We start from the raw sequence: 56,972 nt of genomic DNA, 5'->3' as shown, positions 1-56,972 counted from the left end.
TGGCAATCAGCCAGGACAGGTGTTTTTGCGGGTCGCAAAAGCCCATGCCGATCAACCCGAGGATCACCAGCGTCTGGGCCAGCACCAGCCAGGAACGACGACGTCCGAGTTTACCGAGCAGCGGCAAGCGCCATTGGTCGAGCAATGGCGACCAGACCCATTTGAAGGCGTAGGCCAAACCGATCAGGCTCGCATAACCGATGGTCTCGCGGGCCACACCGGCCTCGCGCAACCACACTGAAAGCGTCGAGAACACCAACATGTAAGGCAAGCCGGCGGCGAAACCGAGCAACAACAACACTAACGTCGAGGGGCTGGCATAGGCGGCGAGCGCGGCGCGCCAGGTTTTACGGGGCATGGGCTGGAGTCTGCCTCAGATTTGCGGAAACAAAGCGCGCACTCTAACCGCTGTGCTCTACCGGGCGCCAGCCATGACGCTGAATATCAACGCGATTGTTCAGGATACTGACACCTTCACTGCGTAAACGCGCACGTTGTTCGTCGCCTGAGGCACTGCCCACCGGCAGACTTATCCGACCACCGGCACCCAGCACCCGGTGCCAAGGCAACCGAGTGCCCTCTGGCAGCTGGCTGAGCGTGCGCCCGACCCAGCGTGCCGCGCGGCCCAGCCCTGCCAGGTGGGCCAATTCGCCGTAGCTCACCACGCAGCCCTCGGGCACTTGCGCCAATGTCAGGTACAGCGCCGTGCGGCGCATGTCGGCCGGGCTTTGAGGGGGTTCGGCAGGTGGATTTACTGTGGGCATCGTCGGTGTCTTTGTAAGAAACGTCTGTAATCATGGTGTTGAGAATTGAACTCAACATAAATCCTTGAGTCAGTCCTAGCCATCTAACACGATAACGTCCCTTTTTCGCCAACTCCGAGCTCCGAATCCGCTTATGTTGTCCAGAACCCTGCTGTGCCTTGCTGTTTTCAGCGCTTCCACGCCCTTGCTCGCCGACACCGTCTGGTTGAAAAACGGTGACCGCCTGACCGGCAAGATCAAAGTCTTCGACGGTGGCAAGTTGCTGATTCAGACCAGTTACGCAGGGGCGATCCCGGTGGACTGGAAACAGGTGAAAACCCTGGAAAGTGACCAGGAGTTGCTGGTCAAACAGGACGCCTACACCGGCGAAAAAGCCAAATCCCTCAAAGCGGCAGATGATGGCAAGGTGGTGCTGGCCAATGGCGAAGCGCCGAAGACGGTTGAGTTGGCAAGCATCCAGCAAATCATCAAACCCAAGCCTGTGATCGAAGACCTGGTGTGGAAGGGCAACGTTGACCTGGCGCTGGACTACAAGCGTGCCGACAAAGACACCAACGACTACGACATCGACTTCAAGACCACCGCCCGCCACGGCCAGTGGCGTCATACCGGCAAAGGCGAATACAACCGCGAGTTCCAGGACGACGTCACCACCACCGACAACTGGGCGTTGGAATATGACTTGGACCGCTTCATCACCGAGCATTGGTATTGGCAGGGCCGCCTGACCTACAAGCGTGACAAGGTTGAAGACTTGTCCCGCCAACGCACCGTCGGTACCGGTCCGGGCTACCAGTTCTGGGACGATGAGCTGGGTGCGTTCTCCCTCGGCTCCTTGGTAAACCGCACCGACTATGAATATGAAAACGGCCGCAAGACCGACTTCTATTCCCTGGCCATGAAGTGGAACTACAACCGCTACCTCGTAGGCAAGACCGTGGAGTTTTTCACCAACGGCGAGGTGGGCAAGCCGCTCTCCGGGCCGTCCGAATACTCCTTGGATGCGGAGATGGGCCTGCGTTACAAAGTCACCGAATGGGCTTCGCTTAATCTTAAGGCCGAGCGCGACATCATCAGTGGCGAGTCGGAAGGTAGCTTGAGCAAGACCCGTTACACCGCAGGGTTTGGCGTGGCCTGGTAAGAGCACTCTGGCAACCTGCGCGGATATTGATTACCTTGTATTGAGATCCATTCCCATAGCCCCCATAGGCTGTGGGTGGCGGAATACCCGAGGAGTCATACGTTGAGCGCGCACGTTGCCAAGAACGCCCGAGAGCTGTTGCTCAAGGAATACCGTGGGGCTCTCTCCACATTGTCCAAAGCCATGCCCGGGTTTCCCTTCGGCTCCGTCGTGCCGTATTGCCTCGACGAGCAGGGCCGCCCGCTGATCCTGATCAGCCGCATTGCCCAGCACACCCATAACCTGCAAAAAGACCCCAAGTGCTCGCTGCTGGTGGGTGAGCGCGAGGCCGATGATGTGCAGGCGGTGGGGCGCCTGACCTACTTGGCCGAAGCCGAGAAGCTTGAAGACGCCGCTGCCATTGAAGCGGCCGCCGAGCGTTATTACCGCTACTTCCCCGATTCGGCCAACTACCACAAAGCCCACGATTTTGACTTCTGGGTGCTCAAGCCCGTGCGTCACCGTTATATAGGCGGGTTTGGTGCGATCCACTGGGTCGACCAACTGACCTTGGCCAACCCGTTCGCGGGCAAGGCTGAGCGCAGCATGATCGAGCACATGAACAGCGATCACACCAAGGCCATCGCGCATTACGTCGAACTGGCCGGTTTGCCGACCACCGAGCCTGCGCAATTGGCCGGCGTCGACAGTGAAGGCATGCACCTGCGCATTGGCCAATCCCTGCATTGGTTGCCTTTTGCGGAGCCTTGCAATAATCCGACACAAGTACGCGAAGCCCTGGTTTTATTGGCCCACGCCGAGGTCTGGCCGAAAAAAGAGCGCGCCAACGCTTGAATTCACGAAACGGCGACGTCATCTAGGGTGGACTGGCAAGGCATTCTTGCGTTGAGGAACCATTTGATGCGCCCTTTTTTATTGCTCTTTCTGCTGTTCCCGGTGTTGGAGCTGTTCGTATTCGTTCAAGTCAGCGGTGCGATCGGGTTTTTCCCGGCACTGTTACTGATCATTCTCGGCTCGATGCTCGGCGTGCTGGTGCTGCGCGTCGCCGGCCTGGCCACGGCGTTGCGTGCTCGTGAAAGCTTGAACCGCGGCGAACTGCCAGCCCAGACCATGCTTGAAGGCCTGATGATGGCCTTGGCCGGTGGCCTGTTGATCCTGCCGGGTTTCATCAGCGACGTGGTCGGCTTGGTCATGCTGCTGCCGTTTACCCGCAAGCTGCTGGCCGGCAAGATGCGCCAGCGTGCCGAAGAGGCGGCGATTCGCCAACGTGCGTTCGCCGACGACCTGCAACCCCGTGGTGGCCCGGCTCCACGCCAGCCGTTGGGGCGTGAAGGTGATGTGATCGAAGGTGAGTTCGAACACCGCGACAGCAAATAACCGCTTTATGGGCACGGCACCTATGGGTGTCGTGTTGCTTTTGGTCGTCAGCAGACACAAAAAATTTCCGCTACGGCCCCTTGTAATAAGCTTATGCGCCCTTATGTAACGGTCACCGCAAGGTTTCTGGTGGCGACACCAGACAGACTTCCGCGTCTTGCTTGGCGAGGCGCGACCGGCACCGCCGGAATACAACCCGCCGGTACCGATACCGGCCGATGAAAAACACAATTAGGAGAGATCGACAATGAGCAAGCTTCGTCCTCTGCACGACCGCGTCGTAATCCGTCGCAGCGAAGAAGAAAAGAAAACCGCTGGCGGTATCGTTCTGCCAGGTTCGGCTGCTGAAAAAGCCAACCACGGTGTGATCATCGCTGCTGGCCCAGGCAAGGCTCTGGAAAACGGTGAAGTACGTGCGCTGGCTGTGAAAGTGGGTGACAAGGTTGTTTTCGGCCCTTACTCCGGCAGCAACACTGTGAAAGTCGACGGCGAAGACCTGCTGGTAATGAGCGAGAACGAAATTCTCGCCGTTCTGGAAGACTGATTCCCCGCTCACTTTCCCGTTACTACAAAGTATTTAAGGAATATCGATCATGGCTGCTAAAGAAGTTAAATTCGGCGATTCCGCCCGCAAAAAAATGCTCGCCGGTGTCAACGTCCTGGCTGACGCAGTAAAAGCGACCCTGGGCCCTAAAGGCCGTAACGTGATCATCGAGAAAAGCTTCGGCGCTCCGACCATCACCAAAGATGGCGTTTCCGTAGCCAAAGAAATCGAGCTGAAATGTCGCTTCGAGAACATGGGCGCGCAGCTGGTCAAAGACGTTGCCTCCCGTGCCAACGATGACGCAGGCGACGGCACCACCACCGCTACCGTTCTGGCTCAGGCAATCGTCAACGAAGGCTACAAAGCCGTCGCTGCCGGCATGAACCCGATGGACCTCAAGCGCGGCATCGACAAGGCGACCATCGCCGTTGTGGCTGAGCTGAAAAACCTGTCCAAGCCATGCGCTGACACCAAGGCTATCGCTCAGGTAGGCACCATCTCTGCCAACTCCGACAGCTCCATCGGCGACATCATTGCCGAAGCCATGGAAAAAGTCGGTAAAGAAGGCGTGATCACCGTTGAAGAAGGCACTGGCCTGGAAAACGAACTGTCGGTTGTAGAAGGCATGCAGTTCGACCGTGGCTACCTGTCCCCGTACTTCGTCAACAAGCCAGAAACCATGGTTGCCGAGCTGGACAGCCCGCTGATCCTGCTGGTCGACAAAAAAATCTCCAACATCCGCGAAATGCTGCCAGTACTGGAAGCCGTTGCCAAAGCCGGCCGCCCACTGCTGATCGTTTCCGAAGACGTTGAAGGCGAAGCCCTGGCGACGCTGGTTGTGAACAACATGCGTGGCATCGTTAAAGTTGCAGCCGTCAAGGCTCCAGGCTTCGGCGACCGTCGCAAGGCCATGCTGCAGGACATCGCTGTTCTGACCGGCGGTACCGTTATCTCCGAAGAGATCGGCCTGAGCCTGGAAAGCGCCACCCTGGAAAACCTGGGTAGCGCCAAGCGCGTGACCATCTCCAAAGAAAACACCATCATCGTTGACGGTGCTGGCGTAGAGCAGGACATCCAGGCGCGCATCACTCAGATCCGTGCCCAGGTTGCTGAAACTTCGTCCGACTACGACCGTGAAAAACTGCAAGAGCGTCTGGCCAAGCTGTCCGGCGGCGTTGCAGTGATCAAGGTTGGCGCCGGTTCCGAAGTTGAAATGAAAGAGAAGAAAGCCCGCGTTGAAGACGCCCTGCACGCAACCCGTGCAGCCGTTGAAGAAGGCGTGGTACCTGGCGGTGGCGTTGCCCTGATCCGTGCCCTGGAAGCCCTGACTAATCTGACTGGCGACAACGCTGATCAGAACGTCGGTATCGCTGTGCTGCGTCGTGCTGTTGAAGCGCCACTGCGCCAGATCGCTGCCAACTCCGGCGACGAGCCAAGCGTTGTGGTCAACGAAGTCAAGAACGGCAAAGGTAACTACGGTTACAACGCCGCAACTGGCGTCTACGGCGACATGATCGAAATGGGCATCCTGGACCCTACCAAGGTGACTCGTTCCGCATTGCAAGCAGCGGCCTCCATCGGCAGTCTGATCCTGACCACCGAAGCGGCGATTGCTGATGCACCGGCTGAAGGCGGCTCGGCTGGCGGCGGTATGCCAGACATGGGTGGCATGGGTGGCATGGGCGGCATGATGTAAGCCAGCCTTACCCGGCACCTGAAAAACCCCGCCTGCAGTGATGCAGGCGGGGTTTTTTTATGCGCCGCTGATGGCTCTGAACGTCGGCGTAACAGCCTCTTGAAGGTCATGCCGCGGGCCAGGGTCAATTGGGCATTCGACACCAGTGCCAGGGGTTGCGATGCAGCAGCTTCGTAGAATGGGTGAGGGCCAGGCAGGTGCGCGAGTTTTTCAGCGGCAGTGGCTCTGGGCCTCCTCCTGCGCTCGGCTGTCACGCCCGAGCCCTGCGTGCTTGGGGTCCAGGTATTGGCACTTGGGGTTTTGTCTTGCGCCTGTTGTGATGGTTTCGCCTGTTGTGATGGCTGGTTCGTGATCGCCTTACCGGGTGCGAGTGAGCCGGTAATGATGCACAACGACAGCATCAGTGTGAACACATGCTTTTTGGGGGGACGCATGAACGGGCTCTCCAACCTGGGATTCAGGCGGCAGAGAGTACGGGCAATGGCGGCGCCTCGCTGTCACAGGCTGTAACACGCTTTCTACCGCGGGCGCAGTGGCAACAGCAGTGTCAGGCGTGCACCGCCCAACGGGCTACGGGCCGCCGACAATTCGCCGCAGTGCCACTGGGTGGCACGTTTGGCCAGCGCCAGGCCGAGGCCGAAGCCCCCGGGCGCATCGCCGCCCATGGCTAGGCGCACAAAGGGCTCGAAGATCTTTTCGCGGTTTTCCGCGAGGATGCCGGGCCCGTCGTCGTCCACATGCAACACCAGGTGATGTTGGCCATGGTAGGTGGCACTCACGCACACCTGATCGCGGGCGTAGGTGATGGCGTTGCTCAATAGGTTGCGTACGATCAGGTGCAGCAGGGCACGGTCGCCGATCAGTTCAAGGTGTGCAGGCTCGGTTTCCAGGCTCAGCCGGCGATGGTGCCCGTCGAGCAGGGCAAACTCTTGATGCAGCCAGTCACGCAGGTTGATCGGTTCATGCTGCAGGTCGGTGGGCGCGCCGGCCAGTCGCGCAAAGGCCAGGCTGGCGCGAACCAAGGCTTCGAGCTCTTCGACATCGGTAAGCAAGCGTTCCTGAAGGCGGGTGCGGGTGAGCGGGTCTTCGCTTTTGCTCAGCAGCGACAAGGCGAAGCGCATGCGCGCCAGGGGTGTGCGCAGTTCATGGGAAACCGCCTGGGAGACTTCGCGATGGCGTTCACTCATGGCGCTGATGTCCCGCGCATGTTGTTGCAACGTCAGCAGCAGCGGCGTCCATTCCTTGCTCATGGCGGGCAGCATCACGTTCGGGCTGCGCGCAAGGGTGCCCAGGCAGGTATTGAGCGTGTTCAGCTCGGCGTTGCGCCGCCGGTGTAGACGTAAACCAATCCCGAGCAGTAGCAGGACCGGCAAGCCCGCGACGCAGGCGGTAATCCAGAAAACCGGAAATTTCAGCAGGTCCTTGATCTCGGCGCTCCCCCACATGGGGCCGAATCGGATCACGGTATCGTCGTCAAGCGGGAAGTAGCTGATGTCTTCGTCGCTGTTTAGCGCCGGTTGCTGATGTTCCAACATGACCATGGCTTCCGGCGGCAGCTCGACATCGTCCAGCGTGATCAGATTCACCGGGTACTGAAAGTGCGCACGCAGGATGTCCATCCGTGCTTCCCGCTGGTCGACGGGCACGCCTTTGAGCTGTTCAGCCACCAGATAACCCGGCCCGGCCATCAGGCGCAAAAAGCTGTCTTCACCAACAAATACTGAGGCATTGGTGCACAGCCATAGCAGATACAGGGTCAAGGCCGCCCAGCCCGTGCCCACTACGGCCACCATCCACGGCCGCACCTTAGCCAGCATGCTCAGCTTCCTGCGGGATTTCGACGAACAGATAACCTTGGGCCGTGATGGTCTGGATGGTCACCGGGCATTCCAGGCTCATCAGCTTTTTGCGCAAGCGCGATACGCGCATATCGATGGAGCGGTTGAGCCCGTCGTATTCCAGGCCGCGCAGGCTTTGCAGGAGTTTTTCCCGCGTCAGCAATACGCCGCAATGGCGGGCAAAAATCGCCAGCAATTCGAACTCGGCGACCGAGAACTGCAAGGGCGTGTCATTAAGCCAAGCGAAATGGCTGTTCAGGTCCAAGCGAAACGCGCCCCACTGGTAATACGCGCGAGGGGCTTGCGGGTGGCGGCGCAGTAACGAGCGGACCCTGGCCAGCAACAGCAGCGGGTCGACAGGTTTGACCACGTAGTCGTCGGCGCCGACGTTGAAACCGGTCAATTGCTCGGCGTTTTCATCCAAGGCCGTCATCATCAGGATCAGCCCGGGGTACTGGTCGCGGATCTGCCGGCACAGGGTGAAGCCGTCGATACCCGGCAACATCACATCCAGGATCAACAGCGCCGGCTGCTCGTCGCGAATGCGCTGGGCGGCACGGTCGCCGCGGTGCTCAATGGCGACGGTAAAACCTTCGGCGCGCAGAAACTCGGCAGTCAGCGCGGCCAGTGGGCGGTCATCTTCTATCAGCAGCAGGGTGTCGGACATGAAAGGGCGTCGTCGCCGGAGAATGGGCGCAAGTGTTACGCCCTTGCCCTATGGCAGGCAAGGGTTCAAGTGGGCTGTCAGCGGACGCTGAAGGCGGGAGCCTCATCTTTGGGCGCTTTCCAGCTCAGCAATTGCTGTTTGAAATCATAGCTGGCGGCCTGGTAGTAGGTGATTGCGCGCTGGATCAGCGGGTCATCACTGCCCACGCGCAACTCCTGGCTCTCAGCCAGGGCTTGATCGTGGCGGCGCAAGCCCAGGCGTGGGCTTAGGATCGCCAGGTCCTTGCCGTCAAACAAGCCCAGGTGTTGGTAGTTACCGACCACCACACGCGGTGGCAGCGGGTTGTCTTGCAACAGGTTGCGGCCAAAGAAGGTCGATTCGTAGCTCAGGTTGATCAGGCCCAGCAAAGTGGGCGCAAGGTCGATCTGGCTGGCCAGTTGCGCGGTTTCCCGGGCGTCGATCAGCTTGGGTGCATAGATGAACAGTGGGATCTGGTAGTTGGTGATGGGCAGGTCCTCTTTGCCTGCACTGCCGGCGGTGTGGTCGGCGACGAACACGAAGATCGTGTTATCGAACCAAGGCTTCTGGCGTGCCGCCTCAAGGAACTCACCGATAGCGTGGTCGGTGTATTTCACCGCGCCGTCACGGCCGTTGCCGGATTTGATATCGATACGCCCGTCCGGGTAGGTGTAGGGGCGATGGTTGGAGGTGGTCATCAGTTGCAGCAAGAAGGGCTGCTGCTTGGCGTAATCGGCGTCGGCCAGTTTCAGGGTCTGCCGGTAGAGGTCTTCATCGGCCATGCCCCAGGCGTTTTTGAACGAGATTTCGGTTTCCGGCACGCTGCTCTGGTCTACAACCCGATAGCCGTTGCCGCTGAAAAACGCGTTCATATTGTCGAAGTAGCCGCGCCCGCCGTAGACAAACACGCTGTCGTAACCGACGGCACTGAGTTGTTGGCCAAGGCTGGCAAAGCCGCTTTCACGGCCGATGCGCTTGACGATCGAACGCCCGGGCGTGGGTGGAATCGCCAGGGTGATGGCTTCCAGGCCACGGTCGGTGCGGGTGCCGGTGGCATAGAAGTTATTGAAGTACAGGCTTTGTTTGCGCAGGGCATCGAGGTTGGGCGTGAGGTTGCGCCCATCGCCATTGCTGCCCATGTATTTGGCGCTGAAGCTCTCGATGGTCACCAGCACAATGTTGGGTTTGCGCAAGGTGCCTGGGTTGGTGATTGCACGGCGAATGTCCAGCGGGTCGCTGCCGATAAAGCGCGCGTTGGGCTCGCTGAGTTCGGCGCGCAACTGCTTGGCGACCACCTCGGTGGGCAGGCTTTGGTAGAACTGTGGGTAGTCCAGTTCGTTGTTACGGAACGCGGCGAAAAACTGGTACGGGCCATTGCTCGCCAGCTCGTTCTTGTAGGCGTTACCGCCTTGGGCGCGCGGGCTGTCCTGGCTGATCAGTTGCAGGCTGAGGCCAGCGACCACCAACAGGCCCAAGGCATTCAGCAGGCGGCCACGCAGCGGCGGCAGCGGCGCGTTCATCGCGGCATTGAACGGCTTGCGCAGGACCACGCTTAACACGATCGCCAGCATCGCCAACAGGCTGAGCAGCTTGCCGATCGGGTAAGACTCCAGCAGGTTGTTCAACACTTCGTCGGAGTACACCAGGTAATCGACGGCGATAAAGTTGAAGCGCACGCCGAACTCATCCCAGAACAGCCATTCGGCCACCGAGGTGAACAGCATGGCGAACAGGCTGACGGTCAGCACCGCCTGCAGGAACCAGCGGTGGCCACGGCGGCGCCACAACGCGGGCGGGCACAGCAGCACATACAACCCCAGCGGCAAGGCGGCATAGGCCAAGAAACCCAGGTCATACAGCAAGCCCACGCCAAACACCGGCAGCAGGTTGACACCGACTTCATCCAGGTGGGTGAGGAGCAGCACGCTGCGGGTCAGCAGGAAAACAACCAGCCAGGCGCCGGTTACGAGCAGCAAAAAGCGCATAGGCGCCGTTTTGAGAAACCCCATGTCTATGTTCCTTATATCAATGGCGGTGATCTTCGGCCTGACGCTGTAGTCAGTTTGTGAAGCTATAGTGAAAAACTTGTTGGCTTGTGTAATTGGTTGAAAACCTTTATCGACAGGCCTTTGAGGTCTATCCCTGAGCCACCGTTGGCCTTAAGCTGCGCGAGCCAACACGGCTGGCACGAAAGAACGGAGACACTGCCCATGCGAATTCTATTGGTTGAAGACAACCGCGATATTCTGGCCAACCTGGCCGATTACCTGGGGCTGAAGGGCTACACCGTGGACTGTGCGCAGGACGGGTTATCGGGCCTGCACCTGGCCGCCACTGAGCATTACGACTTGATCGTGCTCGACATCATGCTGCCCGGCATCGATGGCTACACCTTGTGCAAACGCCTGCGTGAAGACGCCCGTCGCGATACGCCGGTGATCATGCTCACCGCCCGCGACCAATTGGATGACCGGCTGCAGGGCTTCAAGTCCGGCGCCGATGATTACCTGCTCAAACCCTTTGCCTTGTCGGAATTGGCCGCCCGCATCGAAGCCGTGCTGCGCCGTGCCCAAGGAGGTGGACGCCGTGCCCTGCAGGTGGCTGACCTGCATTACGACCTCGATACCCTGGAAGTCACTCGCGAAGGGCGGCTGCTGAAACTCAACCCTGTTGGCTTGAAGTTGCTCGCGGTGTTGATGCAGAAGAGCCCCCACGTGCTGCGCCGGGAAATTCTCGAAGAAGCCTTGTGGGGCGACGACTGCCCAGACAGCGACAGCCTGCGCAGCCACGTCCACCAATTGCGCCAAGTGATCGATAAACCCTTCGCCAAGCCGCTGCTGCAAACGGTGCACGGTGTGGGTTATCGCCTGGCCGAGGGTCGTGATGGAGTTTAAGCAAAGCCTTGCCCAGCGGATCATCATCGCCTTCGCCTTGATGAGCGCGTTGGTGGCGGGGGCGTTCGCCATGGGCATCGTTGCAACGGTACACCTGGTGGAAGAAAAGCTGATCTCGGCAGGCTTGGGTGGCGACTTGCAACGCCTGCTGCTGATGGACAGCGTTGAGGACTGGAGCCACCGCCCGGAGCCCGACCAGCTGTTTTATTTCAGCGGTGGGCGTGGGGATTTCGAGCTGCCCAAGGATTTGCGCCACCTGGAGCCGGGTTTTCATGAGGTGTTCCGCGAGTCGCTGTCGTACCACGCTATGGTCGAAGTGGTGGATGGTCGACGCTATGTCCTGCTGCAAGACCAAAGCGATTTTGAAGAGCGCGAGCGCGTGCTGTTTGCCGTGGTGCTGGTGGGCTTTGTGCTCAGCCTGGCGCTGGCGGTGTTCCTCGGTTGGGTGCTGGCGCGCAAAGTAATGGCGCCGGTGGTGCGGCTGGCCCGCCAAGTGCGTCATCGCGACCAGTTGCTGGGTTTGGCGCCGCCGTTGGCGCCGGATTATGCGGCCGATGAAGTCGGCGAGCTGGCCGTGGCTTTCGACGCCACCCTGGGCCGCTTGCGTCAGGCGTTGTCCCGCGAGCAGCTGTTTACCAGTGATGTAAGCCATGAATTGCGCACGCCGTTAATGGTACTGGCCAGCTCCTGCGAACTGCTGCTGGAGAACCCGGCGATTGATCAGCGCGGTCGCAACCAAGTGCTGCGAATCGCCCGTGCCTGTGAAGAGATGCGCGAGCTGGTGCAAACCTTCCTGATGCTGGCCCGTGCCAAGCATGATGATGCGGCCATGTCGCCGCAGGTCAACTTGACCCAGGTGGCCGAAGACTTGCTCGGGATCTGGCGGGAGCCTATCGAGCAAAAAGGTCTGGAATTGGTCTACCTGCCGGGTAATCCGCTGGATACTCGCTACAACACCACGTTCCTGCACGCGGTGATGGGCAACCTGTTGCGCAATGCCCTGCATTACACCGAACAGGGCTTTATCCGCCTGACTCTCGAGCCCAGCGGGTTTGTCGTGGAGGACTCCGGCGTCGGTATTCCCGAAGACAAACGTGAGGCGATGTTCGAGCCGTTCGTGCGCGGCAGCGAAAAGCGCGGTGAAGGCCTGGGCTTGGGCTTGTCGTTGGTGCAACGCATCTGCGAGAGCCAAGGCTGGAGCGTCAGCCTGAGCACGATGGAACCTCACGGATGCCGCTTTCATGTCGAGTTGAGCCAGGCTAAACCCTGACTTCCCACCCTGCCGCTGTCCTGCGGCAGATACCGTGCTTTTCGGCGAAGATGGCCCCATGCCACTGATTGTGTCTGTAAAGTCTTGAAATGTATGAGGCTGGACAGGACAAGTTTTTCACAACGGGTTGACCTGTTGATCACAGTTAGCTGCTTAAGGTTGTAGGCAACAGCTACTGGAGATCCGTTGATGTCTACCCCTATCAAGCTCGATTTTTCTGAAAAGTACGACGATCAGCACGCGAAGAATTATTTGCTCAAGCATCAGGACAATCTGGCTCGCCGGTTGTCCCACAAACGAGACGAGCAATTGGCGCGCGGCGCACTGGCTATGGCCGGCGAGCCAGGCCTGGTGTTGGACTTGCCTTGCGGGGCCGGGCGTTTCTGGCCGCTGCTGGCTGAAAAACCCAACCGTGTGATTATCGGGGCTGACAATTCCGAGTCGATGTTGAAGGTCGCGACCGCCGCTCAGCCGGCGGACGTGGTGAAACGGGTACGCCCCTTGCAGACATCTGCTTTTGATATCGATTTGCCGGATAACTCGGTCGACAGCATCTTCTGCATGCGCTTGATGCACCACATTGGTGAACCGGAGCACCGGCTGGCGATACTGCGGGAATTTCAGCGGGTTACCCGTGACAGCGTGATTATTTCGCTGTGGGTGGACGGCAATTTCAAGGCCTGGAAACGCAAGCGTGCCGAAGTGAAACGTCGCAGTAAAGGTGAGCAGGGAGGTTACCAAAACCGGTTCGTGTTACCGGCTGCTACTGTTGAGGCAGAGTTCGAGCAGGCCGGTTTCCGTGTTCAGGAATCCCTGGACTTCATACCGCTGTACGCCATGTGGCGAGTGTATGTATTGCGTAAGAGGTAACAGGATGGCAGTTGAGTGCATAGCAGGCAGTCATGTAGCTCCCGAAGAACGCTTTGATTATTTTTGGCGCCAACAGGGCGAGTGGGTTGAAGAACCCAACCGCCGACGCGGTGGTGAAAGCGGTGTGCAACGTGTGATGAGCCCTAATGGCCGCTTGCTCTACAGCAAACGCCAGACGGGCCACATCTACCGCAGTGTGCTGCACCCGTTCGGGCGCCCGACCGTGTTGCGCGAACGCGATGCCCTCAAGGGCTTGCGTGCATTGGATGTGCGGGTGCCGGAACTGGTGTTCTGCGAGGCGCGTCGCGATCCGCAACATCAATGGAAAGCGCTGTTGGTGACGGCGTCTCTCGATGGTTTTGACGAGATCGAAAATTGGTACGCCGCCGGTGGCCGTGAGCAGTATGGCGAGTGCGTCCACGAGCGTGTGCTCAAGGAAGTGGCGGGCACCCTGGCACGTATGCACAAGGGCCGCTGGCAGCACGGTTGCCTGTATATCAAGCACATCTTCTTACGGGTGACGGGCGAGGGCGACTCGGCCAATGTGGAAGTGGCGTTGCTGGATTTTGAGAAATGCCGTCAGCGTTTGACCGCTTATCGGGCGGCGTCCCACGACATGCAGCAACTGCGGCGCCATTCGTCGTGGAGTGATACTGACTGGAAAAAACTCAGCTACTTTTATGAAACGGCGTTTGGCAGCGCTATCAAGGGTTTAACCAGATGAAGCTAGAAATAGCACGAGGTTTGTTCCTGGTCGGGGCGTTGGGCATAGCAGCCCTCGCGCTGGCTGCGTGGGAACAGCCTCGCACACAAGTGCTCAGCGCGGTGCAAGGTAGCGGGCAATGCCTGTTGCCGCGTGTCGCCAAGGCGAGTGTGGCGGTCAAGCCTGATCATGATTTGTTGTTGTTCATGTTTGGGATGTCTCAGGGCATGAGGCCGCAGAGTTGAAACGATTCAAACCCCCGGGAAAGGGCCTTGCGATGCGAGGCCCTTTTTTTGTGTGTGGGGGGGAGATACATATCCGTTGCTGCGGTAATCGTGGTTAACGGGGCCTGTCAGATCGAGATCAAAAGCAGAGCACGGCGGCCTAGTAGCCGACCTGAGTGGTAGAAGCAAAAGCAGAGCAAAAACACGGCAGCACACTAGCCTAGGCGAGGTGCCGAGTGGTGGGGCCCTTTTGGTTACTTTTGGGGCTCTTTTCCAAAAGTGACCCGCTGTAAGAGCGGAACCAATAGCCGCCGTTACCGCAGCAACGGATATGCCCCCAACAACGTCAAACCAGATGCAAATGGTTATCCCAAAACCCCGAAGGCAATTCCAACGGCTTAGCGACCAACGGCGTCTGCCGGCAGTCATAAAACCGGCAACGCCCCTGGCCTGAAGTCACCACAAACCCATCCGCCACCGCACCCACCCCGGCGCAGTCGGGCAACGGCCCATCCAGGCGCAGCTCACCACTGTCCATGTCCCAGATAAAAAACCGATTCCCCCGCGGCGCCGTCAACGCCACCAACCGCAACTCACTGTGCACCGCGACACTGGCGGTGTAATGCCCCATCGCCTGCAACTGCTCATCCGCCACCGGGAACGCCACAAACGGCTGCCCCGGCCGCTTGATCGCCAGCAACTCGGAGCGCTCCTGCGACGCCCCCATAAACTGCTGCCCCGTGAGAATAGTGCCGTCGCTGGCAATCCCCATATGACGCACGCTGTTCATCTGCTGGCCCAGGGTTTCCTTGCTGATCAGGCTGCCATCGCGGTGCATCAAGACAAGGCTCGGCGCCATGGCATTGAGGTTCATCTCCACCCGGCTTTCAGCCTCGGTGCGAATCCCGCCGTTGGCCACCACCAAGGTCTCACCGTCAGGCATCCACGACACTTGATGCGGGCCGATACCGTGAGTGGAAATCTCCCCCGTGTGCACCAGCCGCTCACCTTCGAACTTATACACACCCAACAACCCACGGCCCGGGTCGGACGTGTCGTTCTCGGTCGCATACAGCCAGTCGCCGCTCTTATGGATCACCGCATGCCCATAAAAATGGCGGTTGGCATTCGAGGTGATGGTCTGCAGCAGCGCGCCATCACGCAGGTTGATCAGGTAACTCTCGGTGCCCGGGCGACGGGCGACGAACAGCGCAATCGGCAGCGTCGGGTGGTTGATGATGTCGTGGCAGCGCTGGCCGACCTGGGTGGCAAACACCTGCTTGCCGTCCAACTGGTAGCCGACGGCGTAGTGTTTGCCGTCCGCATCATCGCGCGCCGACAGCAGCAGCGGGCCTTTCAACCCCTTCTGCTTGAACAACGTCCAGCCGCCCAACGTGAGTGCGCTGAGCAGCACGCTGCCAATCGCCAAAGCCTGTCGCCTGAGCATCATCAGTCACCGTCGTTGGCGTTAAAGCCCAGTTGGATGCCCAGCGCCTTGGCCAGCTCACCTTCGTGCAGGCGGTGGACCACGTTGAGGCTGTCGTAGAGGTCGTTGAGCTGCTGGCGCCCGGCATCGTCGGCCAACAATTCATTCAGCGTGCGCGGGTTGGCGGCGAACAGCTTCAGCGACGCGGCATAGGCGGCGTCGATCTTGTCGGCCAATGGCTTCTGGTCCGAAGGCAGCAGGCCACGCAGACCTTTGTTGTCGACCCCGGCCCACACGGTCTGGGCGGCGGCTAGGCTCGCTTGCAGGCTTTGCAGGGACGACTGGCTGCGCCATGCATCGGCCTGGAACGGCTGCGCAATGCCCTTGGTCTGGCGACCCATCGGCGTGCCGAGTTTTTTCTTCAGGGTGTCCAGCGCGGTCACTTGCACACGCAGCAGATCGGCGATGGCTTCGTGGGAGTCGGCGTAGCGTTGGTTCGGAAACTTGGTCATCTGCGCGAGCATGCCGTCGGTGCTGTTCCAGCTGGCCAGGATCTCTTCGGCCAGGGCTTTCTGGCGCTCGCCAATGGCCACCAGTAGCGGGCAGTAACGGGCTTTCTGGGCTTCGTCGGCGATGTCGGTCTTGGCGTCGTAGAGGATGTATTCGTAGGCCGACAGGCCTTGTACTACGACGCTGGATTTGGCCAAGGCGGCGCTGTCGATCTGCGGCTGGGCGATGACCAGCTGTTCAACCTGGCGGCCCACCAGGTTTTTCTTGTCCGGCCAGAACTGCACTTGCCACGAGCGGTTGCCCTCGGCCAGCGGGCCGATCAGCAGCGGCTGCAACTCGGCCCAGGCTTTTTGCGCGTGGAGGAAGTCGGCGCGGGCGGTCTCCAGGCTTTCCTTGCCCTGGCAGTAGGCGAGGGCGCTGACGGCCAGTTGGCGGTCGGCTTCAACCCAGCGGCTGTAGGTCGGCAGGATCACTTGCTTGGCGATGGCCGCCGAGGTCACCGCTTGCGGGTCCTGGGGCGAGCAGGCGCCGAGGGCGAGGGCGGCAAGGCTGGTGAACAACAACTTGGGACGAAACATGTCGAGCTCCCTTCTGTAAGTGGGGCAAAGCTTATAAAGAATTCAGGAACGCCAGCAACGCGGCACGTTGCTCGGCATTAAAGGACAACACATGCTGCTGCGCCGTTTGTGCTTCACCGCCATGCCACAGCACGGCTTCGAGCAGGTTGCGGGCGCGGCCATCATGCAAAAATTGAGTGTGGCCACTGACGGTTTGCGTCAAGCCAATGCCCCACAACGGCGGGGTACGCCAGTCGCGGCCACCGGCCTTGAATTCGCTGCGGTTGTCGGCAAGGCCTGGGCCCATGTCGTGCAACAGCAGGTCGCTGTAGGGGCGAATCACTTGGTTGGCCAGTTCGGGTTCGGCGGCGTTGGCGGCCGTGGTAAACGTCGGCTTATGGCAGCCCTGGCAACCGGCTTGGTAGAACAGGTTTTTCCCGGCCAGCACCTGCGGCGTGTTGACGCCACGGCGCACCGGCACGGCCAGGTTGCGGGTGTAGAACAGCACCAGGCGCAGGATGTTATCGCTGACTTCCGGCTCGCCATCGGGGCCGTTGCCGTTGGGGGCCTGTTTGCAGGCGACTTGGGCGTCGGTGCAGTCATCAAAGGGTCTCAGGGACGTGGTGAGGCCCATATCACCAGAAAACGCGTGAACATTTTGTTGATTGAGGTTGGGTTGCCCGGCCTTCCAGCCGAAGCGCCCGAGCACGGTTTTCTGCTGGGCGTCATCCCAGACCCAATTGGCGCGGCCCACGAGGGCTTCTTTGTCGGCCGTTTTTGGGTCAGTGTTGCGCAGCACATCGGCGTCGCTGATGGCTTCGAGCAGGCCCAAGCCGATCATCGGCGGGGCGATGCGCGCTGAGAAGAGTGTCTCCGGGTGCATCGGGCCGTAGCCGAGCTGGGTGATTTGCAGGGCCGGCTTGCGCAGTTCGACCACGGTGCCGTCCTTGAACGCCACGTTAACCGGTGTGTAGTCGACCCGCACTTTGCCTTCCGGCACTACGCCCGGCACGGCCATGTCTTGCAATTGCCCGCCGTAGACCGGCTCGGGCACTACGCCGACCTGCTCGATAAGCTTGGCGAGGGCGGGTGTATCCGGGATGGAGAGGCGCACCAGCATCGACACCGCATTAGGCGCATCGGGCAGCGGCGGATGGCCACGGCCGTCCTTGATATGGCAGTTCTGGCAGGCGTTGGTATTGAACAGCGGGCCGAGGCCATCACGCGCGGTGGTGGTGGACGGCGCGATCACCCACGGGCTGCGAAAAAAGCTGTTGCCGACGCTGAAGTCCAGGCGGCGGGTGGGCGCCAGGTTCGCCGAGGGCAGGGAAAAGGCGTTCTGGTCGCGCTTGTTCACCGTCGTCGCGCCGCCGGCCCGCGCTTCACCAGGCTCTGCCTTAGTGAAGCGGGGAGCGTCATCGCAGGCAGCCAGGCTCAAAGCCATCAATGCTGCGGACAGGCGAAATAGCGAACGGAACATCAAGATTCCTGAAGCGATGGCCAAAATTAGGCCGCAAAGTCTAACAGGGCGGGGCGGATTGAATAAGAGCAATTATCGTTTGGTCGAATCCGATTCATTCCCGCTAGAATGGCTGCACATTTTTCTCTGGAGGTGGCCAATGCAGGCTCTCGACGCTTTGCTCAACCGTGTTTCCGTGCCGCGTTTGCTGGAACCGGCACCGACCCAGGAGCAGCGCGATCTGCTATTCGCCGCCGCCATGCGTGCGCCGGACCACGGCCAGTTGCGCCCATGGCGTTTCCTTACCGTAGAAGGCGCCGCCCGCGAGCAGATGGGCACGCTGTTAGCCGAAGCTGCGCGCCTGCAGGACGCCGACGCCCCGCAAGCAGCCATCGACAAGGCGCAGAACGGCCCGTTGCGCGCGCCGCTGGTGGTGGTGGTGATTGCTCGCTTGCAAGCGCATTTCAAAGTGCCGAAATCCGAGCAACTGCTGGCGGCCGCGTGTGCAGCCCACGGTATTCTGCTGGCGGCTTACGCCCAGGGGATTGGTGCAGTGTGGCGCACGGGGGAGTTGTCCTATTCGGCTCACGTGGCTAAAGGCCTGGGGCTGACGGAGGGCGAGGAAGTGATTGGCTTCCTTTACTTGGGCACGCCGCAGAACCCGCCGCGTACTGCGCCGAAGGAAGATGTGGCGGCGTTTGTTCAGGCTTGGACTGGCCTTTAGAACAACAGTGATCTAAATGTGGGAGCGAGCAAGCCCGCTTCCACATTTGCCTAACAGTGATCTAAATGTGGGAGCGAGCAAGCCCGCTTCCACATTTGCCCCTCATTGGTTTCAGGAGTGGCGTTACACCTTGAACTGATCCATCAGCTTCATCTGCTGGCTGGCCAAGGCGTTCAGTTGGCTGCTGATCGCCGCCGACTCGGTGGCCTGGCTGGTAAGGGTTTCGGTCACGGTGCGGATCGCCGAGACGTTGCGGTTGACCTCTTCGGCCACGGCGCTCTGTTGTTCGGCGGCGCTGGCGATTTGCAGGTTCATGTCGCTGATCACCGTCACCGCATCGCTGATCTTGCCTAGCGCTTGCACCGCTTGATGGATCTGCCCGGCATTGCTCTGGGCTTGGTGCTGGCTGGAATGCATGGTCGCCACCACGCCACGGGTGCCGCTCTGGATGCGCTCGATCACCAGGCGAATCTCTTCCACCGAATCCTGAGTGCGTTTGGCCAGGTTGCGTACCTCGTCGGCCACGACCGCAAAACCCCGTCCGCTTTCTCCGGCGCGCGCCGCTTCGATGGCGGCGTTGAGTGCCAGCAGGTTGGTCTGTTCGGCAATGCTGCGGATCACTTCCAGCACCGAGCCGATCTGTTCGCTGTTCACCGCCAGGGCTTCCACTTCGCCTACGGCCTTGCTGACTTCTTCGGCGAGGGTGGTGATGTCGCGGGTGCTCTGTTCAATGATCGCCATGCCGTCACGCGCCGACTGGTCCGCCCCGCGTGCTGCGCTGGCGGCGTTGGAGGCGCTGCTGGCTACTTCGTGGGCGGTGGCGCTCATTTCGTTGGAGGCGGTGGCGACCTGGTCGATCTCGCGGAACTGCACCTGCATGCCTTCGCTGGTCTGGCGCGCGATGGCGGACGACTGATCCGCCGTGCCACGTGCCTCGGTGATGCTTTGCTTGATCTGCGCGATGGTCGGTTGCAGCTTGTCGAGGAAGCGGTTGAACCAGTTCGCCAGCTCGCCCAATTCGTCTTTTTTGGCGTAGGTCAGGCGCTGGGTGAGGTCGCCTTCGCCGCTGGCGATGTTCTTGAGCATCACGGCCACGGTATTGATCGGGCGGGTCACGCCGGTGGCGGTCAGCCAGATCAGCAGCAAGCCCAGCAGTGCGGCGGCGGCACCGACCAGCAAGGCTTTGAGCGTGCCGGCAGCCTGGGCTTTGTCGAGTACGCCTTGCAGTTTCAAGGTGTCGGCAAGCATCACGCTCTTGGGCAGTTTGATCACGATGCCCCAGGACTTGGCGTCGGCAATCGGCTTGACCGGGTACACGGTGCGAATCGTGTCGTCTTGCTCGCGGATCGTGCGCGTGTCGTTGGCCAACAACTGCACAATCTCTTTGCCCTCGGCACCGAGGGTGTCCATCAGGTTTTTGCCGACTCGGGCCGGGTCACCGCTGTAGGCCGCAATCAAGCCGGTGCTGGAGATAATCTCCAGGTGCGCCGCGCCGTCGAACAGTTCTTTCTGGGCGGCATCCGACGAGGCTTGCAGGGTATTGAGGGCGATATCGATACCGATAACACCGATGACTTTACCGTCGACGATCAGCGGCAGGGAGATGGTGGTCATCAGCACCTGTTTGCCGGCCACTTCATCGGAATACGGGTCAAGCAGACAAACGTTGCGCGTGTCCCGTGGGCAGGTGTACCAGATGTTGTAGGGCGTACCGCTGAGGTTGGGGGTGGTCTTGGTCAGGTCGTCCTCGACCATTACCGTGTTCAGGCCATCTCCAGCGGCGCAGCTCCAGTAGCTGGAGAAGCGGCCTTTTTCGTTGGAGACGCGGGCTTTATCGTCGACAAACTCGCTGTCCTTGCCATCCAGACCGTTAGGTTCGAACGACAGCCAGATCCCCAGCACCTTGCTGTTGCGTTCGAACGCGGTTTTAAGACTTTGGTTGAGTTCCTCACGCAGGGCGCTCGGTTCCAGCGAGCGTTTGCTGGCGAGGGCGCGCAGGTCCTTGACCTGATCGGCCAGTGCTGTGACCACTGCCAGATTTTCGCCAAAGGTTTTCTGCAATTGCACTGCTTGCTCGGCGGCTTTGGCTTGCAACAGCTGTTGCACGCTTTGGGTGAGCATTCGCGAGCTTGAATCGCTGATCAGTTGATCATTTTGGTTGGTTTCGTACAGGTTGATGCTGATGATCAGCGCAATCACCCCCACCAGGCAAAGGCCAGACAGCAGCACGATTTTCAAGCGGATGGAGAGGGTGTCGAACATAGGTTCACTCGCGAATAGTCTTGTTGGTGTGCAAGCTGGGCGAGCCAATTCCATTCGGCGCTATGTCCGAAACATCGGCGCATCGAGATGTTTCATGAGGGAAAAGCGATGAGCGGTAGGTAAAAGACTACACGCCTCGCTACACGGGCGTTGCAAGCCGTTCCGGGCGTGACCAGATCCACAGGTTGCCCAGGCTCATACCGGCAATCGCCAGGTAAATCGGCCAGCCGTGATCGAGCATCACCAGCATCAAGACGGCACACAGCAGCATGCTCACGGTGGCGCTGACTTTGGCGCGGCGCGCGATGATTTTGCCGTTGCGCCAATTGAACAGGATCGGCCCGAACAGCCGGTGGTTTTCCAGCCAAGCGCTCAGGCGCGGCGAACTTTTGGTCGCAGCCCAGGCGGCGAGCAGAATGAATTCGGTGGTGGGCAAACCCGGTATGACAATCGCTACCAACCCAATGCCCAGGCTGACGTAGGCCAGCAGGCCGAAGAGGATCTGCGCGATTTTTGAGGTGGATTGGGTTTTGCCGGTCATGGGTAGGGTGATCACAAAAATCAGTTTGAAATGGGATTCAAATGTGGGAGCGGCGGGGCGACGATTCGACTTGCCGCTCCATTTAAATGGATTCAAATGTGGGAGCGGCGGGGCGACGATTCGACTTGCCGCTCCCACATTTTTAATCGCATTCCAGCAGTCAGGCCAGTTCAGGGGCGTTAGCGTACGCCTGTTCCAGCAGCACGGTGAAGCGCACAAACGCGTCGATCGCACCTTTTTCTACCGCGGCTTCTTCTTCGGCGCTGAATACCAGGCCATCGAGGGTGCGGGTGAAGCTTTTCCAGCCTTCTGCGCGACCACCGGCCGGCTCGCCAAGATGGCGAGCACCGAAGGTTTCGCTCAGGCCCAGGCCCACGGCGCGTTTGATCAGGAACGCAGCGCCGAGCTTGGAGCCTTCGGACACGAACAGCCAACCCAAGGCTTGCGCCTTGCTCGGGTTCTTCACAGCGCCGGCGACCGGTGCAGGCACGTCGGTGTCCAGGTCGATCAGGTCCAGCTTGGCGGCGTCGGCGCGGCAGCGCTCAGCCAAGTCCGGGACGATCTTGATCAGCTCAGGGTCGTTGTACAGGGCCACCAGTTCCGATTGGAACAGGTACTGCGCGACCACGAAGCGGGCGAAGTTAGCTTGGGTTTCGAATGGGGCGTGAGCTTTGACCAGCGCGTCGAGCTTGGTGTGTGGCTCGTTGGTGATCTGGTTCAGGCGCTGGGAGCGTAGGCTTGGGCGTTCTGCGGTAGGGGAAGCGGTCATCGAAAAAGTCCTTGAGAAGAGTAGCGCCTGGGTGCCCTAAAGAGAGCTGTTATCAACTAGACGAACAAGAAGACGCGGCACAGTAAAAAATCCTCACCTCGCCGCTGCAATGCTGGCGAGGTAAGGGACGGCATTTGGGTGAAGTGCTGTCAGATGTCCCAGATCAGGTTGATCGCGAAGTTGCGCCCGGGCTGGGTCAGGCGGTCGAGGTTGGCCGGGCCGGTCACAGCGGCTTCGCCGACGCTGTCGTAGCTGCGCACGTCATCCCAGTTCCAGTATTTTTTGTCGGTGAGGTTGTAGAGGCCGCCGTTGAGGGTCACGTCGTTGGTGACTTTGTAATAGGCGGTCAGGTCGAAGACGCCGAAGCCTGGCGTCTTGAACGGGCCGTTGGTGTCGCCGTCGGGGGCGTGGAAGGTCGTGCTGTCGACGCGGTTCTGCTTTTTCACCAGGGTCCAGCTCAGCAGCCCACCATAGGTGTCCTGATCGTAACCCAGGCCGAACACGCCCTTGAGCGGGTTGACGCTGTTCAGCGCCTCGCCGTTGTCGTCGTTACGGCCGTAGGCGTAGGAGATCGAACCTTGGGTGTACAACCCCTGCGGTGCGCCGAATGCATCCAGGTTCAAACGGCCCTTGGCCTCTGCGCCTTTAATGGTGGCACGCTTGATATTCACGGCCTGGAACTGTTCGACAGTGCCGCCGACCACGGCGTTGTCTTCGTCGATAAAGTCGCGATACTTGTTGTAGAACACCGCGATGTCGAAGGAACCCTCGTCGAACTTGCCGCGAATCCCGGTTTCGATGCCTTTGCTGGTTTCCGGCTTCAGGTCAGGATTAGGCTCGACGGTGTAGCCCAGGTTGAGGTTTTCAAAGCGTCCGTACAGCGCCTTGGCTGACGGGGTGCGGAAACCCTCGGCGTATTGACCGAACCAGGTGTATTGATCGGTCAGCGCGTAGGTCAGGCCGAACTTGGGCGTCACACGGTGCCAGATTTTTTCCTTGTCGCTGACCGGGTCCTTGCCGGTCGGGTTGACGGTGTTGAGGAATTCCTGGGTCAGCTTCGGCTTGAGCTGGGTGTAGTCGTAGCGCACAGCAGGCAGGAAGGTCCATTTGTCCCAGCTGATCTGGTCCTGTGCGAACAGCGAGTAGGTGCTGATGGTCGGGTCCGGGAAGTCACTGGCCTTTTTTACACTGTCGCCGGCGGAGGGGCTGGGCGCGCCGATGGCCGTGCAACCCGAACCGACGGCGAGGCAGGAGGCTGAACCTTCGCGGGAGCCGGTGACTTTCTGCTGCTTGAGTGTGGTGCCGTAGGTGACGTGGTGATCGGTTTCACCGAGGCTGAAAGCCTTGTCCAGTTGGGCGTCGAAGACCCACTGTTTTTCTTCGTAAAGCGTGTCACGGGTACGCAACACGCGACGACCGGCCTGGTAGATCTCGGCGGTGGTCTGGTCGGTCTTGGCGATCTGGTAATTGAGGCTGGTCTTGATGCGATCGGCCATCGGTGATTCGAGGGCGAAGGTGTTTTCCAGGCCGAAGCGTTCACGGGTGATGGTGTCGTTGCCCGAGCGGGCGCGGTACAGATTCATCCCCCGACCACCGATAAACGGGCCGCCCACGGCGTTTTTCAGGTTTACGTCGCGATCATCCTTGAACTTCTCGTACGTCAGGCCCAGTCGGTTGTCATCGCCGTAATTCCAGCCCAACTTGGCGAGGATATTGGTGGTGCGCGCATCTTCCGGGTTGGCGCCGGTGCGGGCCAGGCCGGTGGCGTTGTTGCCATCGTAGGACTCCATTTCGTGGCCGTTGCGCTGGCTCAGGTGCAGCAAACCGTCGACGTCCTGCACGCGGCCGGCGACGGTGCCGGAGGTCAGCCAGCTTTCATCGGCGGAGCTGTAGCCGGTCTTCAAGCGGGCGCCGACGTCCTGGCCGGGCTTGATGATGTCATCCGGGTCGAGGGTGAAGTAACTCACTGCGCCGCCGATGGCGCTGCTGCCATACAGGGCCGAGGCCGGGCCGCGCAGGATTTCCACGCGCTTGACGATTTCCGGGTCGACGTAGTTGCGGCGGGTCTTGGCGTAAGGGCCGTTGAAGAAGTTGTCCGGCACTTCCACGCCATCCACCTGGGTGAGGATGCGGTCGCCGTCGATGCCGCGAATGTTGTAGCCCGCGTTGCCGGCGCGGGTGCCGGCGCCACCGACGGACACGCCGGGTTCGTAGCGCACCAGTTCGTGAATGGTATTTACGTTCTGGCGGTCCAGCTCTTCGCGGTCGTGCACGCTGACGGTGCTCGGCACACTGTTGACGTCCTGCTCGTTACGCGTGGCGCTGATGGTCACCTGTTGCAGGTTGAGCACGCTGCCGGCTGCGCGTTTTTCCAGCACGATGTTGTTATTGCCCAGTTTGCGGTAGTTCAGGTTGGTCCCCACCAACAGCCGGTCCAGGGCTTTTTCCGCTGACAGTGGGCCGCGTACGCCAGGGGACGACACACCCTGGCCCAGCTCCGCCGGCAGGCCGACTTGCCAGCCGGTCACCGCAGTAAATGCATTAAGTGCTGAGACCAGCGGCTGCTGCTCGATGCTGAAGGTGTAGTTGCCGTGGCTGCGGGCGACCGGCTCGGCAGCGGTGGCGGTGGCGGCCATCACGGGCGCGCTGGCCAACAGGATCGCGGCGGTCAGCAAGGACAGGACGGGCGAAGAAGACCGGCGGTTGAAACGAGAGGACATCGAGAGCGCTCCGGAGGTACGAATCTTATAGTTGCGAACCGAATCAAATAGGAATCAGTTGCATTGGCTATAACGAGACGTACCGCCGGTTACCTTCGAGTAAAAATAATTCTCATTTAGTTCAAGATGACCAGCGCCGGGTATTCCGAGAGATTGGCCGAGGTGATGTGCGCCAGCGAGCGCACCACGTCCAGGGGCTGGTCGAGGCGGTAGTTGCCGGTGACGGCGGTGCTGGCGAGCTTGTCATTGGTGTTGACGATCCAGCCCGGGTAGTAGCGGCGCAATTCGGCAAGCACTTCGCTCATCGGGCAATTTTCGAACACCAGCCGGCCCTGGACCCAGGCCAGGTCCTTGCTCACGTCCAGCTTGGCGGGCTGGCCAAAGCCTTTGGGGCCGATACGGATGCTCTCACCGGCGCGCAGGCGCACGCGTGCATCGTCGAAGGTGTTGCTCAGGTCGACGTCACCGCGCTGCACCTGCACTTGCGCCTCGCCGTTGAGGTAGCGCACGGCGAAGTCAGTGTCGCGCACGCTGGCGCGCACCGGGCCGGCATCGATCTCAAGCGGCAGACCGCGGTTGGGCGCAATTTCGAAAAACGCCTCGCCCTGGTACAGGCGAGCGATGCGCTGGTGGTCCTTGATGCTGCTGGAAAACGCCGAGTTGGTATTCAGCAACACTTTAGCGCCATCGTCCAACTGCACGCGCTGACGTTCGCCGACCACCGTGAGATGGTCGGCTTGCAGGCGCACGGGTAGGTTGCTGAAGCTGAACAGGCCGATCAGCAGCACGGCGGCGGTGGCCAAGGGTTTCCAATGCGGTTTGATCCGGCGCCAGGCGCTCGGTTTACGCGGCGCCGCCAAGGCCACGGCGGCGCTGTGTACCGGCGCGCCGCCCCAAGCAGCCTGGGCTTTGTTGAAGGCGTGCAGATGCGCCGGGTCGCTGGCCAGCCAGGCGTCGAACTCGGCCTGTTGCCCGGGTTGCGGGCACTGCAAGGCGATCAGCCAGTCGAGGGCCTGGTCCATAACCGTGTCTTGCAACACCTCATGAGCCAGCTCATGGGGGCGCAGTTTATTCGGGTCCGTCACGGTGTTCCTCGGGTCTTCGCCACGTTCTATTCATCTTTCCTACAGCCTGGATCGATACCTCTGTCAGGTGCAGCTTAAGGCTGATCCAGCCGTTCGGCCACACCTACACAGATGGCCATGATCAATTTCAGTTCCTTTTGCACTGTGCTCAAGGACACTTGCAACTGGTCGGCAATCTCCTGGTAGCTGCAACCGTGCAGGCGGCTGAGGATGAAAATCTGCTGTTGACGGGCGCTCAACTGGCCGAGGCTGACACTCAGGTGTTCGAGCAATTGCTCGGCCTGGGTCGCGTCTTCGGGCGTGCTGATAGGGGCGGCGACGCTTTGCAGCACGTTCAGAGGTACATCTTCCTGCAACGTGCGCGCCTGGATTTTGCGCGAGCGCAGGTGGTCCAGCGCCAGGTTGCGCGCCGTCTGGTAGACGAAGGGTTCGAGGTGGTCGATCGGCCGCTCGCTGAGGGCCCGGGTGACGCGCAGGTAGGTTTCCTGCAACAGGTCCTCGGCAGTGCTGGGGTTATTCACCATCCGCTGCAAGGTACGTAGCAGAATCACCCGTTGGGTGAGAAAGACATGGTTGAAGCGAGATTGGCTCACAGTGCTACCAGATCGATTTGCAGTTAATGATAATGCTTATCATCAACCCAAATGGCAAGTGGCACGTTGAGAGGGGGCGAAGAACCTTGTGGGAGCCGGGGCGGGCTGCCCGCGATGCAGACACCTCGGTATTTCAATCACACCGAGGCGATGCTATCGCAGGCAAGCCAGCTCCCACAGGGGATCTGCATTGGTCAATTACTCGGCGTTACACAGCGCCAAGCAGTTATCCAGCATCCGGTTGGAGAAGCCCCACTCGTTGTCGTACCAAGCCAGCACTTTCAGCAACTTGCCACTGACTTTGGTGTGATTGGCATCGAAAATCGAAGACAGTGGGTTATGGTTGAAGTCACTGGAAACCAGCGGCAGGGTGTTGTAGCCAAGGATTGTCGAGTGCTGACTGGCTTCCTTGAGCAGTGTGTTGACCTGCTCGGCCGTGGCTTCTTTTTTCAGCTGCACGGTCAGGTCAACCAGCGACACGTTGATCACCGGTACACGCACCGCCATGCCGGTCAGCTTGCCCGCCAGTTCCGGCAGCACCAGGCCCACTGCTTCAGCGGCGCCGGTCTTGCTCGGGATCATGTTCTGGGTGGCCGAGCGCGCGCGGTACGGGTCGGTGTGGTAGACGTCAGTCAGGTTCTGGTCGTTGGTGTAGGCGTGAATGGTGGTCATCAGGCCGCTTTCAATGCCCAGCTCGCGGTGCAGCACCTGAGCCACAGGCGCCAGGCAGTTGGTGGTGCAGGATGCGTTGGAGATGATCTGGTGGGATTGACGCAAAATGTCATGGTTCACACCGTAAACCACGGTGGCATCGGCGCCTTTGGCCGGGGCCGAGATGATCACCTTGCGCGCGCCGGCGCTAATATGGGCGGCAGCTTTGTCACGGTCGGTGAACAGACCGGTGCATTCGAACACCACGTCGATCTTGTGCGCAGCCCACGGCAGGTCGGCTGGGTTACGAATGGCACTGACGGCAATCCGGTCACCATTGACGGTCAGGCTTTCCTGATCGTGGGCAACCTCTGCTTCGAATGTGCCATGTACGGTGTCGTATTTGAGCAGGTGGGCGTTGATCGAACTGTCGCCCAGGTCATTGATGGCGACGATCTGCAAATCCTGGCGGTAGCCTTGGGTATACAGTGCGCGCAGGACATTGCGGCCGATACGGCCAAAACCATTGATTGCGATACGAAGAGTCATTGGAAAGTGCCTGTCGTCGATTTGTTGTAAGAATTACAAGATTATTCGCATAAAAATAGAAAACAAGCCTTTTTAGTGGCAATATTTTGTTCAATCTACAACGAGTGACCTGAATCAACTGGTCCGATTGGTCAAGTAACACCCTGCCAACCTCTTCGCGGCGGGCGTTTGACCAGCATAGACTCTCAGGTCGCCACATCCGTTAGCCTGGAGTTCTATACATGCATCCCCGCGTTATTGAGGTCACCGAACGGCTTATCGCCCGCAGTCGTGCAACCCGCGAGGCTTACCTTGCGCTCATTCGCGGCGCAGCCAGCGACGGCCCGATGCGCGGCAAGCTGCAATGCGCCAACTTCGCCCACGGCGTGGCCGGTTGCGGCACTGAAGATAAAAATAGCCTGCGAATGATGAATGCCGCCAACGTGGCAATTGTTTCGTCATATAACGACATGCTCTCGGCGCACCAGCCGTACGAACATTTCCCTGAACAGATCAAGACCGCCCTGCGCGAAGTCGGCTCGGTCGGCCAGTTCGCCGGCGGCACGCCTGCCATGTGCGACGGCGTGACCCAGGGCGAGCCCGGCATGGAGCTGAGCCTGCTCAGCCGTGAAGTCATCGCCATGTCCACGGCGGTAGCGCTGTCCCACAACATGTTCGATGCCGCGCTGATGCTGGGCATCTGCGACAAGATCGTCCCGGGCCTGATGATGGGCGCATTGCGTTACGGCCACCTGCCGATGGTCTTTGTACCGGGCGGCCCAATGCCGTCGGGCATCTCCAACAAGCAGAAGGCCGACGTGCGCCAGCGCTACGCCGAAGGCAAGGCCACCCGCGAGGAGCTGCTGGAGTCGGAGATGAAGTCCTACCACAGCCCTGGCACCTGCACCTTCTACGGCACCGCCAACACCAACCAGTTGCTGATGGAAGTGATGGGCCTGCACTTGCCGGGCGCCTCGTTCGTCAACCCGTACACGCCGCTGCGTGATGCGCTGACCCGCGAAGCTGCGCATCAGGTCACGCGCCTGACCAAGGCCAACGGCAACTTCACGCCGATCGGCGAGATCGTCGACGAAAAATCCATCGTCAACTCCATCGTCGCGCTCAACGCCACCGGCGGTTCCACCAACCACACCCTGCACATGCCGGCCATCGCCATGTCGGCGGGCATCATCCTCACCTGGCAGGACATGGCCGACCTCTCCGAGGTGGTGCCGACCCTGTCCCACGTGTATCCGAACGGCAAGGCCGACATCAACCACTTCCAGGCAGCGGGCGGCATGTCGTTCCTGATCCGTGAACTGCTTGAAGCCGGTTTGCTCCACGAAGACGTCAACACCGTGGCGGGCAAGGGCCTAAGCCGTTACACCCAGGAGCCGTTCCTGGTCGACGGCGAGCTGATCTGGCGCGAAGGCCCGATCGAAAGCCTCGACGAAACCATCTTGCGTCCCGTGGCCCGTGCGTTCTCGGCGGAAGGCGGCCTGCGCGTGATGGAGGGCAACCTCGGCCGGGGCGTGATGAAAGTCTCGGCCGTGGCGCCAGAGCACCAGATCGTCGAAGCACCGGCTGTGGTGTTCCAGGATCAACAGGATCTGGCCGATGCGTTCAAGGCTGGCCAGCTGGAAAAAGACTTTGTCGCGGTGATGCGCTTCCAGGGCCCGCGCTCCAATGGCATGCCGGAACTGCACAAAATGACGCCGTTCCTCGGTGTGTTGCAGGACCGTGGCTTCAAAGTGGCGTTGGTGACAGACGGGCGTATGTCCGGCGCGTCGGGTAAGATCCCCGCCGCGATTCACGTCAACCCCGAAGCTCAGAGCGGCGGGCCGCTGGCGCGGGTCAAAGATGGCGATATCATTCGCGTGGATGGCGTGAAGGGCACCTTGGAGCTTAAGGTGGACGCCGAAGAATTTGCAGCGCGCACGCCTGCCACGGGCCTGTTGGGCAATAACGTGGGGGCGGGGCGTGAGCTGTTTGCATTTATGCGCTTGGCCGCAAGCTCCGCAGAGCAGGGCGCCAGCGCCTTTACCTCTGCCTTGGAGACGCTTAAGTGAAGCTAGCGCTGGTCGGTGACATCGGGGGTACCAACGCCCGTTTTGCGTTGTGGCAGGATCAGGCGCTGCATTCGATCCGCGTGCACGCCACGGCGGATCACCACAGCCCTGAGGAGGCCATCAAGGTCTACCTCAAGGAAGAAGGCCTGGACATCGGCGCCATCGGCGCGGTGTGCCTGTCAGTCGCGGGGCCTGTGAGTGGCGATGAATTTAAATTCACCAACAATCACTGGCGCCTGAGCAAAACGGCATTCTGCAAAACCTTGCAGGTCGATGAGCTGCTGCTGATCAATGACTTCTCGGCCATGGCCCTGGGCATGACCCGCCTCAAGCCCGACGAATTTCGCGTGGTGTGCGAAGGCACGCCGGAACCGTTGCGCCCAGCCGTGGTGATCGGCCCGGGCACCGGCCTGGGTGTCGGCACCTTGTTGGATTTGGGGGGCGGGCGCTTCGCTGCGTTGCCGGGGGAGGGCGGGCATGTCGACCTGCCGCTGAGCAGCCCGCGTGAAACCCAGCTGTGGCAGCACATCTACGCTGAGATCGGCCACGTCAGCGCCGAAACGGCCTTGAGCGGTGGCGGCTTGCCGCGCGTGTACCGCGCCATTTGTGCGGTTGACGGGCATACACCGGTGCTGGACACGCCCGAAGCCATTACGGCAGCCGGCCTGGCCGGCGACCCGGTGGCAATGGAAGTGTTAAACCAGTTCAGCGTTTGGCTGGGCCGCGTCGCGGGGAACAACGTGCTGACCACCGGTGGACGCGGTGGCGTGTACATCGTGGGCGGGGTGATTCCACGGTTTGCCGACTTCTTTATCAACAGCGGTTTTGCCAAGAGTTTCGGCGACAAGGGCTGCATGAGCGACTACTTCAAAGGCATTCCGGTGTGGTTGGTGACCGCGCCGTATTCCGGGTTGACCGGGGCTGGAGTTGCACTGGAGCAGGCTTTTGCGTAGGCCATGAGGGCGCTATCGCAGGCGGCTCCTGAAAAATGTATTTCAAATGTGGGAGCGGGCTTGCCCGCGATAGGGCCTGAAGGGCAACAAATGACTTAAGCTTGGCCATAACAACAAGGAGGACCCCGTGAGCGTAATCAGTAAATCGATTCTCCTCGTCGACGACGACCAGGAAATCCGCGAATTGCTGCAAACCTACCTCAGTCGCGCCGGCTTCCAGGTGCGTGGCGTGCCGGATGGCGCGGGGTTCCGCCAGGCGATGAACGAGGCGCCGTGCGACCTGGTCATCCTCGATGTGATGTTGCCCGACGAAGACGGTTTCAGCCTCTGCCGCTGGATTCGCCAGCACCCGCGCCAGGCGCAGGTGCCGATCATCATGCTCACCGCCAGCTCCGACGAAACCGACCGCGTGATCGGCCTGGAACTGGGTGCCGACGACTACATCGGCAAGCCGTTCAGCCCTCGCGAGCTGCAAGCGCGAATCAAAGCCCTGTTGCGCCGTGCCCAGTTCGGCCAGGAGCGCGGCAGCGGTGGCGATGTGTGGGTGTTTGATGAATGGCGCCTGGACATGGTCAGCCATCGTTTGTTTCACGTCGACGGCGAAGAGGTGATTCTCTCCGGCGCCGACTTTGCCCTGCTCAAATTGTTTCTCGACCACCCGCAACAAATTCTCGACCGCGACACCATCGGCAACGCCACCCGTGGCCGCGACCTGATGCCGCTGGACCGCATCGTCGACATGGCCGTCAGCCGCCTGCGCCAACGCCTGCGCGATACCGAAAAACCGCCACGGCTGATCCGCACCGTGCGTGGCAGCGGTTATCAGTTGGCAGCCAGCGTGGTTGCCGGCAATGCCCACTGAGCATGTGACCGAACGCCGCCGTTTTCCAGTGCCGCGCTCGCTGCTGGGGCGCATGCTCCTGCTGACCTTGCTCGCGGTGCTGTTCGCCCAGGCGCTGTCCAGCGTGATCTGGGTCTCGCAATTGCGTGCCACCCAGCTCGAAGGCCTGGTCACCAGCGCCCGCAGCTTGGCGCACTCGATGACGGCCAGCGTGAGTTATTTCCGTTCGCTGCCCGTGGCCTATCGCCCGCTGGTGCTGGATCAGTTGCGCAGCATGGGCGGCACGCGTTTTGTGGTGACCCTCAACGACCGACCTTTGGATATGCAGATATTGCCGCAGACCCCGCGCAAACAGGCGGTGCTGCAAGCGGTAGACGAAGTGTTGCGCCAGACCCTGGGCGGCGATGTGCATATCTCGGTGGAGTTCGTCAGTGCCGAGGACCTGCGTATTTTCAACGCCGGTTTGAAACTCGATGAACTGCCGCGCTCCTGGGCGCATTACGCGCTGACCCTGGAGCCGGTGAACCCGCCGGTGCTGGTCACCCAGATCCAGCTGGCGCCGGGCGAATGGCTGTACATCGCCTCACTGTTGCCCGAGCCCTACACCAGCCTTGAAGAACAAGGCCTGCCCTCGCAACAGGTGTGGTTCATCGTGCTGACCAGCGGCTTCCTGTTGTTGTTTATTGGCCTGTTGGTGCACTGGCAGAGCCGGCCACTCAAGCGCCTGGCGCTGGCGGCGCGGGATATGTCACTCGGCGCGGACGTGGAGCCGGTGGCCGAAGGCGGCGGCAGTGAAGTGGTGGAAGTGGGCCGTGCGTTCAATGCCATGCGCGAGCGCATCAGCCGTTACTTGACCGAGCGCAGCCAATTGTTCAGCGCGATTTCCCACGACTTGCGCACACCGATTACCCGCCTGCGCCTGCGCGTGGAACTGCTCGAAGACGAGAACCTGCAAACCAAATTCGGCCGCGATCTGGATGAACTGGAGTTGCTGGTGAAGGGCGCGCTGCAATGCGTGAAAGACACCGACATCCACGAAAACATCGAGCCGGTCGACCTCAATCACGTGCTTGACTGCCTGGTGGAACCGTACCTGGCGCCCAATGGTAATGGCCGCATCACTCAGGACGGTCGAGCATTGGCGCCGTATGCGGGCAAGCCGCTGGCGCTCAAGCGTTGCATCGGTAACCTGATCGACAACGCGTTGAAGTATGGGCAGAACGCGCATTTGCACATCGAAGACGATGGCGCGGAATTTATCCTGCACGTGGATGACGAAGGGCCTGGCGTACCGGAGCAGCGCCTGGAGCAAGTCTTTGAGCCGCACTTTCGGTTGGCTGGGCAGCAGCAGGGTTATGGGTTGGGGTTGGGCATTGCGCGCAACATTGCCCACAGCCATGGTGGTGAAGTGAGTTTGCAGAACCTGCGTGAGGGTGGTTTGCGAGTGACGCTGCGGTTGCCCCGGACCCTGGACTAAAGAACACCGAGGATCAAATGTGGGAGCTGCGCTGAGTCAGATACTTTGGCGCAGTCTGCCCCGGACCCTGGACTAAAGAACACCGAGGATCAAATGTGGGAGCTGCGCTGAGTCAGATACTTTGGCGCAGTCTGGCCAGATCCCGCAGCGGCGGCGCCCCAAACAACCGGCTGTACTCCCGGCTGAACTGCGACGGGCTTTCATACCCCACCCGATACCCCGCCGCCGAAGCCTCCAGGCCTTCGGCAATCATCAGCCGCCGCGCCTCCTGCAAGCGCAACTGCTTCTGGTATTGCAGCGGGCTCATGGCGGTGATCGCCTTGAAGCGGTGGTGCAAGGTCGAGACGCTGAGGTTCACTTCCTTGGCCAGGTCATCAATGCGCAGCGGTTGTTCATAGTTGCTGTTCAACCACTTGATCGCCTGGCTCACGCGATGGCTCTGACTGTTGGCCACGGCGATTTCATACAGCCGATAGCCCTGCGGCCCACGCAGCAAACGATAAAGAATCTCGCGGTTGATCAACGGCGCGAGCATCGTGATGTCTTTGGGGCTGTCCAGCAGGCGCGCCAGGCGCAGCACCGCGTCGAGCAGTTGGGAGTCGATGCAATCGACGTACATGCCGCGCGATGTCGGGCGCGAGGGCACGCCCATCGGGCCGGCCTCGGCGATCAGCGCCGTCAGCTGCGCGGGGTCGATGTTGATGCGCACCGACAGGTTCGGGTCTTCGGGGGTGGCGTCGATGATCCGCCCGGCCACCGGCATGGCGACCGAGAACACCAAATAGTTAAGCGGGTCGTAGGCAAAGATTTCGTCGGCCAGGCGCACTTCCTTGCTGCCGCTGGCGAGGATGCACAGCGCGGGCTCCACCAGCACCGGCATGAAGTCGCGTGGCGTGTTATGGCGGTTGAGGAACAGTGAGGTGATTGCGGTGCCGTAGGAGCCGTCTTCCCAGGTATGCCGATGCACGATGCTGGCCAGTTCGGCGCGCTGTTTTTCCGTCTCGGCATCGAGGGGAATGGACTTATGTTCCGGCGACGGCATTGGGGCGTCCTCTACACACTTCTTTGATGGGCCAAGCTTAGCGGCGGTGTTTGAAAAGGTGTTACGTCGATTCTGCACAATCCTTGCCTGATCCTGCGATAAGTTGCGAATCAGGCAAGTGCCGCGCCTGTCATCTCCCTGAAACACTGAGCATGAGCCTGGAATAAACCTCAGGGGCCCTACGTCTCGCCTGCGCTTCTCGCAGGATTGTGCAATAAGCCGGCAGGAATTGACTAACCGCGCCCACACCCGCGCCGTTATCTTTGATCCTGTGGCAACACGCCCTCACAGTGCTTGCCGAGCATCACTTCTCAACGGGAGAGTTGAACATGTCCACCCCCATTCCCGCGAGCCATATGGCCTTTATCCGCGCCCGTACCGGGTGCAGCACCGAACTCGGTGCACGCTTGAGCAGTTTGATCGAACCGGGCCGTCAGGCTCAGGGTTGCCTGCAATTCTCGTTGCAGCACTCACAGGTCGACCCCGATGTATGGCTGGTTTCGGGCTTCTGGAGCAGCGAGCAGGCGATGAGCGCCTACTTCAATTCTCCCGCCCTGATGATCTTTACCGAGCTGTTGAACGACAGGGTGTTGCGCAGCATGGACTTCCAGACCTTTACCGATGCATCCGCTGCGCATGCCTATGGCGAGTACCTGCAACTGGCCGGCTAGTGCTTTAGAATGGCCGACTTACCCATTGGCCAGGACCTGCAACATGGCACGTAAACAATTTGCCCACCACGAAGCTGTTTCCGCCTTGGTACGTGAAGAGGCGGGTGGCTACAGCGCTGCCATCGCCGTAAAGGCACTGGATGGCATGGGCGCACCGCGTTTTCACAAGATCCTTGATGGGCAGACGTTCAAGACCGCCTCCGACGCTGATGATGCGGCTACCGTGCAATTAGAGCGGTTGATCGATGTGGACGAAGAGGGTCAACTGACCTGGGCAACTGCCGCCAGCTAACGCCCTTTCTGCTGATCAACATAGACCAAATGTGGGAGCCGGGCTTGCCCGCGATGAGGGCGTAATGGTCGACCTGGAACCCGGCTCCCACACTGGTCTGTTGTGTCTGTTGGGAAGTATTCCAATCAGCGAGGGCGATACATCTTGAACAACGCCTCCGGCCCCAACTGGAAGTAATCCGCCGGCCCACCACCGCGCAAGATCGGCTCCGCGGCGGCGGTGTCGTAGACCCCATCCTTAAGCAGCCACTTGGCAATGTGCACCGCGACCACTTCGCCCAGTACCAGCCAGCTCGGTACCAACTCTTTGTCGGCGCGCTGCAGCTGAATGATCTGCGTCACCTTGCACTCGAACGACACCGGGCTTTCGCCCACGCGCGGCACGCCGACGATTTTCGACGCCACCGGCGTCAGGCCGGACAGCTCGAACTCATTCACATCCGGCGATACCGCCGCGCAACTCTGGTTCATCTGCTCGGCCAGTGGGCGGGTGGCCAGGTTCCACACAAACTCGCCGGTCTGCTCGATATTGTTCAGGCTGTCTTTGCGCCCGACGCTGGAAAACCCAATGATCGGTGGAATGTAGTTGAACGCATTGAAGAAACTGTAGGGCGCCAGGTTCAGGCGGCCTTCGCGGTCGTGGGAGGAAATCCAGCCGATCGGCCGAGGGCCGACGATGGCGTTGAACGGGTCGTGGGGCAGGCCGTGGCCGTTGGCGGGCTCGTAGAAATGGATATCGTCAGACATGGGCCGGGGTTCCTGCTGCGGGGTTCTGGGAGGTAGCCATAGTGCAATCCATAGCGGCGAAATTCCATTGGCTGGATGGAATTTTCATTGATTGCCCACCTATTTTTCACAGCGTCCGGTTCAGTCTGCGCGCCAGGTCGATACCCCCTATAAGTCGGCCCAATGAAAGACTGAGCTTCGGAGCCTTGCGCATCATGAACAAACTTCCTCAGATCACCCTGGCGTTCTGGGTCATGAAAATCTGCGCAACTACCCTGGGCGAAACCGCCGGGGATTTGTTGTCGATGACCCTGAACGTTGGCTACGCCATCAGCTCGATGATCCTGATCAGCGTGTTTCTCGTCACCCTGGTGACGCAACTCTGGTCGAAAACCTACAACCCGGTGCTGTACTGGATCGTGATTTTGTCCACCAGCACGGCCGGCACCACGATGTCGGACTTTATGGACCGTACGCTGGGCCTGGGGTATGCCACGGGGTCGATGATCCTGATCGTGATCCTGATGATCATCTTTGCCGTGTGGCACCTCAGCGGCGATTCGCTGAATGTGAACAAGGTGCAGACCTTGCGGGGTGAGTTGTTTTACTGGATGGCGATTCTGTTCTCCAACACCTTGGGCACCGCGTTGGGCGACTTCCTGGCGGACGATTCCGGGCTGGGCTTTGCTGGCGGCGCCTTGCTGATCGGCTCGGCCATTGCGGTGGTGGTGGCACTCAAATACTTCACTCAACTGTCGTCGGTGCTGTTGTTCTGGGTGGCGTTTGTGCTGACGCGACCGTTTGGCGCGACCCTGGGCGATTTCCTCACCAAGCCCCATGAAAAGGGCGGGCTGGATTTCGGCACCATTGGTTCATCGGCGGTGTTGGCGGGCGTGTTGGTGGTGATGATTGCCGGCGCGTCGTATGCGCAGCGTCGGTATGGGCGCGCCGCATTAGCGGACGTGTCCTGATTCAAAATGTGGGAGCGGGCTTATGTGGGAGCCGCGCGCGTCAGGTACCTTGGTTTATCAGGTAGACCGAGGTGATGCTATCGCAGGCAAGCCAGCTCCCACATGTTTTAGCGCGATAAACCTTTAGTCCGTAGTAATCCGCGAGTGCTTGCGCGTGTCCTTCATGGTCACGTAAACCACCAGCGACACCGCAATACATGCCGTTACATACCAGTAGTAACCGGTTTCCATGCCAATGCTCTTGAACCACAGTGCGATGTATTCAGCGGTACCGCCGAAGATCGACACGGTCAGCGCATACGGCAGGCCCACGCCCAGGGCGCGAATCTCCGTAGGGAACAGCTCGGCTTTCACCACCGCGTTGATCGAGGTGTAGCCGCTGACGATGATCAGCGCCGCCATGATCAGGAAGAACGCGCCCCACCAGCTTTGGATGGTGTGCAGGGTGGTGAGAATTGGCACGGTGAACAGCGTACCGAGTATGCCGAAGGCGATCAGGATCGGGCGACGGCCGACTTTGTCGGAGAGCCCGCCGACCAGGGGTTGCAGGCACATGAACAGAAACAGCGTGGCGGCTGAAATGGTGGTGGAGTCGGAGATGCTCATGCCGACGGTGTTCACCAGGTATTTCTGCATGTAAGTGGTGTAGGTGTAGAACGCCAGGGTGCCGCCCATGGTCAGGCCGACCACCGTCAACACTTCCTTGGGGTGGCGCATCAAGGTGCGCATCGCGCTTTCCTTGGCTTTTTCCTTTTTGGTGAACGACTCGGTTTCTTCCATGCCACGACGCAGGAACAGCGCGACCACTGCGCACAGCGCGCCGATGGCGAACGGGATGCGCCAGCCCCAGGCATACAGCTGCTCGGTGGTCAGGGTTTGTTGCAGCACGATCAATACGGCCAGGGCGATGAGTTGGCCGGAGATCAGGGTCACGTACTGGAAGCTGGAGAAGAAACCGCGACGTTCCTTGGTCGCCATTTCACTCAAGTAGGTGGCCGAGGTGCCGTACTCGCCGCCGACCGACAGGCCTTGCAGCAGGCGTGCGAACACCAGCAGGATCGGTGCGCCGATGCCGATGGTGTCGTAACCCGGGGTCAACGCGATCAGCAGCGAGCCGAAGCACATCAGCAATACCGAGGCCATCAGCGCGGCCTTGCGGCCCTTGTAGTCAGCGTAGAGGCCCATCAGCCAGCCACCGATCGGGCGCATGATGAAACCCACGGCGAAGATGGCGGCGGTGTTCATCAACTGGGCGGTTGAGGAGCCGGCGGGGAAGAAGGCTTTGGCGAAGTACAGCGAGAAGGCGGCGTAGACGTACCAGTCATACCACTCGACCATGTTGCCGACGGAGCCGCTGAAGATCGATTTGATCCGGCTGGACGTCGTGCGTTCTTTTGCCGGCGCAGCCACCGACCCCAGAGGCAAGGTGTTGGAGTTATCCATTGAAGGATCCTTCATCTAATTGTTTTTGTGGAGCGGCGCGAGCGCTGCCTGGTTCGGCTATAGCAGGAGCTGTGCCAAGTAGATGAAGGCCCGGTTTAGAAGGGTTTCAGAATATTTTTGAGCGGAAAGTCGCTGATGGTTTGAGGGTGATGAGCGGAAATCCGCTTATGGCTACTGGCCTCATCGCAGGCAAGCCAGCTCCCACAGTTGAATGTGTTCACAAATCAAAATGTGGGAGCTGGCTTGCCTGCGATGGCGTCTGTGAAAACAACACAAAAACCGGCCTACAGAAACGTATCCCGCACCAACCCATGGCGCTGCATCTTTTCATTGAAGGTTCGCCGCGGCAGTTGCAACTCGGCCAACACCGCCTTGATATCACCCTTATGCCGAACCAGCGCCGCTTTCAGGCAGTGCGCTTCAAAGGCCTCCTGCTGCGCCGCCAACGATTGCCCCGCCTCGATACCTTCCGGCTCCGGCTCACCCAGGCCCAGCACTTGGCGTTCGGCAACGTTAGCCAGCTCACGCACGTTGCCCGGCCAATCATGGCTGAGCAGCCGCCCCAGTTGCGCGCCGCTCAAGGGTTCGGCGCTACGCCCCAGCCGCTCGGCGGCGCTGTGGGCAAAGTGGTCGAACAGCAGCGGAATATCTTCGCGGCGTTCGCGCAACGGCGGCAGGCGCAGTTGCGCGACGTTCAAGCGATACGCCAAATCCTCGCGAAACCTTCCGGCGCGGGCCTCTTCCAGCAGGTCCGGCTTGGTGGCAGCGATGATGCGCAGGTCCACGTGAATGCTTTGGTTCGAGCCCAACCGCTCCAGCTTTTGCTCCTGCAACACACGCAGCAGTTTCACTTGCTGCGCCAAGGGCATGCTTTCGATTTCATCCAGGAACAGCGTGCCGCCGTGGGCGTATTCCAATTTGCCGATGCGCTTGCCCTGGGCGCCGGTGAACGCGCCACTTTCGTGGCCGAACAATTCGGCCTCAAACAGTTGCTCGGGGATGGCGGCGCAGTTGAGCGCTACAAATGGCTTTTTCGCGCGCGGGCCGAAATCATGCAGGCAGCGCGCGACCAGCTCTTTACCACTGCCGGTCTCGCCACGGATCAACACATTGACCGGCAAACTGGCCAAGTCGAGCACCTGGCGGCGCAAATTCTGCAAACCGCGGGACACGCCCAGCAGGCTGGATTCCAGTTGCGCGCGATGGTCGGCCTGTTGATGCAAGCGACGGTTTTCCAGGATCAGCCCGCGTTTGTCCAAGGCGCGGCGCAGGCTGTTGAGCAAGGCGTCGGGGCTGAAGGGTTTTTCCAGAAAGTCGTAGGCGCCGTCGCGCATGGCTTCCACCGCCATCGGCACATCGCCGTGGCCGGTCAGCAAGATCACTGGCAAGTCGGCATCGCGGCGTTGCACTTCGGCCAGCAGCTCCAGGCCGCTGAGCCCGGGCATGCGCACGTCGCTCAAGATCACTCCGGGAAAGTCCTTGGGCAGTTGCGCCAGGCACTCTTCGGCGCGGCTGAACAACTGCACCGCAAACCCCGACAGGCTCAACCATTGTTCGACGGCCGTGCGAATGCTGGCTTCGTCATCGACCACAATCACTGCGTTCAACATAGGTCGGGCGTCTCCAGCGCAATCGGCAAGGTCAAGGTAAATACTGCGCCGTCGCCACGGTTGCCGGCGAGCAAGCGCCCGCCCAGTTCGTGGACGATAGCGTAGGACACCGCCAACCCAAGGCCGAGGCCGTCGCCCACGGGTTTGGTGGTAAAAAACGGGTCGAACACGCTGTTCAAGTGTTCCTCGGCAATCCCGCCGCCGCTGTCGCTGACGGTCAACTGCCACAGTTGCTGATCGGCGTGCAGGCGGATTTCCAGGCGTTTGCGCGGCTTGTCGGCCATCGCGTCGAGGGCGTTGCGCAGCAGGTTGATCAGCACCTGTTCCAGGCGGATGGCATCGCCGCGCACCCAGGCCGGGCGGGTCAGGTCCAGCACCACGCCGATGGTTTCGTCGCGCAGGCGCGCGTCGAGCAAGTGCAGGGATTGATCGACCACGGTGGCCAGGTCCAGCTTTTCGCGCAGGCCGCTGGGGCTTTTGCGCGCGAAGGTCTTGAGGTGGCCGGTGAGTGCGGCCATGCGCGTGAGCATGTCGTCCAGCGGCGTGAGGGCCTTGTAGGCATCGTCCACACGGCCGTGGTCCAGCAGCAGGCGCAGGGTCGCCAACTGCATGCGTTGGGCGGTCAGTGGCTGGTTGATCTCATGGGCGAGGGCGGCGGACATCTGCCCCAATGCCGCCAGTTTGGCCGATTGCACCAACCCATCCTGGGCCGTACGCAGCGCCTGGGTGCGCTCCTCCACAAGCCGTTCAAGTTCTTCGCGGCTGCGTTGGCGCAAACGGGCCAGGCGCCAGCGTTGGGTCAGGAACAGCACCAGGAACACCAGCGCCAGCCAGGAACCGGCAGCGGCGAGGCCGGCATTGCGCTGGTCTTCAAAGGCGAACTGCGGTTTGCGCAGCAGGTGCAAGGTCCAGCCTTCGGCCTTCAGCGGCAGCGATTCCCAGATGTAATTGGCGCTGCCGTCGGGACCGTTGACGCGCATCAGGTGGCTGTTTTCGTCAAAGCGCTGCAACGTTTGCGTGTCCAGCGGCTGCAATTGTTTTTTGTCGTATTGGCGTGTGGCCTTGAGGTCGGCGAGGTCACTGGCCGACAGCGGGCGCAGGTTGCGGTAACGCCAGCCTGGCTGGTTGGCGATAAACACGATGCCGCGCGCATCGCTGACCAGCAGCAGGTCGTTGCCCTGGGCCCACTCGCGCTCAAGTTCGGGGAATTCGAGCTTCACGACCATGGCGCCGAGGAACTGTTCATGTTCATCGACCATTGCGCTGGAGAGGAAGTAACCCGGGATCCCGGTGGTCACGCCCACCGCATAAAAACGCCCGGTGCCCTGGCTCAAGGTCTGGCTGAAATAGGGGCGAAATGCGTAGTTGTGCCCGACATAACTGCTCGGCAGGTTCCAGTTGCTGGCGGCCACGGCCAGGCCGGTGCGGTCCATCAGCTCCAGGGTGGAGGACTGCGCAGCACTGTTGATGCGCTCCAGTTTGCGGTTGAGCAGGTCTTGGGTGGTGTCGCTCAACGGGCCTTTCAACGCGTTGATCATTTCCGAGTCCAGCGCCAGTACGGCGGGCAGGGCGCGGTAGCGTTCGATCAGGGTGTGCAGGGAGTTGGCGTACAGCGCCAGCTGTTGATTGGCGCGGGCGGCGTCGTCTACCAAGGCTTGGCGTTCGGCATGGCGTGTGGCCAAGGCAGCGGCCAGCACCGCACCGGCGATGATCAACAGGGAGTAGAAGGTCAGGCGCAGGGGGCGTGGGATCGCGATCATACGGTGATGAACAGGCACAGTAAGGGGTGAGCACCATAGCATGCACAACGTTGATGTTGTGGGAGCTGGCTTGCCTGCGATGGCATTCACCTCAGGTTCACTGAAAAACCGAGGTGCCTGCATCGCAGGCAAGCCAGCTCCCACATGACCGCGTTCGTCATTACAAAATTACCCTGCATAAAAAAGGCGACTGGGCCATGGGGCCACAGTCGCCTTTATCCTTGCGGGGGAAGTGTTTACTGCACTTCTACCGCCAGGCTTTCACTGATCTTTTTCTGCCAGATGGCAGGACCGGTGATATGGACGGATTCGCCCTTGCTGTCCACCGCAACGGTGACCGGCATGTCTTTCACGTCGAACTCGTAGATCGCTTCCATGCCCAGTTCGGCGAAAGCCACCACGCGCGACTTCTTAATGGCTTGCGCCACCAGGTAAGCGGCGCCGCCCACAGCCATCAGGTACACGGCTTTGTGGTCTTTGATCGCTTCGATCGCAGTCGGGCCGCGCTCGGATTTGCCGATCATGCCCAACAGGCCGGTTTGCTCGAGGATCTGGCGGGTGAACTTGTCCATCCGCGTGGCGGTGGTTGGGCCAGCCGGGCCAACCACTTCTTCGCGCACTGGATCAACCGGGCCGACGTAGTAGATGAAGCGACCCTTGAGGTCCACCGGCAGGGTTTCGCCCTTGTTCAGCATCTCGACCATGCGCTTGTGCGCCGCGTCGCGACCGGTGAGCATCTTGCCGTTGAGCAGCACGGTTTCGCCCGGCTTCCAGCTCTGCACGTCTTCCGGGGTCAGGGTGTCGAGGTTGACGCGACGGGCCGACGGGCCGGCTTCCCAGACGATTTCCGGGTAGGCGTCCAGCGATGGCGCTTCCAGCGACGCAGGGCCCGAACCGTCGAGCACGAAGTGCGCGTGACGGGTGGCGGCGCAGTTGGGGATCATGCACACCGGCAGCGAGGCTGCGTGGGTCGGGTAGTCCATGATTTTCACGTCGAGCACGGTGGTCAGGCCACCCAGGCCCTGGGCGCCGATGCCCAGTTGGTTGACCTTCTCGAACAGCTCCAGGCGCATCTCTTCGATACGGTTGGACGGGCCGCGCTTTTTCAGCTCGTGAATGTCGATGGATTCCATCAACACTTCCTTGGCCATCACGGCGGCTTTCTCGGCGGTGCCGCCGATACCGATGCCGAGCATGCCCGGTGGGCACCAGCCGGCGCCCATGGTCGGAACGGTCTTGAGCACCCAGTCGACGATCGAGTCGGAAGGGTTGAGCATGGCCATTTTCGACTTGTTCTCGGAGCCGCCGCCCTTGGCCGCCACGTCCACTTCCACGGTGTTACCCGGGACGATGGAGTAGTGGATCACGGCCGGGGTGTTGTCCTTGGTGTTTTTGCGCGCGCCTGCCGGGTCGGCGAGGATCGATGCACGCAGGACGTTTTCCGGCAGGTTGTAAGCCTGGCGCACGCCCTGGTTGATCATGTCGTCCAGGCTCATGGTGGCGCCGTCCCAGCGTACATCCATGCCCACGCGCACGAACACGGTAACGATACCGGTGTCCTGGCAGATCGGGCGATGGCCGGTGGCGCACATGCGCGAGTTGATCAGGATCTGCGCGATGGAGTCACGGGCTGCCGGCGACTCTTCGCGCAGGTAGGCTTCGTGCATCGCTTGGATGAAGTCAACGGGGTGGTAGTAGGAAATGAATTGCAGGGCGTCGGCAACGCTCTGAATCAGGTCGTCTTGCTTGATCACGGTCATGAGTCGCGCTCCTCTATAAGGGAACATTCAATAAAGGTGGCTCAGTGGGGTACATCGGTCGGCTGAGTCCACCTTTCCAAGGCACGCCGTATGGTGCAGGCGCGACGCTAAAAAGGCGCGGCAGTATAACCCGGCGCGGTGGCCGATACACCCGACTATGGTCAAACTCTGTCGGGCATGATTTCCTGTACGCGGCCCTTCTGATTGAGACCTTATATGCCTGAACTGCACGTCGGCGAACGCCACTGGTCGGTAGCCACCGGCAGTAACCTGTTGGATGCCTTGAATCAGGCGGGTGTGGCCGTGCCTTACAGTTGCCGGGCAGGCAGTTGCCATGCCTGCCTGGTGCGCTGCCTGGGTGAGGTTGAGGACAAGCAACCTGACGCCCTGAGCCCGGCGCAACGCCAGGACGGCTGGCGCTTGGCCTGCCAGTGCCAGGTCAGCGGGGATCTTCAGGTCGAAACGTTTGACCCGTTGCGTGACGGTTTGCCGGCTCAGGTCGTGGGTGTCGATTGGTTGAGCGCGGCGGTGCTGCGCCTGCGTCTGCAACCGGAACGCGGCCTGCGTTACCGGGCCGGGCAGCGCTTGGTGGTGTGGGCGGGGCAGGTGGCACGCCCCTACTCGTTGGCGAGCGTGCCCCAGGAAGATACCTTCCTGGAATTTCATCTCGATTGCCGTCAACCCGGTGAATTCAGCGATATTGCCCGTCAGTTGCAAGTGGGCGACCGCCTGCGACTGGGCGAGTTGAGAGGCGGGGCGCTGCACTATGACCCCGATTGGCAATTGCGGCCGCTCTGGCTTCTGGCCTATGGCACGGGGCTTGGGCCGTTATGGGGCGTGTTGCGTGAGGCGTTGCGCCAGGATCACCAGGGCGCCATTCGCGTGATTCACCTGGCCCATGATGCCGACGCGCATTACTTGGCCGAGCCCCTGGCGCAGTTGGCTGCGCAGCACCCGAACCTGACCGTGGAGCTGTGGACGGCGGCTGAGTTAACCCAGGCATTGGCGCAACTGCGGCTTGTTTCGCGGCAAACTCTGGCTTTACTCTGCGGGCACCCTGCCAGCGTCGAGGCGTTTTCCAAGCGCCTGTTCCTGGCGGGTTTGCCGCGTAATCAACTGCTGGCCGATGTGTTTTTGCCCCGTGGTTGAGCGCTGAATTCTACAGCCGCGAGATTCACCATGACCGACGCGATCCTGCTGCAACGTGAACGCGGGCTGCTGACCTTGCAGCTCAACCGCCCCGACAAGAAAAACGCCCTGACCCGGACCATGTACACGCAATTGGCCCAGGCGCTGGAGCAGGCTGATGCGGACGAAGGCGTCCGCGCCGTGTTGATCCAGGGCAGCAGCGACTGTTTCACTGCCGGCAACGACATTGCCGACTTCCTTGAGCAACCACCCAGCGACCTCGATAGCCCACCGTTCCACTTTATGAAAAGCCTGCTCAATTGCCGTAAACCGGTGATCGCCGCCGTGGCCGGTGCGGCCGTTGGCATTGGTACAACGCTGTTGCTGCATTGCGACCTGGTTTATATCAGTCGCGATGCACGCTTGCGCATGCCGTTCGTCAACTTGGGATTGTGCCCGGAGTTTGGTTCCAGCCTGATCCTGCCGCGGCTGTTGGGGCATGCGAAAGCGGCTGAACTGTTGCTGTTGGGGGACGGTTTTACCGGCGAGCAGGCGGCGGCATGGGGCATTGCCACCGAGGCACTGGGCAGTGGTGAGGCGGCCTTAGCCAAGGCGCGGGAAGTGGCTGAGCGTTTTGAAACGTTGGCGCCCGCAGCGGTGCAGGTGACCAAACAATTGATGAGGGGTGTTGATCGGGAGCAGTTGCGGCGGGTGATTGAGGAGGAGGGGGCGTTGTTTGTCCAGCGGCTGAAATCACCGGAGGCGATAGCGGCGTTGTCGGCATTTAATGCTCGGCGATGAATGTGCGTTGATGGGGCGGACCTCATCGAGGGCAAGCCATGGGTATCTAGCACGAACTCAACCCATAAAAAGATGTGTAGATACCCATGCCGCGATGAGGCCCTCTCATTCAACAAATCCTCAGGCCTTTAAATGCAAAAAGCCCCGCCATTCACATGGCGGGGCTTTTGTTTTTCAGCGTGTCACTCAGACCATTGGGTCGCCAACGTGCAGGATCTTCATGCCGTTGGTGCCGCCGATGGTGTTGTAGCTGTCGCCCTTGGTCAGGATGACCCAGTCGCCTTTCTCCACCACGCCGCGCTTGATCAGCTCGTCGATGGCCGCCTGGCTGACTTCGTGCGGTGGCAACGAAGCCGGGTCGAACGGTACGGTGTACACACCACGGAACATGGCCGCGCGGGCCTGGGTTTCGCGGTGCGGGGAGAACGCGTAGATCGGGATCGAGGAGCGGATGCGCGACATGATCAACGGCGTGTAGCCACTTTCGGTCAAGGCGATGATCGCTTTAACGCCCGGGAAGTGGTTGGCGGTGTACATGGCGGCCAAGGCGATGCTCTGGTCGCAGCTTTCAAACACTTTGCCCATGCGGTGGCTGGAGGTCTTGCTGGTCGGGTGCTTTTCGGCACCGACGCAGATACGCGCCATGGCCTGGACGGCTTCCAGCGGGTACGGGCCGGCAGCACTCTCAGCCGAGAGCATCACGGCGTCGGTGTAGTCGAGCACGGCGTTGGCCACGTCGGACACTTCGGCACGGGTCGGCATCGGGTTCTGAATCATCGACTCCATCATCTGGGTCGCCACGATCACCGCTTTGTTGTGGCGGCGTGCGTGCAGGATGATCTTCTTCTGGATACCGATCAGCTCGGCGTCACCGATTTCCACGCCCAGGTCGCCACGGGCAACCATCACAGCGTCGGACGCCTTGATCAGGGCGTCGAGGGTTTCGTCATCGGCCACGGCTTCGGCACGTTCGATCTTCGCCACCAGCCAGGCAGTACCGCCGGCTTCGTCGCGCAGCTTACGGGCGTATTCCATGTCGGCAGCGTCGCGCGGGAAGGACACGGCGAGGTAGTCCACTTCCATTTCTGCGGCGAGCTTGATGTCGGCCTTGTCTTTTTCAGTCAGGGCCGGCGCTGTGAGGCCACCGCCGCGACGGTTGATGCCTTTGTGGTCGGACAGCGGGCCACCGATGATCACGGTGCAGTTCAGCTCTGTCGAGGTGGCAGTGTCGACGCGCATGACCACACGGCCGTCGTCCAGCAGCAGTTCGTCGCCGACGCCGCAGTCTTTGACCAGGTCCGGGTAGTCGATACCCACGACGTCCTGGTTGCCTTCGGTCAGCGAATGGCTGGTGGAGAAGGTGAACTTGTCACCGATCTTCAGCTCGATCCGCTTGTTGGCGAATTTGGCGATACGGATTTTCGGGCCTTGCAGGTCACCCAGCAGTGCCACGAAGCGGCCGTGCTTGGCGGCCAGGTCACGCACCAGCTTGGCGCGAGCCTTGTGCTCGTCCGGGGTGCCGTGGGAGAAGTTCAGACGGGCAACGTCCAAACCAGCCAGAATCAGCTGTTCGAGGACTTCCGGCGAGTTACTGGCCGGGCCAAGGGTGGCGACGATTTTGGTACGACGGACGGACATGCACAGACTCCTGAGTTCAAGCGCTGGGCAAGGCTACTATGCTCTTTCGTTGTAGTCATTGTTCGTTTGCACTACTTATCGACGATTGGCTTGTTTTTGCAGCGGTCGAATTGACCAACATCCTTGAAGATTTTCGACGAAGGGTCGATACACTGCTCAAGACAGGAGAACCCCCATGCGAATTTTGCTCGTTGCTGCCTTGGCCGTCAGTGTTGTCGGCTGTACCCGCTGGTCGATGGACCACCATTTGAACAACGCTTACCGTGCCTATGGGGTGGGTGATTGCGAGCGTGTCACCCTGGAGTTATCCCAGGTCGACCGCGAGAGCCGTACCCGTCGTTATGTGCAACCGGAGGTCTCGATGTTGCGCGGGCAATGCCTGGAACGGCAAAAGTTGTTTGTTGATGCCGTACAAACCTACCAGTTCATCATCAACCAGTACCCTTCAAGCGAGTACGCTTACCGTGCCCGTGCCAGGCTAGACACCCTGCAGCAGTTGGGGCATTACCCCGGCGCCAGTGCCGCAAAGCCCCGTCCAGCGTCTTTGTGATGATATTTATCACGCGGTAGCTCGCTCGTCGCCAGTCTTGGGCTATCCTTTGAGTGTTCGTTTGTACAAGTTTCTATTCAAACGAAGGCAAGGCCCGGATCCGGCAGCTGTTTAGTGACTGAAGCGATGTGTTGTCACACCGAGATCCAGGGAGAGCGAGCCGTTGGCTTGTTCCGAATCACTGGCACGGCCACAAAACATGGCCATTGGATGGCGAACTCACATGTTTACGCACCGACGGATTGAGCGGCACCAGTTACATAGCTTCCTGCAGGTGTTCAATCGTCTTACAGACAAGCCTATTGGTTTTTTGGGCAATGTTTCTGAAGACGGGCTGATGTTGATCAGCCAATTACCCATGATGGTCGACGTGGACTTCGAGCTGCGCTTGAAAGTCCCTGGACCCGACGGCGAGTTCCAGGCAATCGACCTCACGGCGACCTGCTTGTGGAGCCATGAAGATATCAATCCTCAGCATTACGACTCGGGGTTTAGCGTGATTCAGGCGTGCGATGAGTACGCCCAACTGATCAAAGCCTTGCTGAATTACTTCAGTTTCGATCCATTACAGGCATCCGCCTAGACGCTGCACAGTGTCGGCCTGGTTCGGGCGTGTTACTCAAACGCGGTCGCACGCTCGCCACACAGCACTTTTACCAGGGTGCTTGTTCCAGAAGGCGGCGTTTCATAAGGCCCGCTTGTATCCAATACAGACAAGCCATGCGCGCTCAGACGGTCGTGGAGTTCGTTTCGCGTGTTGAGGTAGTCCACCGTGCCGCTATAAATCAACGCCTCGGGAAGGGTTTGCACGGGTGCCTGGCGCAGCTGATCAAGCACTTCCTCGCGCAGGCTGGCTACCAATACGCGGTGCTGTCGGCTGATACGCTTGACCGCGGTCATCAATGCCTCATCGTCCTCGTCGCGCAGATTAGTGACTACGATCACCAGCGCCCTGCGCTTTTGCCGGGCCAGCAATTGGCTGGCGGCCGCCTGGTAGTCGGCTGTTCGCCGGGTGGTATCCAAGTCGTATACCGCGTTGAGCAGCAGGTTCAACTGGCCACTGCCCTTAACCGGGGCCAGAAAGCGCGACTGGTCACCGGCAAAAGTGCACAGGCCCACGGCATCGCCCTGGCGCAACGCCACATAGCTGAGCAGCAGGCAGGCGTTGAGCGCGTGGTCGAAGTGCGATAACTCATCATCCTGACTGCGCATGCGCCGACCGCAATCAAGCATGAACACAATTTGCTGGTCGCGCTCATCCTGGTATTCCCGGGCGATCGGTGTGCGTTGCCGTGCGGTGGCCTTCCAGTCGATCTGACGCAGGCTGTCACCTTCGCGAAACTCGCGCAGTTGATGGAACTCCAGACCCAATCCCCTTCGCTGGCGTTGTTGCACACCGAGTTGACTCAGCCAGTTATCCACACCCAGCAATTGTGCACCGTACAAGCGGGCGAAGTCCGGGTAGACGCGGGTCGAATCTTCAATCTCAATAAAACGTCGTGCCGACCACAGCCCAAAGGGGCTGGGCAGGTGAACTTCACAGCGGCTAAACCGGAAGAGTCCACGGCGCAAAGGGCGCAGTCGGTAGCCCAGCTCGCTGCGTTCACCGGGGCGCAGTTCGATGCTCTGCGGCAGGTTTTCCATGCTCAGGCCGTCTGGGACGTGATCGAACACCTCTACGGTGAGTGGCTGCGGGTAGTTGTGGGTCAGGGTCAGTCGAGCGTCCCCCCAGCGGCCGAGCGCCAGGCTGCCGGGCATTTGCCGTTGCACCTGCACAGAAGGGCGACGACGCAGGCGTGCAGCGTCCAACAGCGCCAGCAGCAACAGCGCCAGCAACAGTCCCCAGGCGATCGAGTGCACCGTGTCGGGCACATTGAGCTGCAACGCCGCAGCACCGCCGAGCAGGATGTTCAGGCCCAGCAGCACACCCAGCCAGCTTAACAACAGTCGAGTCGGCTTCATGGGCGCGTCACTGCCGGGGCGCCGGAATCTGGTCCAGCAGTTGCTTGAGCACTTGGTCTACCTCAAGGCCGTCGATATCCAGCTCCGGTGCAATACGCACTCGATGACGCAGTACCGCCAGGGCACACCCTTTGATGTCGTCCGGGGTGACGAACTCACCGCCGCGCAACAAAGCCCGCGCCCGGGCACCACGGACCAGGGCGATGGAGGCCCGAGGGCCGGCGCCGATGGCCAGCCCTGGCCAGGTACGGGTCGCTCGTGCCAGGCGCACGGCGTAGTCGAGTACTTGCTCATCCAGGGCCAGCTCACTGGCGATCTGCTGCAGTTGCAACACGTCCTCGGCCTGCAGCACGGTGCGCAGTGGTTGCACATCAAGCATGTCCGCCCTGGACGAGCGGGTCACTTCACGCACCATGTCGAGCTCCTGCTGGGCTTCGGGGTAGTCCATGCGCACCTTGAGCATGAACCGGTCCAGTTCGGCCTCGGGCAGGGGATAGGTGCCTTCCTGTTCGATGGGGTTCTGGGTCGCCAGCACCATGAAGGGTTGGCCGATGGGCAGCGCCTCGCCTTCGAGCGTGACCTGGCGCTCCTGCATGGCTTCGAGCAGGGCGGCCTGGGTTTTCGCCGGGGCACGGTTGATTTCGTCGGCCAGCAACAGGTGAGTGAACAGTGGCCCTTTGCGCAACTTGAACTGCTCGGTATGCAGGTCGTACACCGCGTGGCCGGTGACATCGCTGGGCATCAGGTCCGGCGTGAACTGGATACGCGCGAAGTCGCCACCGAAACAACGGGCCAAGGCCCGTACCAGCAAAGTCTTGCCCAGACCTGGTACGCCTTCGAGCAGGACGTGGCCGCCTGCGATCAATGCGGTGAGTACATCGTCAATCACCTGGTCCTGGCCAATCACCGCCTTACGCAGTTCCACGCGCAGGGCTTGTGCCTGCTGGCTGGCGTGTTGAAGGCTTTCGGTGGTGGGGGCCGTGGCTGCTGGGAAATCGCTCATAGGGCATTCCTGAGAGTTTGCAGGCACGCCACCTGACGGCTGAAATCGGCGCTGGTGAGCCGTTTTGCCGGGAGTGGGCCGAGGGCCTGACTGATGATGTGGGAGGGTTGGCGCGTCAGGCGTTCAAGTACCTGCCACTGGTCAGCGGTGTCGAGGTGTTCAAAGCCTGGGTGACGCCGCCTTGCCGCGCGTTGGACGTCACGCTGCAAGGCTTGCAAGAGCGGGCCTTGGCCACTGCGGCGCAGCAGGAAGTCGGCGCTGGCCTTCAAGTGTTCCTGCAACTGTCGGCGTGCCTTGGGTGCCGGAGCCTGGACCGGCCCCTGGCGCATTCCGGCGTGCCACAACGCCAGGGCAATCAGCGCTACAAGCGCCACCAGCGCCTGGGGGAAATTGCGCACCAACAAGGTCAGCAGGTTGTCCACGTCGCTGTTGAACAGCAACGTCACGTCAGTGCCCTGGTTGAGGTACCACAGCAGCCAGGCGTTATCGTGTTTGCCGATGGCTGGGGTTTTCCACAGGTCGCTGTCGGTCACCACCGTCACGGTGCCGTGCCCGAGGTCGCGTTGCATCAGGTGGCTGGACTTGGCGCTGTTGGCGGAAAACTGCGCCAGGTGCTTGGGGTCGGAGAGGTTGAAGGCGGTATCGAAGCTGAAATAGGCCGGTGCGGTTTCATTGTCGACATAGAGCTTGGTCAGGTCCGGCGCTTTCTTTTTGCGCGGGGACGCAGGTTCGTCAATGTCGTCACTTATGAGCTGGTGGATGTTTAAACGATCGAGCAGTAAGTCGCCGCTTTTGCCCGTTTCTTCATCCCACAACGCTTCGGCGACTACCAGCAGATGGCCACCGGACTTCGCCCAGTCCAACAGTTGATCCACCTGGCGTGGGGTCATGTTGCTGCGCTCGCCCAGCAGTAACAGGCTATTGCCTTTGGGAGGAAGGTCGGCAAGTCGTTTTAGGCTATTGGCGTGCTCAACTACGAGGCCTTGCTTGCGCAGAAAGTATTCCGCTGCCAGATAAGGATTCTGACGGGCGTGCGGCGATGGACCACGGTCTACCACCTCGTCATAAGGGATTGCCTTGTGCCAGGCATAAAACGCCCCGGCGCCCAGCAGGCACGCCAGCAGTAACCCGACCCACACTAATGGCCGGTTCATTGGGCGGCTCCCGAGTTGAATAACGCACGCCAATCGTTGCAGAGTTTCTGCTGGGCAGAGGCCGTAGGCACATGGTGACCATAGGCGAGGCTCTGCCAATGCCGGGTCAATTCATCACTGAACGCCAGTAGATGTGGTTGTTGCAGTTGGTGAACCCGCTCCAGGACCTGGCCTTCGGTATCGGCGCTTTTCAGTGGCAGGTTGTAGTCATGCAGCAACCGACTGAGCAGGCCACGGTACAGGAGGCCAAGGGCTTCCCGTGGCTGAGAGGGCCATAGTTGCTCGGCGGTGCTGGCGATGTCTTCAGGTAACGTCTCTAGACCCAGGTCCAGTCCGAACAATTGCGCCGGTGCCGGTTTGGCGATTTTGGGGCTGCGGCTCGGGCGCAGGCTGACAAAGGCGCGCAGCCAGTCACGGTAGCGCCAGACCAGCAGGGCCAAGATGGCGATCACCACGCTCCACAGGAGTACTTCCAGTCCTTGGCCGACATGCTTGAAGGTGTTGCTGTTGAGGTGGTTCAGCAGCGATTGAAGCCAGGCGGGTAATTTTCCGTCTCCGTGAACTTTGTTTTTAGGCGCAGGTTTATCTTCGCCAAAACGATAACGCGTGACGGTTTCCGGGTTTTTGAAAGGCGGTTGTTCAAGCACTGTCTTTATTGATTGGGCGGCGGCTTGAGTGCTGAGCTGTTGGGTGGCGTTCGACTCGTCAGCCATGGCCGGCGGGCTGGCAGGTATCAGCAACAGCCCGACAACCAGCAGTAGCAGCGGTGCAGCGCTGCTCAGGCGTTGGCGCAAACGGCGGAATACCAACTCCAGGTCCCAGGCTTCCAGTACGGTTCGACGGTTGAGGTACAGGCTGAAACCGCAGGCAACATAGATGGGTTCCCAGAACACCAGGATCAAGGCGTAAAAGGTGTTGGTCAGGTGCTCCAGCCATAGCCATTCCGCGCCGGTTGAGAGCGCGAGGCGTTGCCAGTCCCAATCCACTTCAACCTGATCCGGGATGAAGAGATAGAACACCGCCATGCAGCCAAACCACAGGGCGATTTCCAGGTGTACACCGATGATGGTCAGCCAGCGCGCGGCACTCGCGTTGCGTTGCAGCAGCACGCCCAGGCGTTGCTGGCGTGCCTGGCCCCCCAGGCCTTCAAGTTGGCTTACCGGCAGTAAAAAACTGCGGCTGAGGCTGAGCCGACGCCAGGTCAGGCTGACCAGCAACTGGCTTTTAAGCAGTCGTGGCCAATGGCGTACGGCGTGTTTGACGCTGGGTGTCTCACCAAACAGGGCTTTGGACAGAATGTACAGCGGCAAGCGGTCGAACGCAGGCTTAAGCCACCAGAACACGAATAGTGCGACAGAGGGGTGTTCCCAGAGCAATACGCTGAGCAAAGCAAACACCGGCAAGCTCACCAGCGCCCAACTGCTCATCAGCAGCAGGCGATGTTCCCGAGCCATTAATACGCCAAGGTCCATGGCTTCCCAGGTGGTACGTGGGCGAATCACCACACTGGCATCACTCAGGCGCATGGCGAGTCCGTCCAGCGAAAATAAGGTAAGCGGCCACCAGCAACCAAAGCGCAGCGCCAACGAGGTATTTGGCCCAAGGGGCAATGGAGGTGGTGGAAGACCAGTAGGCTTCAATAAACGCGGCAATCAGCAGGAACACCATAACGCCGCAGAGCATCTGCACGCTTTTACGGGCCGCCAGCCGTAGGGATTCGCTGCGAGCCAGCGACCCCGGAGCGATCAGCGCCCAGCCCAATTGCAAGCCCGCCGCGCCAGCCAGGGCGATGGCACTCAGCTCGAATGCACCGTGGCCGATGACAAATGACCAGAAGGTCTGGCCGTAGCCAATTTCGGTCAGGTGCCCGGAGACGGCCCCGATGATCAAGCCGTTGAAAATCAGAAAAAACACGCTGCCCAGGCCAAACAGCAGGCCGGCGGCAAAGGTCTGGAAGGCGATGCCGATGTTGTGCATCACGTAGTAGCCAAACATCATCCAGTCTTCGCTGGAGGCGCGTTCGGCGGCGCGGCCCAAGCGGCTGGCATCCGGGTCGTACATGCTTTGCATTTCTGCCACCTGCTGGGGGCTGACGATGCTGTAGATCAGGTCTGGAAACAGGTAGACCAGCAGCGCTATGCCCACCAGGCTGCCAAAGAACAGCAGGCTGGCGATCAGCACGAAACGCCACTGCTCACGTACCAGTCGCGGGAAGTCGGCCAGAATGAAGGCCAATACGTTGGCCCCCAGTTGGCTGCGGTGGCGATATAACTGTTGGTGGCCACGCAGGGCCAGTTGCTGCAGCGGATCAACCAGGTAACTGCTATAGCCGCGCTCTTGGGCAAGGGCCAGGTGCTGGCACAAACGTCGATAGTGGTGGGGGAAATCAGCCACGTCACGGGTCTTGGCTTTACCTTGCTCCAACTGTTTCAGTTGCTCGTCAAAGGCTTGCCATTGGGCTTGGTGACGGCTTTCGAACTGGCTCTGTTTCATGTTGGGCCCAACAAACCACGGGCCACACCATTGAGCTGTTCCACGGCCCGCGGCGTAGACACTTGCAGGGGCGCGGCGAGGATTGAGGCCAGTTCATGCACCCGCTCGCTGGACAGTTCGCCTTGGCGTTCGGCAAAGCCGAGGATGGCGCGTTGTTCGCTCAGGTCCAGGGCGAAAGGCAGGCGCAGGGCGACAGCCTGAGGAATTTGGGGGCGGGCCAGGGGCTGCTCGCGGTAGATCACCAAGGTGCCCGCAGCCAAGTCGCCGAGGCGTTTGAAATAGGGATGTTGCAGGCAACTGATGGCGCCGAGGAAGTAACCGAAGGGCAGCATATCGACAAAGCGCAGCAGGTTACGGATCAGTGATGCGGACCAACCGACCGGTGTGCCGTCGTCCTGTACCACCCGCAGGCCCATGACCTGCTTGCCGGGGGAGCAGCCCTGATTGAGCACCTCAAACAACACCATGTACCACCAACTGACCAGGAATAGCAGCAACGAGCCCAGGCCAATGCCGATATTGCCCAGCAATGCCAACGGTACGAGCAGGATGCCCATGATCAGCCCGCGCAAACCCAAGTCGAAAGCGAAGGCCAGTGCGCGTGGCAGCAGGCCGGCCGGGCGCAAGGGTAGATCGATGCCCTCCGGGGTCTCGATTTGGTAGCGGGTATCCAAAGGGGTTGATGGCATTGCGATCCTTGGCAGTGCAGAGCGGCTGGGAGACTCGGATGCTAGCAGTGTCGACGATGGAAGCAACCTTTCCAGGTTTTACTGGATATTTGTACAGGTAGGTATCGCTGGCCCCGGACGCCTTGCAGCGCCTAGACTTTGTCGACCTCCAGTACAGGAACAGCCCGTGACCTCTATTTTCTGGTACGACTATGAAACCACCGGCATTAACCCGCGCAGCGATCGCCCGCTGCAGGTCGCCGGTATTCGTACCGACCTCGAACTCAACGAGGTCGGCCCGCCGGTCAATCTTTATTGCCAGCCCAGTGACGATATCCTGCCTCACCCGGTCGCCTGCGCGATCACCGGTATCACCCCCGGTATCCTGGCGGAAAAGGGCTTGGCCGAAGCTGATTTCATGACCCGAGTGCATGCCGAGTTGGCTGCGCCAGGTACCTGTGGCGCCGGTTACAACACCCTGCGATTTGATGATGAAATGACGCGTTACAGCCTGTACCGCAACTTTTTTGACCCCTACGCCCGCGAGTGGCAGGGCGGTAACAGTCGTTGGGATTTGATCGATGTCGTGCGCACGGCCTACGCGCTGCGCCCGGAAGGTATTGAGTGGCCTGAGCAGGATGGGCGCGTGACGCTCAAGCTTGAGCGCTTGACCGAGGCCAACGGCATTGATCATGGCCAGGCCCACGATGCCCTGTCGGACGTGCGTGCCACGATTGCCTTGGCGCGCCTGGTCCGTGAGAAACAGCCCAAGTTATATGAATGGCTGTTTCAGCTGCGCAGCAAGCAGCGAGTGATGGATCAGGTGCGGCTGCTGCAACCCATGGTGCATATTTCTGGGCGCTTTTCCGCTGAGCGTCATTACTTGGGCGTGGTACTGCCTCTGGCCTGGCACCCGCGCAATCGTAATGCGTTGATTGTCTGTGACCTTGGGCTCGACCCGCAGGGTTTGCTGGACCTGGACGCCGATACTTTGCGCCGGCGCCTCTACACGCGCCGTGATGAGCTGGCGGAAGGGGAGCTGCCAGTGCCGCTCAAGTTGTTGCATATCAACCGCTGCCCGGTGGTTGCCCCATTGAATGTGCTGCGGGCTCAGGACCGTGAGCGACTTCAGTTGGATATGCAGGTGTGTCAGGCGCGGGCGGTGCGACTAACTGACGCACAGGAAGTTTGGCGCGATAAGTTGGCGGCCATTTACGCCGAGGACGACTTTGCGCCGAGTTCAGACCCGGAGCAACAGCTCTATGATGGTTTTATTGGCGACCGCGACCGTCGTTTATGTGAACAAGTCCGGGCGGCTGAGCCTGCTCATCTGGCACATCAGCAGTGGCCTTTTGATGATCATCGTTTGCCGGAATTATTATTCCGCTACCGCGCGCGTAACTTCCCGGACACCTTGAACATCGAGGAGCAACAGCGCTGGAAACTTTTTTGCCAGCAACGGTTGTCGGCGCCGGAATGGGGGGCGCCCAATACCCTCTCGGCATTTAAACGGGCGCGGGAAGAGTTGGCTGTTACTGCCACATCGTTTCAGTGCCAGGTCGTGGATCAATGGCAGGAATATGCCGACTCTTTAGCCGCTCGCCTGAATCTGTAGGCCGGTAATTGCAGATTATTCGGACAATAAAAAAACGCCAGCAAGCTGGCGTTTTATTGTGCTGCATATCAGGCGAGTGCCCGACCAGGCTTAGCCCAGCAGGGTAGCCCAGCCTTCAACTACGTCGCCGCCCCACTTGGCTTTCCACTCTTTCAGAGTCTTGTGGTTGCCACCTTTGGTTTCAATCACTTCGCCGTTGTGCGGGTTCTTGTATTGCTTGACCTTGCGAGCACGCTTGGTGCCGGTAGTTTTCACTGCGCCACGAGGGGCTTTAACTTTCGACTCTGGATCCAGCAGCGCGATGATGTCGCGCAGGGATTTGGAGTATTCACCCATCAGGGTGCGCAGTTTGCCTTCAAATTCCAGCTCGGTTTGCAGCTTGTCGTCTTGGGACAGGTTCTTCAAACGGGCTTGCAGCTCTTTAATAGCTTCTTCGGTGGCACGGTATTCGTTGATCAGAGACATGTGGACTACCTTATGTAGAGCGCTGATTGACAGGGTAAGTGGCCCAATAA

At 60.5% G+C, this 56,972-nt stretch carries 52 protein-coding genes (1 of these 52 cut by a window edge); 23 read left to right on the top strand and 29 right to left on the bottom strand.

The annotated features are described in order from the left end of the window. A protein-coding gene (locus GJU48_RS19450) for an AmpG family muropeptide MFS transporter (protein ID WP_155296071.1) crosses the window boundary here: on the bottom strand, positions 1–358 show its 5' end (the start). The gene continues 1,205 nt to the left of window position 1, outside the view; 358 of the gene's 1,563 nt are visible here — the first part of the coding sequence; its start codon is at positions 356–358; its stop codon lies off the left edge, out of view. 43 nt (positions 359–401) lie between these two features. Next, positions 402–764, bottom strand: coding sequence for an MGMT family protein (locus GJU48_RS19445; RefSeq protein WP_094953010.1), 363 nt, complete (start codon positions 762–764; stop codon positions 402–404). 133 nt (positions 765–897) lie between these two features. Here GJU48_RS19445 and GJU48_RS19440 point away from each other — a divergent pair, with 133 nt between their 5' ends. The 5 genes from GJU48_RS19440 (at position 898) to groL (ending at position 5,522) form a co-directional block, all read left to right on the top strand. After that, positions 898–1,905: a DUF481 domain-containing protein gene (locus tag GJU48_RS19440; RefSeq protein ID WP_094953009.1), complete on the top strand. Its 1,008-nt coding sequence runs from the start codon at positions 898–900 to the stop codon at positions 1,903–1,905. A 102-nt stretch (positions 1,906–2,007) separates the two neighbouring features. Next, the gene (locus GJU48_RS19435; protein WP_094953008.1) at positions 2,008–2,739 is read left to right on the top strand and encodes a HugZ family pyridoxamine 5'-phosphate oxidase; all 732 of its coding nucleotides are present in this window, start codon (positions 2,008–2,010) and stop codon (positions 2,737–2,739) included. A gap of 66 nt (positions 2,740–2,805) precedes the next feature. Then, entirely contained in the window at positions 2,806–3,282 is a 477-nt protein-coding gene (locus tag GJU48_RS19430) for an FxsA family protein (RefSeq protein WP_024077215.1), read from the top strand. Positions 3,283–3,529: 247 nt separating this feature from the next. Further along, the gene (locus tag GJU48_RS19425; RefSeq protein ID WP_094953007.1) at positions 3,530–3,826 is read left to right on the top strand and encodes a co-chaperone GroES; all 297 of its coding nucleotides are present in this window, start codon (positions 3,530–3,532) and stop codon (positions 3,824–3,826) included. A gap of 49 nt (positions 3,827–3,875) precedes the next feature. Then, a complete protein-coding gene (groL, locus tag GJU48_RS19420; RefSeq protein WP_094953006.1) occupies positions 3,876–5,522 on the top strand; it encodes a chaperonin GroEL in 1,647 nt (548 codons plus the stop codon). A 518-nt stretch (positions 5,523–6,040) separates the two neighbouring features. Here groL and GJU48_RS19415 read toward each other — a convergent pair. The 3 genes from GJU48_RS19415 to GJU48_RS19405 all read right to left on the bottom strand — a co-directional run bounded on the left by GJU48_RS19415 (position 6,041) and on the right by GJU48_RS19405 (position 10,054). Beyond that, complete coding sequence (locus tag GJU48_RS19415; protein WP_094953004.1) at positions 6,041–7,339, bottom strand: sensor histidine kinase; 1,299 nt, start codon at positions 7,337–7,339, stop codon at positions 6,041–6,043. Further along, a complete protein-coding gene (locus GJU48_RS19410) occupies positions 7,329–8,027 on the bottom strand; it encodes a response regulator transcription factor (RefSeq protein WP_094953003.1) in 699 nt (232 codons plus the stop codon). Before GJU48_RS19410 ends, GJU48_RS19415 begins: the two co-directional genes overlap by 11 nt. Positions 8,028–8,104: 77 nt before the next feature. After that, positions 8,105–10,054 (bottom strand): LTA synthase family protein, encoded by a 1,950-nt coding sequence (locus tag GJU48_RS19405; protein WP_094953002.1) that lies wholly within the window; start codon positions 10,052–10,054, stop codon positions 8,105–8,107. Between the two features lie 201 nt (positions 10,055–10,255). Between GJU48_RS19405 and colR the strand changes: the two genes are divergently transcribed. The 5 genes from colR to GJU48_RS19380 all read left to right on the top strand — a co-directional run bounded on the left by colR (position 10,256) and on the right by GJU48_RS19380 (position 14,027). Then, on the top strand, positions 10,256–10,939 hold the full coding sequence (gene colR / locus GJU48_RS19400) for a two-component system response regulator ColR (protein ID WP_016975511.1): 684 nt from the start codon (positions 10,256–10,258) through the stop codon (positions 10,937–10,939). Then, positions 10,929–12,209 carry a sensor histidine kinase gene (locus GJU48_RS19395; protein WP_094953001.1) on the top strand — a complete coding sequence of 427 codons (1,281 nt, stop codon included), beginning with the start codon at positions 10,929–10,931 and terminating at the stop codon, positions 12,207–12,209. Before colR ends, GJU48_RS19395 begins: the two co-directional genes overlap by 11 nt. Before the next feature lie 189 nt (positions 12,210–12,398). Next, positions 12,399–13,079, top strand: a complete 681-nt coding sequence (locus GJU48_RS19390; protein ID WP_094953000.1) for a class I SAM-dependent methyltransferase — start codon at positions 12,399–12,401, stop codon at positions 13,077–13,079. A 4-nt stretch (positions 13,080–13,083) separates the two neighbouring features. Further along, positions 13,084–13,803, top strand: coding sequence for a lipopolysaccharide kinase InaA family protein (locus GJU48_RS19385; protein WP_094952999.1), 720 nt, complete (start codon positions 13,084–13,086; stop codon positions 13,801–13,803). Then, a complete protein-coding gene (locus tag GJU48_RS19380; RefSeq protein WP_053257809.1) occupies positions 13,800–14,027 on the top strand; it encodes a hypothetical protein in 228 nt (75 codons plus the stop codon). The genes GJU48_RS19385 and GJU48_RS19380 overlap by 4 nt, the downstream gene beginning before the upstream one ends. Before the next feature lie 325 nt (positions 14,028–14,352). On the opposite strand, the gene GJU48_RS19375 is transcribed toward GJU48_RS19380, so the two are convergent. The 3 genes from GJU48_RS19375 to GJU48_RS19365 are packed head-to-tail and all read right to left on the bottom strand — an operon-like array spanning position 14,353 to position 17,979. Next, positions 14,353–15,453, bottom strand: coding sequence for a DUF1513 domain-containing protein (locus GJU48_RS19375; protein WP_094952663.1), 1,101 nt, complete (start codon positions 15,451–15,453; stop codon positions 14,353–14,355). A 2-nt stretch (positions 15,454–15,455) separates the two neighbouring features. Then, positions 15,456–16,520: an imelysin family protein gene (locus GJU48_RS19370; protein ID WP_094952662.1), complete on the bottom strand. Its 1,065-nt coding sequence runs from the start codon at positions 16,518–16,520 to the stop codon at positions 15,456–15,458. Between the two features lie 31 nt (positions 16,521–16,551). Further along, positions 16,552–17,979 (bottom strand): di-heme oxidoreductase family protein, encoded by a 1,428-nt coding sequence (locus GJU48_RS19365; RefSeq protein WP_094952661.1) that lies wholly within the window; start codon positions 17,977–17,979, stop codon positions 16,552–16,554. A 139-nt stretch (positions 17,980–18,118) separates the two neighbouring features. Between GJU48_RS19365 and GJU48_RS19360 the strand changes: the two genes are divergently transcribed. Next, a complete protein-coding gene (locus GJU48_RS19360; RefSeq protein ID WP_094952660.1) occupies positions 18,119–18,682 on the top strand; it encodes an NAD(P)H nitroreductase in 564 nt (187 codons plus the stop codon). Between the two features lie 123 nt (positions 18,683–18,805). Here GJU48_RS19360 and GJU48_RS25910 read toward each other — a convergent pair whose 3' ends face one another. From GJU48_RS25910 to gap, 7 genes are all read right to left on the bottom strand, one after another. Further along, positions 18,806–20,944: a methyl-accepting chemotaxis protein gene (locus GJU48_RS25910; RefSeq protein ID WP_094952659.1), complete on the bottom strand. Its 2,139-nt coding sequence runs from the start codon at positions 20,942–20,944 to the stop codon at positions 18,806–18,808. Positions 20,945–21,083: 139 nt separating this feature from the next. Continuing rightward, complete coding sequence (locus tag GJU48_RS19350) at positions 21,084–21,485, bottom strand: YbaN family protein (protein ID WP_094952658.1); 402 nt, start codon at positions 21,483–21,485, stop codon at positions 21,084–21,086. A 160-nt stretch (positions 21,486–21,645) separates the two neighbouring features. Continuing rightward, complete coding sequence (locus GJU48_RS19345) at positions 21,646–22,254, bottom strand: biliverdin-producing heme oxygenase (RefSeq protein WP_094952657.1); 609 nt, start codon at positions 22,252–22,254, stop codon at positions 21,646–21,648. Between the two features lie 149 nt (positions 22,255–22,403). Continuing rightward, the gene (locus GJU48_RS19340; RefSeq protein ID WP_094952656.1) at positions 22,404–24,974 is read right to left on the bottom strand and encodes a TonB-dependent receptor; all 2,571 of its coding nucleotides are present in this window, start codon (positions 24,972–24,974) and stop codon (positions 22,404–22,406) included. Positions 24,975–25,090: 116 nt separating this feature from the next. Further along, positions 25,091–26,059, bottom strand: a complete 969-nt coding sequence (locus GJU48_RS19335; protein ID WP_094952655.1) for a FecR family protein — start codon at positions 26,057–26,059, stop codon at positions 25,091–25,093. 74 nt (positions 26,060–26,133) lie between these two features. Continuing rightward, on the bottom strand, positions 26,134–26,652 hold the full coding sequence (locus GJU48_RS19330) for an RNA polymerase sigma factor (protein ID WP_094952654.1): 519 nt from the start codon (positions 26,650–26,652) through the stop codon (positions 26,134–26,136). Positions 26,653–26,850: 198 nt separating this feature from the next. Continuing rightward, complete coding sequence (gap, locus tag GJU48_RS19325; RefSeq protein ID WP_094952653.1) at positions 26,851–27,852, bottom strand: type I glyceraldehyde-3-phosphate dehydrogenase; 1,002 nt, start codon at positions 27,850–27,852, stop codon at positions 26,851–26,853. Between the two features lie 221 nt (positions 27,853–28,073). Here gap and edd point away from each other — a divergent pair, with 221 nt between their 5' ends. The 4 genes from edd to GJU48_RS19305 all read left to right on the top strand — a co-directional run bounded on the left by edd (position 28,074) and on the right by GJU48_RS19305 (position 33,171). Next, complete coding sequence (edd, locus tag GJU48_RS19320) at positions 28,074–29,900, top strand: phosphogluconate dehydratase (protein ID WP_094952652.1); 1,827 nt, start codon at positions 28,074–28,076, stop codon at positions 29,898–29,900. Further along, positions 29,897–30,853: a glucokinase gene (locus GJU48_RS19315; RefSeq protein WP_094952651.1), complete on the top strand. Its 957-nt coding sequence runs from the start codon at positions 29,897–29,899 to the stop codon at positions 30,851–30,853. The genes edd and GJU48_RS19315 overlap by 4 nt, the downstream gene beginning before the upstream one ends. Positions 30,854–30,980: 127 nt before the next feature. Continuing rightward, positions 30,981–31,715, top strand: coding sequence for a response regulator (locus GJU48_RS19310; protein WP_094952650.1), 735 nt, complete (start codon positions 30,981–30,983; stop codon positions 31,713–31,715). Positions 31,716–31,743: 28 nt separating this feature from the next. Next, positions 31,744–33,171, top strand: coding sequence for an ATP-binding protein (locus GJU48_RS19305; RefSeq protein ID WP_371917705.1), 1,428 nt, complete (start codon positions 31,744–31,746; stop codon positions 33,169–33,171). 112 nt (positions 33,172–33,283) lie between these two features. Here the strand turns inward: GJU48_RS19305 and GJU48_RS19300 are convergent, their stop codons facing one another. Then, positions 33,284–34,213: an AraC family transcriptional regulator gene (locus tag GJU48_RS19300; protein ID WP_094952648.1), complete on the bottom strand. Its 930-nt coding sequence runs from the start codon at positions 34,211–34,213 to the stop codon at positions 33,284–33,286. Between the two features lie 329 nt (positions 34,214–34,542). Between GJU48_RS19300 and GJU48_RS19295 the strand changes: the two genes are divergently transcribed. Together GJU48_RS19295 and GJU48_RS19290 are read left to right on the top strand one after the other, a co-directional pair. Continuing rightward, positions 34,543–34,884, top strand: coding sequence for an antibiotic biosynthesis monooxygenase family protein (locus tag GJU48_RS19295; RefSeq protein ID WP_094952647.1), 342 nt, complete (start codon positions 34,543–34,545; stop codon positions 34,882–34,884). A gap of 43 nt (positions 34,885–34,927) precedes the next feature. Continuing rightward, positions 34,928–35,176, top strand: a complete 249-nt coding sequence (locus GJU48_RS19290) for a hypothetical protein (protein WP_094952646.1) — start codon at positions 34,928–34,930, stop codon at positions 35,174–35,176. A gap of 125 nt (positions 35,177–35,301) precedes the next feature. Here the strand turns inward: GJU48_RS19290 and GJU48_RS19285 are convergent, their stop codons facing one another. Beyond that, positions 35,302–35,922 carry a flavin reductase family protein gene (locus GJU48_RS19285; protein WP_094952645.1) on the bottom strand — a complete coding sequence of 207 codons (621 nt, stop codon included), beginning with the start codon at positions 35,920–35,922 and terminating at the stop codon, positions 35,302–35,304. 194 nt (positions 35,923–36,116) lie between these two features. Between GJU48_RS19285 and GJU48_RS19280 the strand changes: the two genes are divergently transcribed. Further along, the gene (locus GJU48_RS19280) at positions 36,117–36,872 is read left to right on the top strand and encodes a COG4705 family protein (protein ID WP_094952644.1); all 756 of its coding nucleotides are present in this window, start codon (positions 36,117–36,119) and stop codon (positions 36,870–36,872) included. A gap of 123 nt (positions 36,873–36,995) precedes the next feature. On the opposite strand, the gene GJU48_RS19275 is transcribed toward GJU48_RS19280, so the two are convergent. The 4 genes from GJU48_RS19275 to GJU48_RS19260 all read right to left on the bottom strand — a co-directional run bounded on the left by GJU48_RS19275 (position 36,996) and on the right by GJU48_RS19260 (position 43,445). Further along, on the bottom strand, positions 36,996–38,315 hold the full coding sequence (locus GJU48_RS19275; RefSeq protein WP_094952643.1) for an MFS transporter: 1,320 nt from the start codon (positions 38,313–38,315) through the stop codon (positions 36,996–36,998). Between the two features lie 284 nt (positions 38,316–38,599). Beyond that, complete coding sequence (locus GJU48_RS19270; RefSeq protein WP_094952642.1) at positions 38,600–39,925, bottom strand: sigma-54-dependent transcriptional regulator; 1,326 nt, start codon at positions 39,923–39,925, stop codon at positions 38,600–38,602. Then, on the bottom strand, positions 39,919–41,685 hold the full coding sequence (locus tag GJU48_RS19265) for an ATP-binding protein (protein ID WP_094952641.1): 1,767 nt from the start codon (positions 41,683–41,685) through the stop codon (positions 39,919–39,921). The genes GJU48_RS19270 and GJU48_RS19265 overlap by 7 nt, the downstream gene beginning before the upstream one ends. 236 nt (positions 41,686–41,921) lie before the next feature. Next, positions 41,922–43,445 (bottom strand): fumarate hydratase, encoded by a 1,524-nt coding sequence (locus GJU48_RS19260; protein WP_094953881.1) that lies wholly within the window; start codon positions 43,443–43,445, stop codon positions 41,922–41,924. Between the two features lie 216 nt (positions 43,446–43,661). Here GJU48_RS19260 and GJU48_RS19255 point away from each other — a divergent pair, with 216 nt between their 5' ends. Beyond that, the gene (locus GJU48_RS19255) at positions 43,662–44,594 is read left to right on the top strand and encodes an iron-sulfur-binding ferredoxin reductase (protein WP_094953882.1); all 933 of its coding nucleotides are present in this window, start codon (positions 43,662–43,664) and stop codon (positions 44,592–44,594) included. Between the two features lie 30 nt (positions 44,595–44,624). After that, positions 44,625–45,374 carry an enoyl-CoA hydratase-related protein gene (locus tag GJU48_RS19250; protein ID WP_094953883.1) on the top strand — a complete coding sequence of 250 codons (750 nt, stop codon included), beginning with the start codon at positions 44,625–44,627 and terminating at the stop codon, positions 45,372–45,374. Positions 45,375–45,560: 186 nt separating this feature from the next. Here GJU48_RS19250 and pyk read toward each other — a convergent pair whose 3' ends face one another. After that, positions 45,561–47,012 carry a pyruvate kinase gene (gene pyk, locus GJU48_RS19245; protein WP_094952409.1) on the bottom strand — a complete coding sequence of 484 codons (1,452 nt, stop codon included), beginning with the start codon at positions 47,010–47,012 and terminating at the stop codon, positions 45,561–45,563. Positions 47,013–47,187: 175 nt separating this feature from the next. On the opposite strand from pyk, the gene GJU48_RS19240 reads away from it, so the two are divergent. Then, positions 47,188–47,562, top strand: a complete 375-nt coding sequence (locus GJU48_RS19240) for a tetratricopeptide repeat protein (protein ID WP_094952410.1) — start codon at positions 47,188–47,190, stop codon at positions 47,560–47,562. Positions 47,563–47,785: 223 nt separating this feature from the next. Further along, positions 47,786–48,145 carry a PilZ domain-containing protein gene (locus tag GJU48_RS19235; protein ID WP_094952411.1) on the top strand — a complete coding sequence of 120 codons (360 nt, stop codon included), beginning with the start codon at positions 47,786–47,788 and terminating at the stop codon, positions 48,143–48,145. 32 nt (positions 48,146–48,177) lie between these two features. Here the strand turns inward: GJU48_RS19235 and GJU48_RS19230 are convergent, their stop codons facing one another. Genes GJU48_RS19230 through GJU48_RS19205 form a run of 6 tightly spaced genes read right to left on the bottom strand, consistent with a single transcriptional unit; the run spans position 48,178 to position 54,863 of the window. Continuing rightward, positions 48,178–49,524: a DUF58 domain-containing protein gene (locus GJU48_RS19230; RefSeq protein WP_155296070.1), complete on the bottom strand. Its 1,347-nt coding sequence runs from the start codon at positions 49,522–49,524 to the stop codon at positions 48,178–48,180. A 7-nt stretch (positions 49,525–49,531) separates the two neighbouring features. Next, a complete protein-coding gene (locus GJU48_RS19225) occupies positions 49,532–50,527 on the bottom strand; it encodes an AAA family ATPase (RefSeq protein WP_094952413.1) in 996 nt (331 codons plus the stop codon). Continuing rightward, on the bottom strand, positions 50,524–51,681 hold the full coding sequence (locus GJU48_RS19220; protein ID WP_094952414.1) for a DUF4350 domain-containing protein: 1,158 nt from the start codon (positions 51,679–51,681) through the stop codon (positions 50,524–50,526). The genes GJU48_RS19225 and GJU48_RS19220 overlap by 4 nt, the downstream gene beginning before the upstream one ends. Next, positions 51,678–53,207, bottom strand: coding sequence for a DUF4129 domain-containing protein (locus GJU48_RS19215; RefSeq protein ID WP_094952415.1), 1,530 nt, complete (start codon positions 53,205–53,207; stop codon positions 51,678–51,680). The genes GJU48_RS19220 and GJU48_RS19215 overlap by 4 nt, the downstream gene beginning before the upstream one ends. After that, positions 53,194–54,174, bottom strand: a complete 981-nt coding sequence (locus tag GJU48_RS19210) for a stage II sporulation protein M (protein ID WP_094952416.1) — start codon at positions 54,172–54,174, stop codon at positions 53,194–53,196. Before GJU48_RS19210 ends, GJU48_RS19215 begins: the two co-directional genes overlap by 14 nt. After that, complete coding sequence (locus GJU48_RS19205; RefSeq protein WP_094952417.1) at positions 54,171–54,863, bottom strand: RDD family protein; 693 nt, start codon at positions 54,861–54,863, stop codon at positions 54,171–54,173. Before GJU48_RS19205 ends, GJU48_RS19210 begins: the two co-directional genes overlap by 4 nt. A gap of 166 nt (positions 54,864–55,029) precedes the next feature. Between GJU48_RS19205 and sbcB the strand changes: the two genes are divergently transcribed. Continuing rightward, positions 55,030–56,457 carry an exodeoxyribonuclease I gene (sbcB, locus tag GJU48_RS19200; RefSeq protein ID WP_094952418.1) on the top strand — a complete coding sequence of 476 codons (1,428 nt, stop codon included), beginning with the start codon at positions 55,030–55,032 and terminating at the stop codon, positions 56,455–56,457. A 90-nt stretch (positions 56,458–56,547) separates the two neighbouring features. On the opposite strand, the gene mvaT is transcribed toward sbcB, so the two are convergent. Next, the gene (gene mvaT, locus GJU48_RS19195; protein WP_005790963.1) at positions 56,548–56,922 is read right to left on the bottom strand and encodes a histone-like nucleoid-structuring protein MvaT; all 375 of its coding nucleotides are present in this window, start codon (positions 56,920–56,922) and stop codon (positions 56,548–56,550) included. Positions 56,923–56,972: the final 50 nt, after the last annotated feature.

The organism is Pseudomonas sp. IB20 (assembly GCF_009707325.1).
Lineage (GTDB): Bacteria > Pseudomonadota > Gammaproteobacteria > Pseudomonadales > Pseudomonadaceae > Aquipseudomonas.
Note: the sequence above shows the minus strand (reverse complement) of the source record. Positions and strands in the feature narration are given on the sequence as shown.

Bases quoted from the DNA above. Each gene is read 5' to 3' on its own strand.
- GJU48_RS19220 (WP_094952414.1), bottom strand. From the start codon at position 51,681: ATGAACCGGCCATTAGTGTGGGTCGGGTTACTGCTGGCGTGCCTGCTG.
- GJU48_RS19300 (WP_094952648.1), bottom strand. From the start codon at position 34,213: ATGCCGTCGCCGGAACATAAGTCCATTCCCCTCGATGCCGAGACGGAA.
- GJU48_RS19440 (WP_094953009.1), top strand. From the start codon at position 898: ATGTTGTCCAGAACCCTGCTGTGCCTTGCTGTTTTCAGCGCTTCCACG.
- GJU48_RS19230 (WP_155296070.1), bottom strand. From the start codon at position 49,524: ATGAAGCCGACTCGACTGTTGTTAAGCTGGCTGGGTGTGCTGCTGGGC.
- GJU48_RS19380 (WP_053257809.1), top strand. From the start codon at position 13,800: ATGAAGCTAGAAATAGCACGAGGTTTGTTCCTGGTCGGGGCGTTGGGC.
- GJU48_RS19410 (WP_094953003.1), bottom strand. From the start codon at position 8,027: ATGTCCGACACCCTGCTGCTGATAGAAGATGACCGCCCACTGGCCGCG.
- GJU48_RS19345 (WP_094952657.1), bottom strand. From the start codon at position 22,254: ATGACCGCTTCCCCTACCGCAGAACGCCCAAGCCTACGCTCCCAGCGC.
- GJU48_RS19415 (WP_094953004.1), bottom strand. From the start codon at position 7,339: ATGCTGGCTAAGGTGCGGCCGTGGATGGTGGCCGTAGTGGGCACGGGC.
- colR (WP_016975511.1), top strand. From the start codon at position 10,256: ATGCGAATTCTATTGGTTGAAGACAACCGCGATATTCTGGCCAACCTG.
- GJU48_RS19290 (WP_094952646.1), top strand. From the start codon at position 34,928: ATGGCACGTAAACAATTTGCCCACCACGAAGCTGTTTCCGCCTTGGTA.
- GJU48_RS19365 (WP_094952661.1), bottom strand. From the start codon at position 17,979: ATGTTCCGTTCGCTATTTCGCCTGTCCGCAGCATTGATGGCTTTGAGC.
- GJU48_RS19395 (WP_094953001.1), top strand. From the start codon at position 10,929: ATGGAGTTTAAGCAAAGCCTTGCCCAGCGGATCATCATCGCCTTCGCC.
- GJU48_RS19250 (WP_094953883.1), top strand. From the start codon at position 44,625: ATGACCGACGCGATCCTGCTGCAACGTGAACGCGGGCTGCTGACCTTG.
- GJU48_RS19360 (WP_094952660.1), top strand. From the start codon at position 18,119: ATGCAGGCTCTCGACGCTTTGCTCAACCGTGTTTCCGTGCCGCGTTTG.
- GJU48_RS19385 (WP_094952999.1), top strand. From the start codon at position 13,084: ATGGCAGTTGAGTGCATAGCAGGCAGTCATGTAGCTCCCGAAGAACGC.
- mvaT (WP_005790963.1), bottom strand. From the start codon at position 56,922: ATGTCTCTGATCAACGAATACCGTGCCACCGAAGAAGCTATTAAAGAG.
- GJU48_RS19275 (WP_094952643.1), bottom strand. From the start codon at position 38,315: ATGGATAACTCCAACACCTTGCCTCTGGGGTCGGTGGCTGCGCCGGCA.
- GJU48_RS19350 (WP_094952658.1), bottom strand. From the start codon at position 21,485: ATGACCGGCAAAACCCAATCCACCTCAAAAATCGCGCAGATCCTCTTC.
- GJU48_RS19405 (WP_094953002.1), bottom strand. From the start codon at position 10,054: ATGGGGTTTCTCAAAACGGCGCCTATGCGCTTTTTGCTGCTCGTAACC.
- GJU48_RS19280 (WP_094952644.1), top strand. From the start codon at position 36,117: ATGAACAAACTTCCTCAGATCACCCTGGCGTTCTGGGTCATGAAAATC.
- GJU48_RS19295 (WP_094952647.1), top strand. From the start codon at position 34,543: ATGTCCACCCCCATTCCCGCGAGCCATATGGCCTTTATCCGCGCCCGT.
- gap (WP_094952653.1), bottom strand. From the start codon at position 27,852: ATGACTCTTCGTATCGCAATCAATGGTTTTGGCCGTATCGGCCGCAAT.
- GJU48_RS19215 (WP_094952415.1), bottom strand. From the start codon at position 53,207: ATGCGCCTGAGTGATGCCAGTGTGGTGATTCGCCCACGTACCACCTGG.
- GJU48_RS19270 (WP_094952642.1), bottom strand. From the start codon at position 39,925: ATGTTGAACGCAGTGATTGTGGTCGATGACGAAGCCAGCATTCGCACG.
- GJU48_RS19445 (WP_094953010.1), bottom strand. From the start codon at position 764: ATGCCCACAGTAAATCCACCTGCCGAACCCCCTCAAAGCCCGGCCGAC.
- GJU48_RS19210 (WP_094952416.1), bottom strand. From the start codon at position 54,174: ATGAAACAGAGCCAGTTCGAAAGCCGTCACCAAGCCCAATGGCAAGCC.
- GJU48_RS19375 (WP_094952663.1), bottom strand. From the start codon at position 15,453: ATGCTCAGGCGACAGGCTTTGGCGATTGGCAGCGTGCTGCTCAGCGCA.
- GJU48_RS19265 (WP_094952641.1), bottom strand. From the start codon at position 41,685: ATGATCGCGATCCCACGCCCCCTGCGCCTGACCTTCTACTCCCTGTTG.
- GJU48_RS19425 (WP_094953007.1), top strand. From the start codon at position 3,530: ATGAGCAAGCTTCGTCCTCTGCACGACCGCGTCGTAATCCGTCGCAGC.
- GJU48_RS19255 (WP_094953882.1), top strand. From the start codon at position 43,662: ATGCCTGAACTGCACGTCGGCGAACGCCACTGGTCGGTAGCCACCGGC.
- GJU48_RS19240 (WP_094952410.1), top strand. From the start codon at position 47,188: ATGCGAATTTTGCTCGTTGCTGCCTTGGCCGTCAGTGTTGTCGGCTGT.
- GJU48_RS19285 (WP_094952645.1), bottom strand. From the start codon at position 35,922: ATGTCTGACGATATCCATTTCTACGAGCCCGCCAACGGCCACGGCCTG.
- GJU48_RS19205 (WP_094952417.1), bottom strand. From the start codon at position 54,863: ATGCCATCAACCCCTTTGGATACCCGCTACCAAATCGAGACCCCGGAG.
- groL (WP_094953006.1), top strand. From the start codon at position 3,876: ATGGCTGCTAAAGAAGTTAAATTCGGCGATTCCGCCCGCAAAAAAATG.
- GJU48_RS19430 (WP_024077215.1), top strand. From the start codon at position 2,806: ATGCGCCCTTTTTTATTGCTCTTTCTGCTGTTCCCGGTGTTGGAGCTG.
- GJU48_RS19260 (WP_094953881.1), bottom strand. From the start codon at position 43,445: ATGACCGTGATCAAGCAAGACGACCTGATTCAGAGCGTTGCCGACGCC.
- GJU48_RS19370 (WP_094952662.1), bottom strand. From the start codon at position 16,520: ATGTTTCGTCCCAAGTTGTTGTTCACCAGCCTTGCCGCCCTCGCCCTC.
- GJU48_RS19235 (WP_094952411.1), top strand. From the start codon at position 47,786: ATGTTTACGCACCGACGGATTGAGCGGCACCAGTTACATAGCTTCCTG.
- GJU48_RS19225 (WP_094952413.1), bottom strand. From the start codon at position 50,527: ATGAGCGATTTCCCAGCAGCCACGGCCCCCACCACCGAAAGCCTTCAA.
- GJU48_RS19390 (WP_094953000.1), top strand. From the start codon at position 12,399: ATGTCTACCCCTATCAAGCTCGATTTTTCTGAAAAGTACGACGATCAG.
- pyk (WP_094952409.1), bottom strand. From the start codon at position 47,012: ATGTCCGTCCGTCGTACCAAAATCGTCGCCACCCTTGGCCCGGCCAGT.
- edd (WP_094952652.1), top strand. From the start codon at position 28,074: ATGCATCCCCGCGTTATTGAGGTCACCGAACGGCTTATCGCCCGCAGT.
- GJU48_RS19340 (WP_094952656.1), bottom strand. From the start codon at position 24,974: ATGTCCTCTCGTTTCAACCGCCGGTCTTCTTCGCCCGTCCTGTCCTTG.
- GJU48_RS25910 (WP_094952659.1), bottom strand. From the start codon at position 20,944: ATGTTCGACACCCTCTCCATCCGCTTGAAAATCGTGCTGCTGTCTGGC.